Here is a 57,671-nt window from a genome sequence, read left to right as displayed (position 1 = left end):
CGCCTCGTCCCAGGTGGCCTCGCGCAGCGGGCTGCCGCGGTCCGCGGGATCCTTGCGGACCAGCGGGGTGAGCAGCCGGTCCTTGTGGTCGAGCAGCTCGGCCGCGGTCCAGCCCTTGGCGCACAGGCCGCCCCGGTTGACCGGGAACTCGGTGGGTTCGAGCCGGACCCGCGGGATCTCGGGCGTCAGCGCGATGCCGCACTGCAGCGCGCAGTACGGGCAATGCGTCTCGGTCACCGTCACACCGATGATGCTTGCCGGTAACCGTTTCCTCACCGGACCGCCACGGTTGCGTCGGCGTTCTAAAAACCCTACAAGCCGCTCGGGGCCATTGTGAGGTCGTGATAGCGGGTCAGCACCAGGTCGACCACGGCCGGGTCCGCGCACAGCGGCGGGGTCACCTCGTCCGCGCCGGCCGCGTGCAAAGACCGGTAGAACAGCCCCTCGGCCAGCAGATACGCCGCGATGGTGATCCGCCGGGCGCCCTGCTCGCGCAGCCGTGCCACCACGTCGGGCACCCGCAGCTCGGCGCCGGTGGCGTAGGCCACGTGCGCGTCGAGCCGGGCGGCGACCGCGGCGATGTCCGCCCGCCAGGCCGGGTCGGACGAGCCCGCGGCGGCCAGCACCACGGCGTCCGCCCCCTGGATCCGGCGCCGGAGGCTCTCGGTCAGCACCGGGTCGGGGCCCAGTGGGGCGGCGGCGACGGCGTTGTTCGCGGCGACCGCCTCGGCGATGTCCACCCGGACGTGATAACCGGCCGACAGCAGCAGCGGCACGACCACCGCGTCCAGCCCGCGGATCGCCTCGCCGACGCGCGGCTGCTGCACGTCCACATAGGCCAGCCGGACGTCCAGGTCGGGACGGCGGCAGGCGACCCGGTCCACCAGGTCGCGGATCTGCGCCTGGCCGGCGGCCGAGCGGGTGCCGTGCGCGACCGCCAGCAGCACCGGCGGGCGGCCCGCGGCGGGCCCGGTCACGGGGACGACTCGTCGACGCGCAGCCGGTAGCCGCGTTTGATCACGGTCTCGATGTGCCCGGCCGGCCCCAGCGCGGTCCGCAGCCGGGCGATGGCGACGTCGACGGCGTGCCCGTCGGTGCCACGCGGCAGCGCGGCGGCGAGCCGGTCCTTCGACACCACGGCGCCGGGCCGGGCCGCCAGCGTGCTGAGGATGGCCATCGCGGCCGGGGCGAGCGCCTGCACCCGGCCGTCGATGAGCACGGCGTGGCCGCGGATCTCCAGCGTGGTGCCGGCGACGCCGAACCGGGCGGCGCGCCGCGGCAGCTCGTCGGTGACGGCCTTGACCAGGGCGCCCAGCCGGGAGCGCGGCGGGGTCACCACGGGCACCTCCAGCTCGACCAGCGGGGCGGCGGTGACCGGGCCGACGCAGGCGGCCATCGTGGTGCTCCGGAACCGGTCGAGCACCTCCGCGGCGCTGTCCCCGGCGATCTCCAGCAGCGCCTGCACCGCGGGCGCGCTGGTGAACGTCACGGCGTCGACCTGGCCGGCGGCGAGCTGACCGACCAGCCGCCGCACCGGGGCGACGTCCGGCGGCAGGGTCCAGCGGTAGACCGGGATCTCCACGACCGCGGCGCCGGCCGAGCGCAGCGCGTCGGTGAACGCGGCCTGCGGGCCGCCGTGCAGCTGCACGGCGATCCGGCGCCCGGCGATGCCCTGCGCCAGCAGCCGCTCGAGGATCTCCTCCGACGACTCGGTCACCGCCGACCAGTCCTCGCGCAGGTCGGCGGCCCGGATCGCCCCGCACGGCTTGGCGCCGCGGGCGATGAGCCGGGCCCGGTTGAGCGCGGCGCGCAGGGTGTCGCCCATGCCCCAGCCCTCGGCGGCCTCCAACCAGCCCCGGAAGCCGATCCCGGTGGTGGCGATGACGATGTCCGGGGCGAGACCGACGCAGGCCTCGGTGGCGGCGTGCAGCGCCTGGTCGTCGCCGAGCGGCACGATGGTGATGGTCGGGGCGACGATCACCTTCGCGCCACGCCGCTGGAGCAGGGCGGACAGCTCGTCGCGACGGCGCTCGGCGGTCACCGCGATGGTGAAGCCGGCCAGCGGCGTGGCGGGTGCGGGGGGACCGCCGACGCCCACGGGCGTCACCGGCCCGGTCGAGTCGGCCATGGCAGCAGGCTCTCCACCTGCCATTACCTGCCGGGGTAGGACGTGTTACGACGGTGAAAACCATGACTCACTTCGGTGCGGGGAACACGGTGAGATCACCGTCGCAGCCTTGCGCCGGTCTTGAGGTCAGCCTGAAACTGAGTTGACGGTGCGGGCCGAAGGTAGCGGCATGACTGTTGCAGACATGATCGCCAGCCCGCCCGTCGTCTTCGCCGCCGGCACCGTGCGCCCCACCGTCGAGTTCTCCGTCGTCGTCCCGTTCCGGAACCCCGGCAGCGTCCTGCGGAACACCGTGGAGCGGATCACCGAGATCCTGTACGCCCAGAACATCACCTTCCAGGTCATCGCCGTCGCCACCGACAGCACGGACGGCTCGGAGCACACCCTGGCCGGACTGCACGGCACCTGGGTCAGCAGCGACCCCGACATCCGTGACCGGGGCGCGGCACTGGAGTACGGCTTCGCCACCGCGGCCGGCGCCTTCATCGGCTTCGTCGACATCGACGCCGACACCGAGGTCGACCCGTACGAGCTGGTCGAGGGCCTGCACCGAGCCCGCGAGCGCCAGCGCGAGGACGCGCACATCTGAGCCGCCGCCGGCCGGCACCGCCCACAACTTCACCTGACGAACAAACGACCCCGGCCGCGTCCGACGCGTGCCGGGGTCAGGTCTGTCGGAGGGCCGGTTCCGCTCTCTCCGGGCTTGCTCCGGTTTTGACCCGGGTCAGAGGCTGCCTTGAGGGTCCCGGCCGAATGAAGGAGCATGACGCTGACGATGCCCGCACTGCCGACGATGCGTAACCTCCGCGAGATCATCGAGTCCCAGGCGATCCAGCCGGCCTTTCAGCCGGTCGTGCACCTCGAGGACGGGACGATCAAGGCGTACGAAGCGCTGGCGCGCTTCGACAAGTTGCACTTCCCCAGTCCCACGGAGGCGTTCGCCGCCGCGATGGCCGGCGGTGTCGGCGTCGACCTGGAACTGGTGGCGCTGGAACGGGCGTTCGAATACCTGGACGAGATGCCGGCCGGTGCCTGGATGAGCGCCAATCTGTCGGTGGAGGCGTTGCTGACACCCGCGGTCGTCGCGACGTTGCTGCAGCACGCCGGCCGGAGCATCGCGGTCGAGCTGACCGAGCACACCCAGGTGCACGACTACCCGACCCTGATCAAGGTGACCGAGCAGCTGCGGAGCGCCGGCATCCTGATCGCGGTCGACGACGCGGGTGCGGGCTTCGCCAGCCTGAGCCACATCCTGCAGCTGCGGCCGGACATCATCAAGCTCGACATCACCCTGACCCGGGGCATCGACACCGACCCGGTACGGATGGCGCTGGCCCGGTCGCTGGTCGGTTTCGCCCAGGACATCGGCGCCCTGCTGATCGCCGAGGGCATCGAGACGACCGCCGAGCACGAGAAGCTGCAGTCACTGGGTGTCCGGCTCGGTCAGGGCTACTTCATGGCCCGGCCCGGCCCGCTGCCGCGGCGCGGATGACGCACCGGGCCGTCGCGAACCCTTCAGTGGCGCACGGTCCGACCGAATGGTCCGAGGTCAGCACCATCACCGCGGCCCATCGCCCCGCAGAGAAACGGAGGTGCGAGTTGTCCAGGCCACGCGCACTCGTTGTCGAGGACTCCCCCGAGTTCATGCTGCTCTGCCGGCATCTGCTGGAGAAGGAGGGCTTCGACGTGCTGGTCGCCACCGACGGCATCGCGGCGGTCGAGATCGCCCAGCGCGAGAACCCCGACATCGCCATCCTCGACCTCGGCCTGCCGGGCGTGGACGGCATCGAGGTGTGCCGGCGGATCCGGCAGTTCACCGACGCCTACATCGTCATGGTCACCGGCCGCACCGACGAGGTGGACAAGATCGTCGGCCTGTCCGTGGGTGCCGACGACTACGTGACCAAGCCCTTCTCGCCGCGCGAGCTCGCGGCCCGCATCCAGGCGATGCGGCGCCGTCCCCGGGCGGCCGCGGCGGCACCGAGCGCGGCGATCCGCGAGTACGGCCCGCTGCGCATCGACCCGGACGTGCGCGAGGTGACGGTCGACGGGCGGGTCCTCGACCTGACCAAGATCGAGTTCGGTCTGCTGGACCTGCTGTCGTCGGCCCCCCGCCGCACGTTCACCCGGAACCAGCTGCTCGAGGACGTGTGGGGCGACAACTGGTACGGCGACGACCACATCATCGACGTGCACGTCGGCAACCTGCGCAAGAAGCTGGGCGAGTCGGCCTCGACCCCTCGCTACATCCGCACGCTGCGCGGTGTGGGCTACCGCTTCGAGCCCTGAGCCGTCCAGCCCGCCGGCCCGCCCTCCGTACCGAGGTGCGGGCCTTTCCGTGCGCCGCTCAGGCAGTAACGCCGCGGGCCGGGCTCAGGCCCGGTGCCGCGCCGGATGCCCGTAGCGCTTGAGCGTGGCCGCACCGACGCCACGGCGGCGGATCCAGCCGGCGCCCCCGGTCAGCAACGCCGCGAGGACGGCCCAGCGCGCCACGTCCTGCACGCCCGCGCCGGCCTCGGGTGGCGGAATCGCACCGACCAGGTTGCGGATCACCCCGCCGGGGGTCTCGCCGCTGGCCGAGACGGTCGTCCCCGCGGCGAACCGCCCGCTCGCGACCTGCTCCACCGGCAGCACGGTGGCGTCACCGGTGGCCGACGCGGACGGGGCGGCCCTGCCGTCCACGACGAGGACCCGCAGGGCACCGGACAGGTCGGCCGCCACCGTCCTGGCCACCGCCGAGCCCACCCGCAGGGTGACCGGCGAGCCGCTGCGGAAGCCGAGCGCGTAGACGGCCACCCCTTCGGCGCCCGCGCCCTCCGGCGGCTGCCACTGCACGGTCAGGGCGTCGGCGGTGCCCCCGTACCCGGGCCCGTCCGCCAGGGCCGGGCCCGCGGAGACGACCGCGCCGAGCACGGCGGCGGTCAGCAGCAACGGCGCCGACCCGCGCAGACGGAAGACCCTCATGGCATGCAGGGTGTCACGCCCAGGTTGCAGAACCGGTGCGAAGGCGCGGCTGCGGGCTCCGCGCAGCCTTGCGGAAGCCTTTAAACAGGCCAGAGGCTGCGTTGAGGTTCGCCGCCGAACTAAGCGGCATGACCATCACGACGCTCGCCACCGCCCCCGCCGCCGCTCCGCTGCCGGCCAAGCTGTACGACGCCACGCGCCTGTGGTCGCCGGCCGACGCCGGTGTCGAGCTGAGCGTCGTGGTCCCCTTCTACAACCCGGGTGCGGCGCTGCGACCCACTGTCGAGCGCCTGGTGCGCAGCCTCACCGCCGCGGGCGTCGCGTTCGAGGTCATCGCGGTCTCGGACGGCTCCACCGACGGCTCGGAGCTCACCCTCGAGGGCATCGCCGGGGTCCGGGTCGTGGACAGCCGGATCAACCAGGGCAAGGGCGCGGCGCTGCACCTCGGCTTCGCCGCGGCCCGCGGTTCCTGGGTCGGCTTCGTCGACGCCGACGGCGACATCGACCCCGAGCACCTGGTCGAGTACCTGCTGATGGCGCGTGACGGCGGGCACGCCGGCGTGTACGCGGACAAGCGGCACGCCGGATCGGTGAGCGCCTCCTCGCCGTTCCGCAAGCTGGTGTCGACGTTCTACTCCACGCTGGTGACGCTGCTGTTCCTGCTCGGCATGCGCGACACCCAGACCGGCTGCAAGGTGCTGCGCCGCGACGTCCTCGCCGACCTGCTGCCCCGGCTGCGCGAGCGGCGCTTCGCCTTCGACCTGGAGTTCTTCGTCGCCGCCAAGGCCGCCGGCATCCAGGGCTTCGTCGGCGCCCCGGTCCGGCTCAGCGAGCGGGTCGCCGGTTCGACGGTGACCAGCAAGGCCATCGTGCGCACCATCCGCGACACGTTCGTCATCTTCGGCCGCAACCTGACCGGTCAGTACCGTCCGGCCGTCGCCCCGGTGACGGTCATCGCCCGCCCGCAGGCGCTCAGCACGCTCCGCGCGTTCGGCGAGGCCGCCTGACCCGCACGGACCGCCCGCCCGGCGACGTGCCGGAGCCGGCACCCGCTCCGGGGGCAGCCCACCACGAGCGCAGGTCCCGCCGATGCTCCACCAGGCCGGCCACGATCAGCACCACCAGCGACAGCAGCGACACGATCAGCCCCAACCGCAACCATCGCCAGGGCGTGTACCGCACCGTCACCGCTCCGGCACCGACCTGCACGGCCAGCGTCCCGGCCGCCGTGCGCCGCACCGGCAGGCCGGCGGCGGCCCAGCCCGGCGACCACTCCTCCGGGATCACCACCCAGCCCGGCGTCCCGCGCCCCACCTGCCAGCTCGTCGAGCTGGTCCGGCGGATCCCCCCGGACGCCGAGGAGGGCACCGGACCCCGGTCCGCGCCGTCCACCAGCACCGCCTCGGAGCCCAGGACCCCCCGCCCCGCCCAGGCGGAGGCCTCCTCGTAGTCGCCGCGCCTGGACCCGACCACCCGGCCCGTGCCGACCGGCTCGACCCGGTAGAGGGTGAACTCCGGGGCACGCAGCACCGGCGTCAGGTCACCCTGCCGGTCCAGCCACGCGTACGCCTCGGTCTCCCGATCGCGGGCCAGCGCCACGTACCGCACGCCGAGCGGCGCGACCAGCCGGCCGAGACCGCCGGCGTCACCGGCCGCCACCAGCCGCTGCACGTAGGCCATCCGCCGGGACACCGAGTTCGTCCGGACCGGCCCGAGCTCCACCGCGTCGCTGCTGAGCACCGGGCGGCGGAAGAACGCCGCGGCGGGCGTGGCGACGGTCCGGGAGCCGGTGAACGCGAACGGCTGGTACCCGTGCCAGGGCAGGAAGAGCACCGCCTCGTCGCCGGCGCCCATGAGGCGGTCGGCGGCGTACCAGGACGCCGGGTAACTGCTGATCCGCACGCTGCCGCCCAGGCCCCAGAACAGCGACGGGGCGACCACGGCGTAGACCGTGGCGACTGCCAGCAGCGCCCCGGCGGCGGTCAGCCGCTGCACCGGCAGCCGCGCCCGGCGGCAGGCGAGGGCCAGTCCCTCCACCGCCGTCCCGACCCCCGCCGCGTACGCGATCATCGTCAGCGCCAGCCACTTCTGCTGCTCGCGCATGGCCGCGAAGAGCGGGACGACGTCGAAAGCGGCCTGGTAGACCGAGGCCAACGGGCCGTGGATGCCGGCGCCCAGCAGCACCCCGGCCGCCGCGAGCACAGACAGGGCCACCCCGCTCGCGCGATCCTGCCGGCACAGCCGCACCAGACCGCCGGCCGCGGCCAGCACCATCAGCGTGGCCGGCACGAGACCCAGGCCGAGCTGCGGGCTGCTGTCGGCGGCGCCGCGCCAGAAGCCGCGCAGCGACACCAGCGTCGCGAGCAGGCCACCGGGGCCGGCGTGCGGCGCGTACACCTGCAGGTCCGTGGCGCCGACCCGGACGGTCAGGATCGCGCTGGCCAGGACCGCCAGGGCGTAGGCGTAGACACCGCCGGCGGCGCCGATGACAACGACCATCCGGATCAGGTCGGCGCGCCGGGGCCGGGGCAGGAGCGCGACGGCGAGCAGGCCCGCACCGCCCAGCCAGGCGGCGTGCGGCCCGACCGCCATGGCCAGCGCGAACCAGCCGGCCGGCCGGGCGGCGAACCAGTGGCCGCGCCGGCGGGCGTGCAGGGCCGACGCGAGCAGCCAGCACAGCAGGGCGACCGACACCAGGAACGGCACGTGCCCCGCCTGGATGCGCTCGACGACGAACGGGTTGCAGCAGGCGAACAGGGCCGTCGGATACCGCCGCAGCCGGCCGCCGCGGACCAGCGCGGACGCTCCGCCGGCCGCGAGCGGGAAGTAGAGCAGGATCATCAGCCAGCTCGTCGCGCCGGGCCCGACGGCCTCGCGCAGCAGCTGGGTGACCAGCCGGTACGGCAGCGCGTCCAGCGCCGCGGAGTCGAGGCCGTACAGCCCGGGGTTGATGGCCTGCTGCGGCCCGGACACCCAGTCGAGCAGCAGCAGATAGCCGTCGCGCGTCCACGGCGCGACCACAGCCACCCCGGCCACGAGGCCGAGCAGCGCGGATTCAGCGGTCAGCCGCGCCTGCCGCCCGCCGAAGCCGGGCAGCCGCCGGTGCCTCGGCCCGCGGCTCGGGACTTCCGCCGGGCTCGCGGGATGCGTCACCGGCGGCGGCGCCGGGGGCCGTGCGCCGCCTGCACCACCGCCACGACGAGCCGGGCGAGCGGGTCGGGTGCCGCGCCGGAGGTGTCGACGACCAGCTCGTCGACCCGCGCCGGGTGCTCGGCCAGCAGCCGGTGGAACCGGTGCTGCTGCGCGGCCTGGTCGGCGAGACCTCGCTCCGGCTTGCGGGCGTGGATCAGGTCGGGCGGAGCGTCGGGCAGCACCAGGAGGTCGGGTGCCGGCACCAGGAACTCGACGGCACGGGCGGCCGGCGAGCCGGGCCACGGCGACTCGCGCAGGTCGTACACCCAGCGGTCGGCGATGACCACCTGGCGCCGGGCCAGCGCCGGCGCCACGGTGTGCAGGTAGCGCCAGAGGTATTCCGCGGCGTAGAACCAGGCCGCGGCCCGCCGCAACCCGGGGTGGTCGGCGGGAGGCGCCGCAGCCGCTGGGGCCGGGGCCGGGGCTGGGGCCGCCGCCGGGGCCGGGGCCGGGGCGACGGAGCCGACTCCGAACAGGCGGCGGGCCAGGGCGACGCCGGGAAGGTTGCCCCGTGCCATGCCGAAGTACGCCTGGCTGGTGGTGATGCCGTAGCTGTGCAGGCGGTCGCGCAGACCGTCGGCGACCGTGGACTTGCCCGCGCCGTCGGTACCGACCAGCGCCACGACGACGCCCCGGGTGCGCAGGCCCAGCGGGCCCGCCGCCGCGCCGGCCGGCAGCACTGTGCGGCGCTGGGCCCAGGTCGCGGCGGCCGCACCGGGCGCGAGGCTGCGGACCGCCAGGCGCCGGCGTGCCCGCCCGGGCAGCCCGGCGTCGGGTGCCGCGCCGCCGGCGACGCCGATCAGCTCCCCCGCGACCCCCGCGCCCAGCTGCGCGGTGAGCCGCTGGGCCAGTCCGGCCCGGTGGTCCGGCTCGGCCGCGGCCCAGGCGTCGCGGGCGGCGGCGAGCCGCGGCCCGCCCGGCAGGCGCCCGCGCAGGACCGGGCGGACCAGCAGGTCGGCCATCGCGGCGGCGCCGGTGAGGCGGTGGGTGCCCGGCTCGACCGTGATCTGCCCGGCGGGCATCAGCAGCACCGGGCCGACCAGCAGGTCGCCGTAGGTCACGTCGACGACGGCGAGCCCGGTGGCCGTCCGGACGGCGAGGCTGATGTGGCGCAACCGGCGCGGGTCGGCGGCCTCGGCGACCCGGGCACAGTCGAAGGTGCTGCTCAGGGCGGCCACCGGGCCGGCGACGGTCAGCGGGTCGGCGTACCAGACGTCGAGGTCCTTGGCTCCGGTGTCCGCGGCCCAGCGGTCGGGCGCACCGGCTTCGCCCTGCCAGGCCCAGGCCGCGCCGGTGGCGTCGAGCGCCGCGGTCACCACGTCCAGCACCAGCCGCCGCCCGGGTGGCGTCACCGGCGGTGACGCGGAGGGTTTCGTGGGCGAATGCCGTTTATCAGTCATTTCCCTCGGATTATGGACTGATCGTAGGAGGCCCGCAGGCGGTTCCCGGCGGAAAAACGGACAGCTCGCCGCCGGCGCCGTCGATAGGGACGGGGTGAAACTCGATCCCGGCCGCCTGCCCGGCCTGCTGGCCCGCGGCGCGCTGCCCATCGCCGTCGCGGTGGCCGTGCAGAGCGCGGGCAACCTCGCCTTCCACGCGGCGGTCGGCCGGCTGCTCGACGCCGACGCGTACGGGGCGCTGGGCACCGTGCTCGCGGCGATGATGATGCTCGGGGTGCCGCTGGGCGCCGTCCAGACCGCGGCGTCGGCGCTGGTGGCCGAGCACGGCCTGAGCCGCGCCTCCGCGCGCCGGACGCTGCGCCTGGTCGCCCTCTGGTCCCTCGGACCGGCACTCGCCGTGCTGGCCTGCGCACCTCTGCTGCGCGACTACTTCCACCTGGCCGGGCCGGCCGAGGCGGCGCAGCTGGCCCCGTACCTGATGATCGCCGCCGTGGTCGCGGCGGCCCGCGGGCTGCTGCTCGGGGCGCGGCGGGTCGGCGCGGTGGCGGTGACCTATCTCGTCGCGACCGCGGTCCGGCTGGCCCTGGGCCTCGCCCTGGTCGTGCCGTTCGGCGTGTCCGGCGCCCTGGCCGCCACCGTGCTCGCCGAACTCGCGGCGCTGCTGGTGGCCGCCGGGCCGCTGCGCCACCCGGACGGTGCCGGTACGCCCGGCGCGTTGCGGCTGGGCGCGGTCGCCCACGCCGGGTTCGCGGTCACCGGGCTGTTCCTGTTCTCCACCGTCGACCTGCTGCTGGCCCGCCACCACCTGCGCGACGGCAGTTCGGGCGCCTACATCGCGGCCGCGACGGTGGCCAAGACCGTGCTCGCCCTGCCCGCCGGGATCATGGCGGCGGTCTTCCCGCGGCTGCTGGCGGGCTGGCTCCGGCCCGGCCGGGGCCGGGTGCTGGCCACCGGCGGGCTGGCCGTCGCCGGACCGGCCCTGCTCGGCGCCGCGGTGATCGTCGCGGTGCCGTCGCTGGTGCTGCGGTTGCTCTACGGCGACGGGTACACCGACGCCGACGGCCTGGTCCGCGCCCTGGCCGGGGTGGCCGCCCTGACGTCGCTGGTGACCGTCCTGACCTACGCCGCCCTGGCCCGGCGGGCCCGCACGCTGGTGATCCCGTGGCTCGGCGCCGCGCTCGAGGTGGCCCTGATCGAGACCTGGCACGACTCGGCCGCGCAGATCGCGCTCTGCTCGGCCGCCGCCCTGGTGCCGACGCTGCTGCTGATGCTGGTGCTGGAGGCCCGCGTCTGGGCGCGCCCGACTGCTCAACTCGGCCCGGCCGGCGCCGAAGAAGCCCGTAGCGCCGCGACCGCGGCCTGAACCCGGAGGCCGTCCATGCGCATCCTCGTCCTGAACTGGCGTGACCTGCGGCATCCGGCCGCCGGCGGCGCCGAGGTCTACACCGAGCAGGTGCTGCGGCGCTGGGCCGCGGCGGGTCACCAGGTGACGCTGTTCGCCGCCGCCGTCGCGGGCCGGCCTGCCACCGAGATCGTCGACGGGTACCGGGTCGTCCGCGCGGGCACCCGCTTCACCGTCTACCGCGAGGCCCGGCGCTGGTGGCAGCGCTGGGGACGCGGCCGCTTCGACGTGGTGGTCGACGAGACGAACACGGTGCCGTTCCTGGCCCACGAGTGGGTCGACGACGGCGCCCGCACCGTCGCGCTGGTGCACCAGACCTGCGAGGACATCTGGCCGCACCACGTACCGCCGCTCGCCGCCCAGCTGGGCCGGCACCTGCTGGAGCCGTGGTGGCTGCGCCGGCTGGGCCGCGCGCCGGTCCTGGCGGTCTCGGACTCGACCCGCGACGCGCTCGCCCGGTTCGGCGCCGGCGACGTCACGGTGGTGCCGGAGGGCTACGAGCCACCGGCGGCCCGGCCGGCGGTGGGCAAGGAAGCACAGCCCACGGTCGTGTTCTGCGGCCGGATGGTGAGCTACAAGCGACCCGGTGACGTGGTGCGGGCCGTCGAGCTGAGCCGCCGGGAGATCCCCGGGCTGCGGCTCTGGATGATCGGCGGCGGTCCGCTGCTGGACCGGCTGCGCGCGCACGCCCCGGCCGGGGTGGAGTTCCTGGGCCGGGTCGACGAGCAGGTCAAGCACGACCGGATGGCCCGCGCGCACGTGCACGTGGCCACCAGCGTGCGGGAGGGCTGGGGCCTGGTGGTCACCGAGGCCGCCGCCCTGGGCACCCCCACCATCGCCTACGACGTGCCGGGGCTGCGCGACTCCACCCGGGCGGCCGGCGGTGTCGTGGTGCCGCCGCACCCGCAGGCGCTGGCGCGCTGGCTGTGCGAGTTGCTGCCCGGCTGGCAGCGGCAGCCCGGCGGCCCGGTGCCGTACGGCGGCGCCCGGCCGTGGGACGAGGTGGCGGAGACGCTGCTGTCGGCGATCCAGCAGCACGCGCGGGTGCCCGCCGGCGTCCGCCGGCCGGCCACCGGCGCGGGACTGACCGCCGCGGTGTGACCGCGGCATCGTCCGCGCCGCCCGGCGTGGGCACCGGTACGACAGGAGAGACGCATGAAGATCAGTTTCGTGGTGCCGACCAGGAACTCGGCGCGCACCCTCGACGCCTGCCTGGCCTCGCTGCGCGCGCAGACGCACCCCGACGTGGAGGTGCTGGTGGTCGACAACGGTTCCACCGACGGCACCGTGGAGATCGCCGGCCGGCACGCCCATCAGGTGCTGCAGTGGGGCCCGGAACGCAGCGCGCAGCGCAACCACGGCACCGACCGCAGCATCGGCGACGTGGTCGTGTTCATCGACTCCGACATGGTGCTGGAGCCGCAGGTCGCCACCCGTATCGAGGAGCGGTTCGCCGCCGAGCCGGACACCGGTGCCCTGGTCATCCCGGAGCGCTCGTTCGGGGAGGGCTTCCTGGCCCGCTGCCGGGAGATGGAGAAGATGCTGTACGTCGGCGACCCGGCGGTGGAGTCGCCGCGGGCGTTCCGGCGGGAGGTGATCAACCGGGTCGGCGGCTGGAACGAGGAGCTGACCGCGGCCGAGGACTGGGATCTGGCCGACCGCACCCGCCTGGCGACCACCATCGGGCGGGTGCCGGCGTGGATCTGGCACGACGAGGGACGCATCCGGTTGCGGGTGACCTTCGCCAAGAAGCGGTACTACGGCCGCTGGATCGACCAGTATGTACGCATGAACGCGGATTCCAGCGGGGGCAAGTTCGTCCGGATCGCCTTGCTGCGCCGGCCCGCCCGGCTGCTGCGGCACCCCGTGCTGACCGCCGGGCTCGCCACCCTCAAGCTGACCGAGGCCGCCGGGCTCGCGCTCGGCATCCGCGACAGCCGAACCACCGCCGGCAGCCGAGCGGCATGACCGCCTGCACCGAGCGGCTCCCGGCCGGAGCCGACCACGGCCTCGCAGGCGACGGCCTCGCAGGCGAGGGCCAGAAGGGCATGCCCACGGAGGTTCAGCCATGACCGGCGACCGGCGCATCGTGCACCTCATCGCGGAGTACTCGGCCCGCGAGGCGATGGGCCGCACCGTGGCCGAGACGGCCGGGCGCGTCGCGGGCGAACACCATCTGGTGACCGCGCACGCCCATGACGGCACCACGCCGTTCGCGAGCGTGCACGAGCTCGGTGGCGCCGTCGCGACGTTCCCCGTCGGGCGCACCGCGGAACTGGCCGGGGTGCTGGCCCGGATCCGCCCCGACGTGGTGCACGTGCACGCCGGGGCGCTGGGGCCGGTGCAGACGGCGATGCCGGTGCTGGGCCCGTACCGGACGGTGCTGACCGCGTACGCCTGGCCGACCCTGCCGGGTCCGGGCACCTGGCGCCGCGCGACCCTGGCCGAGATGCGCGCCTCGAACGTCCTGCAGTTCCGGGTCGCGCTGACCACGATGCTGCCGGCGGCGCTGGCCGCCGCCGCCCTGCGGCACGCCGGGGTCCGGACCGTGCTGACCCCGGACCCACGGGTCGCGCGGCGGCTCGGCGGGCGGCCCGGCATCGCCGTCCACCGGCTGCCCTCCGGGGCGCCGGCCGACGAGCGCCGGGCCCGCTTCGCCGCCGACCGGCCCGTCATCGTGTTCGCCGGGCGGGCCGAGAGCGTCCGCGGGCTGGACACCCTGCTCGCCGCGTTCCCGCTGGTCCGGGCGAGGATCCCGGGGGCCCGGCTGCGGCTGCTGCTGATCCCCCGCCCGGAGCTGCCGGCCATCCTGGCCCGGGCCGGCGCACCCGAGGGCGTGGAGATCGTCACCGAGCCCGTCCCCGACCTGCTCGCCGAGCTGGCCGCCGCGCAGGTGGGCACCTGGCCGTTCAAATTCGACTACACCACCTCCCCGCCGGCCATGGCGGTCGCCGAGGCGATGAGTGTCGGGCTGCCGGTCGTCGCCACCGACGTGGCCTGCGTCCGCGCGGTCCTGGAACCCGGGGTCAACGGCCTCGCCGTGCCACCGGCCCGGCCGGCGGCGCTCGCCGACGCGCTGATCACCGTGCTCAGCGACGAGTTCACCTGGCACCGCTACGCCCAGGCCGGGCTGCGCTCGGTCGGCGAGCGGCTGGGCTGGGACCGGGCCGCGGCCGTCACCACCGAGGCGTACGCGACCACCATCGGCTGACCCGGCTCACCGGCAGGTGCCCTCCCCCTCGTCGGTCACCGCCCGCCCGGCCGCCAGCGGGTGGAAGCGCCACTGCCAGCCGCCGGGATCCAGCTGCAGTTCCAGCACCCCGTGGTGGTCGTAGTCGACGAACTCACCGGCCGGACCCGCGGCGGACGCCCCCGTGGCGGGCTCCGGGCGGTAGTGCGCCTGTCCCCCGGTGCCGACCACGAACTGGCGCACGCCGCCGGCGTCGGGGCGCCCGTCCGGGTCCAGCGGACCGAACCGTTCGTAGTGTGCCTCGTGCCCCGAGAGCACCAGCTCGACGTCGTGGTCGTAGAGGGTGCGGTACAGCGCCTCCGTCCGCGGATCGTCCCCCGCCAGCCCGGTCGACCAGCGCGGATGGTGCCAGGCCGCCAGCACGCACCGGTCGCCCTGGGCGGCGAGGTCGCGGGCCAGCCACTCCTGCTGCGGTGATCCTGTGCCGCACCCGCCGGCCACCGCCCCGCAGTTGGAGTTCAGCACCACCAGATGCCAGCGGCCCAGCTCCTGCGACCAGTACCCGCGGGTGTCGCGGATCCGGTCGCCGAAGTAGGCGGTGAACGTGCTGGCGTCCTGCACCCGGTACTCCTGGTTGCCGTAGACGGGCACGGTCCGGTCACGCAGGCGACCGAACGAGGGTCCGTAGACGGTCCGGTACGCCTCGCCGGTGGGCAGCTCGTACTGGAAGTCTCCGAGCCCGACCAGGAACGCCGGCCGCAGCGCGACCGCGAGGTCCGAGACGGCCTGGTGCCGGCAGCGCTCACCCGGCGCCGTGCCGGGCGGGGTCAGGTCCGGATCGGCGGGATCGCAGGCCATGTCACCGACCGCGACCACCCGTACCGAGTCCGGGCCGGACGAGCACCGGCTCAACGACCAGCCCAGCACCAGGACCAGCACCACCAGCGGCGCCACGGCCACCCGCCACCCGCCCCGCGGCCCCCGCCGGGTGAGGACCAGCGCGGCGAGCCGGTCCCGGGTGGGCATCACGCCGCCCACCGGCGCACCAGCCGGCGGATCCGCGGCCGCCGCGCCCAGATCCGTGCCGCCCGGCCCGGTCTGCGGTGCCGGACCGTCCAGACGCCCGGACGGCCCGGCGGCAACCGCATCAGATACATGGACCCCACCGCGGCGATCACCGTGACCGGCAGCAGGTACAGCGCGTACCGGGCGACGCGCGCCGGGCCGTACCGGACCTCGAACGACCCGCCCGACGGCAGCAGCCAACCGTTCATCCAGCCCTGCAACCGCACCTTGCGCGCCCCCTCGGCACCGGTCAGCGCCCAGCCCGGCGCGGCGGTCTCGGCCAGCGCCAGCACGGTCGGCGCAGCGGCCGTGACGGTGCCGGAGAAGTGCGCCGGGTTCTGCCGGGCCCAGTCCACCGACGACGGCGCGGCCGCCGGCTGCCGCTGGCGCACCAGCACCACGGCCGACGGCGAGGCGACCGGGCGCAGCCGCACCCCTCGGTACTCGACCTGGGACTGCTGCTGCTCCTTGAGGTCACGGAGGCCGTACAGGAAGAGCTTGGTCTCGACCGCGGCGGGATCCGGCGGGATCAGCGCCTCGTACGGGGTCCAGCCCTGCCAGGCAGCCACGGTCGGCAGGGTCCGGCACAAATCGGGGCCGCGCAGGTACAGGCAGAACTTGGGGTTGCGCAGGGCGACGCTGCGCGCCTCCAGGGACAGCTCGTACAGCGAAGCGGCGCCGACGTCGTGCGCCGAGGAACCGATGCAGGCGAGGTGGCTCACCGCCTTGAGGGTGTAGGTCGTCTCGCCGTCGACCCCGATCTGCGACTCGGCGGCCAGTCCCGACTCCTCGGCCGTACGGTCGTCGTAGCGGAAGCAGTCCTCCAGGGGCTCGAACGGCGCCAGCACCGAACCCGCCGGGCCGCCGTCGACCCGCAGCTCGTGCTCGCCGGCGTCCAGATCCACCGAGACCTCCGGCACCGCCGGCGGCCAGACGGTCGTGGTGGTCACCGCCTCCAGCGCGTCCACCCGCAGGCCGCGATACTCGGCCACGGTCCGCGGCCGCAACCGCTGCCCGACATCGGCGTGCAGGATGATCTGGAGTTCGGCCCCGGCGCCGTCCATCGTCACGACCCGCTCGTACGAGGTCCACTCGTCGTCGAGCACCGGACGGGCGGCCAGCTCGCAGCCCGACGCCCCGGCCTGCCACAGGCAGATCTGCGGGCGGCTGCCCGCGACGTGGCGGTACTGCAGCCGCACCCGGACCAGCTGGTCCTTCGCGGCGGCGCGGACCACCACCCGGGTGCAGGCGGCGTGGTCCGCGGCGCCGAGCCGGACGGTCCGGCCCCCTGGGGTGTCCGTGACGTCCCGGGTCAGGCCCAGGTCGGCCCAGGGCCGCGGCTCGTAGTTGTTGCAGTCGTAGACCGGGGAGTAGCCGGTCACGGCGACCGGTTGCCGGGCCTCGGCCAGCAGGCTGAGCCGGGTCGCGGCGCCGACCTGCACCCGCGGGGCGGCATCCGGCCCGTCCAGCGACACAGTCCGGCTGCCGGCGCGCACCGCGAGGATCCGCCGGCCCGGCGGGATCGGCACCGACAGCTCGGGCCGGCGCGACACCGGCACCCCGTCCACGGTCACCACGGTGGGATCGCGCAGCACCAGACGGCCGTTCGCCGCGTCGAGCCGGGGCACGAGCACCGCCGCCGCGCGTGCCCGCTGCGCCACCGTGTACCGGCCGGCGGTCAGGTCGACGGTCGTCCGGGGTGAGCCCTCGTCGACGGCCGGCACCGGCCAGTGCACCACGTCGGGGGTGACCGCCGCGGTGTCGTCGACCTGCGGGCTCAGGGCCATGGGCGCGGTGTCGGCGCGCGCCTCGATCGCGGTCCGGGTGCCGACGGTACCGAGCACCGCCGCCCCGGCGTCCGGACGGGCCGGCGCGTCCAGCACCCGGTCGTAGGTGCGCACGGTGGGGCTGGCGCCGTCACCGAGCTTCCACACCTGCAGCATGCCGTCCAGGTCCAGGGTGGCGCCGGGCACCCGGTCCATCGCCGCGGCCAGCACCAGATCGTCGGCGAAGTACCGGTTCGGCAGCCCGCGGACGAGGTCGTGCCGCACCACCACCCGGCTGACCCCGATCGCGTCGAGCAGCTTCGGCACCGGGGTCAGGTCACCGGCGAGCAGCGCGGTCTCGACGGCCCGGACGTCGGCGGAGAACCCGGCCACGTCGCCGAAGTAGCCGTCGGGCTTGGGCTGCACCACCGGATGCTGGATCAGCAGGTTGGCGATGCTGTCCACACCGAAGAAACCCCAGGTGGTCGGCATCTGGTAGTAGTCGTCCAGGGGCAGGACCAGCACCCGGCCGGGCCGCGGGTCGGCGTCGATGTGGGTGGCCAGGTCCCACCACTGCTGCGGCACCCGGACGTGGGTGGACGGCTGGGTGGGCCGCTCGTCCGGCATCACCCCGCCGGTGTAGAGCGGGTACGGGTATGCCAGCACCAGCAGCAGCGGGGCGGCGGCACCGGCGTAGACCAGCGGCCGGCGCCACCCCGGCAGCCGGGGCCGGGCCCGCAGCCTGGCCAGCACCCCCTCGACCCCGACGGCCAGCATGACGCCGAACATCGCCACCAGCAGCTGACCGAGTTTGCTCATCGGCTCGCGGAACAGCCAGAAGCCGGGCGCGTGCAGGTACAGGAACAGGTTGATCCGGGCCAGCGGCGGGCGCAGGCCCTTGGCCAGGAACACGAACAGGATGATCAGGAGCACGAGGCCCAGGGCGACCCGGCGCAACCGGCGCGGCGCCACGAGCGGGGCCAGGAAGACGAGCGCGGGCAGCAGGTACCGGATCCAGATCCACCAGGGCTGGTCCAGGTCAGCGGCGAACGGCAGGTACTGGGGGCGGAACCAGGCCCAGTTGGCGACCAGCGTCACGATGTTCTGCGGCAGGTTGTTCACCTGCGACCACGACCAGTTCGTCGGGTCGGTGAAGGTGGCGTTGGCGGTGGCGCCGCCCCCGCCGATGAAGCTCTGCGCCAGCGGCACCAGCCAGAACGCGTTCAGCCCGAGCGCCCACGGCACCGCCGGGACGAACCACTTCAGCAGGCGTACGGCCGGGGCCCGGCCGAGCAGCAACGCGGCCAGCAGCGGGGTGCCGCCGATCGCCCAGGCGTACGCGACGACCAGCATCGGCGGGTTGAAGGCGAGGAACGAGGTCGGCATCAGCGCGAACCCGGCGATCGGCGCGGGCACCCGCCGGCCCTGCGCCACCCGGATGGCGACCCCGGTGATGAGCGCCACCACCCCCACCGAGATGATGTTGAGCGGGTTCGGCAGCCGGGTCAGGAAGAACCCGTTGAGCAGCCCGAACGCGCCGGCCGCGACGATCGCCACCTCGCTGCGCACGAACGCCCCGGCCAGGTACGCGACGCCGAAGCCGACCAGGCCGTAGATGCAGATGTAGAACAGCCACTGCGCCGAGTACTCGGTCAGCCCCACCGCCCGGCAGCACCAGATGAGGACGAACTCCAGGCCGCGGGCCATCGTGTAGCCGGCTGAGCCGGCCCCGGTGATCTGATGGTTCCAGCTCCAGGCGGCCTCGGGCGCCCAGCCGCGGCGGATGAACGCGCCGATGTCCCCGGCGGCGATGAACGTGCCGGTCCGGAACCACTGGCTGACGATGACGGCGTTGAGCGCGAGCACAACGAGGTACGGCCGGGCGGCCGGCCACGCGGCACGGCTGGCCGTGAGTCGCACGCCCTGTCTCCTCCCGGTCACCCCTCTCCTGGCTGTTCGACCGGTCGGCCGCCGCGCTGAGGGCGACCCGGTTCCGCGCCGGCCGGGCGGTGCCACAACGCCACCAGCCCCAGCGGCACCGCGGCCCCGGCCAGCACCAGGGCGACCAGGACAGCCGCGAAGACCAGGTCGGTGTGCCCGAGCGCGTGCGCGGGCCCGCAGGCCGCGAACACGGCGACCGCCAGGGCCAGCGGCGGCCGCCACAACCGTTCGGCGAGCGCCGGCAGGTCGAGGCGGCGGCGGTGCCGGGGCGCCTGCCGTACCGGTGGCGCCGCGACCGGTTCGGCGAGCACCGGCACGTGGGTGAGATCCACTGCCATGGTCGGCCTCCGTCCCACCCCGCGGGGCCCGGGTACGTCCCGGCCCCTCCCTCCCCTCATCGGCGCGGCGCCCGTGGGCTTGAGCCGGCTCCGGGCCGCTCCCTCAACGGCAGCTCAGGTGTCGGGCAAGGTTGGCTCGGGTCCGTTCCGCCGCCGGTGCTGATGCCGCAGTCTCAACACATGCCGATCCCGACCGCGCACCTCCGCAGCCTGCTGACCGCCCTCGTGACGCTCCTGGGGCTGGGCACGGTGCTGCTGCTCGGCACGGCGGCGCCGGCGGGCGCGGCGGCCACCACCCCGGACAAGCTGGTGATCACCTGGATCGAGGGCGGCACGCAGCTGCGGGTGGACGGGTTCTCCTACCGGCCCCGGGACGTCGTGGATGTCCGGCTCGGCGCCGGCCCGCTGCGGCAGGCGCGCAGCGACGACAACGGGCGGGTCCGGGTGGTCGTGCCGCAGGACCTGATCACCGCCGGCCAGAGCGGGGCGAGCATCGTCGTCGCCGGTCGCTCCGCCGCCGGCACCTCCCGGGTGATGATCTCCGCGGTCCCCCCGCGCGCCGCGGCCCGCGGCCCGGTGGACGTCCTGCCCTGGTCGGTCGGCGCGGTGGCGGTCACCGGGCTGGTGCTGGGGGCGGCGTACCGCCGCCGGTCCGGGGCGGGCGGCGCGGCGGCCCCGCGCGGGTACCACCGCCGGCACGGCGCCTGAGCCCGGTCTCGGCCCGGCAACCGAACTGCATCCGAACGCTGACCGCGCCGCATCCGGGTCCCCGGAACCTTGGGCACGGACCTGCCCCCGGGTCCGCTGACCGGAAAGGTTCGCGCATGGGATCTGCGGCGCACACGCTCATCGAGGCGATCTCCGGCCCGGCGGCGATCGTCGACCAGGACGGCCAGGTGCTGCTCGCCAACCGGCGGTGGTCCGGCCCGGACGGCACCGGCGGCAGCTATCCGGCCGAGGGTGCCCGGCTCGCCGGCACCGCCGGCTCCTGCCCGGCCCATGACCAGCTGGTCGCCGCCGTCCGGCGGATGAGCCCTACCGCCGCGCCCACGGAGCTGCGCTGCGGATGCACGCCGGACGCCGCCACAGTACGCATCGCGCACCTGGACAGTGACTACGGTCCGCCCCGGCGGCTCATCACCGTGCGCACCCTCGGCGAGCCGTGCCGGGGTGCCGGGCCGGACACCGCGACCGAGGCCAAGTCGCAGTTCCTCGCCCTGCTCGGCCACGAGATCCGGACCCCGGTCACCACCGTGGTCGCCACCGTGGACCTGCTCCGGGCCCAGCCGATGCAGCAGGACATCCGCGAGATCGTCGACAGCGTGTACCGCTCCGTGCACGGCCTCAAGACCCTGACCGACGACCTGCTCGACCTGGCCCGGCTCGAGACCGGCGAGCTGCGGATCCGGGAGCAGCCGGTGGACCTGCGCACCGTGCTGGAGGCCGTCGCGGAGCCGTTGCAGCAGCAGGCCCGGCGCAAGTCCATCCTGCTGCTGACCGCCCCGTCGCCGGAGCTGCCCACCGCGGTGCTGGGTGACCCCGACCGGCTGCGCCAGGTGCTGACCGCGGTGGTCGGGAACGCGGTCAAGTTCACCGCGGCCGGCGAGGTCGTGGTCACCGCCGCGAGCGACGGCGCCGACGCGTACCTGATCACCGTCTCCGACACCGGGCCCGGCATCGCCGACCCGGACCGGGCCCGGATCTTCGCGCCGTTCGTGCAGGCGGACTCCTCGGCGTCGCGCCGGCACGAGGGCGCCGGCCTCGGCCTGGCCCTGGCCGCGCGGCTGGTCACCTGCATGGGCGGGACGATCGACGTGCACTCCCAGCCCGGCGCGGGGGCGGAGTTTCTCATCCGGCTGCCGTTGCGGGCCGCACCGCAGCAGCCGGCGACACCCGCGCCACCGCTGCACCGGCGCAGGATCGCCGTCCTGGCCCCCACACCCCGGTCGACGCTGGCGCTGTCCTGGCTGCTGCGCGGCGCCGGCGCCGATCCGGTGCCGATGCTGCTCACCGAGGTGGACCGGGGGGCCGCGGCGGTCGACACCGTGCTGTGGTGCGACGACGCGCACGATCCCGACGCGATCGGGCGCGCCGACGCGATCAGCGCGGCCCTCGGCCCGAACGGGCGGTCGCTGATGATCAGCACCACCGACCCGCGCACCGGCGTCGTGCGCCGGCCGGGCGTGCTGACCGCACCGTTGCTGCTCGGCCGGCTGGTGGCGGCGTTGAACCACGAACGGACCGGGGTGCGCGGCGCACCGGTCACGGTGCCGCCGCTGGGCGGCGGCCGGGTCCTGCTCGCCGAGGACAACGACGTCAACCGCACCGTGTTCCGGCGCATGATCCAGCTGCTCGGCGTCGAGTGTGACACCGTGGCCGACGGCAGCGCCGCGATCGAGGCCGCGCTCGGCGACACCGCCTACGACGTGGTGCTGATGGATCTGCAGATGCCCCGGACCGACGGGCTGGAGGCCACCCGGCAGATCCGGACCGCGGGCTGGCACAAGCCGATCCTGGCACTGACCGCGACGGCGCTGCACGGCGACCGCGAACGGTGCCTGGAAGCCGGGATGGACGGCCACCTGAGCAAACCGATCACCCTGCCGGAGCTGCGCGCGGCGCTGGAGCCGTACCTGTCGCCGGGTTCGGCGCCCGCACCGGCCGCGACGGCCGGGCCGCCGGACGAGCCGCCGGAGGAGCCGGTGGACGAGCCGGTGGACCTGAGCAAGCTGCGGGAGCTGGAGGCTCAGCTCGACGACCGGGCCCTGGTGGTGACGACGGTCAACACCTACCTCGCGCAGCTCGACGGTCGCCGGGCGGCCATCGCCGAGGCGTTGCGGACCCACGACCGCGACGCGCTGCGCGCCGCCGCGCACACGCTCAAGTCGTCCAGCGCCCTGCTGGGCGCCGACCCGCTCGCCGAGGCCTGTGCCCGGGTGGAGCGGGGCGCCACCGCCGCGAGCGGTGAACCGGAACTGTCCGCGCTGGTCGCCGGCGTGGAGGCCGCAGTCGCCCAGGCCCTGCGGGTGATGGCGGGCTACCTCGCCGCTGATGAAAGGACCGAATGTGCCGGGATTCGTTGATCCGCAGAACCTCGCCGGCACCGACGGCGTGGCCCACGACGTGCACGCCGAGCTGGAGCTCCAGCGCCGGCGCAACGCCGAGCTGGAAGACACCGTCGCCGGGCTGCACCGCTGCGTGCGCGATCTCGAGTCGTTCTCCTGGGAGATCAGCCACGACCTCAAGGCACCGCTGGCGGGCATCGGCGGGTACGCCCAGATGCTGACCCACCTCGACGTCGGCTGGCCCCGCCCCACCGGGTTCGACGAGTTCGTCGGCGAGATCAACGAAGGGGTCGCCCGGATGGGGCGGCTGATCGACGACGTGCTGGCGTACTCGACCGTGCGGGGCACGCCGCTGCGCCTGACGACCATCGACCTGGACGCCCTCGTGGACGACGTGCTGGCCGACCGCGCCGCCGGGATGCTGCTGCACAGCGAGTGGCCGGCGCCGCACATCACCCGGGACCCGCTCCCGGAGGTCCACGGTGATCACGGGATGCTGCGGCGGCTGTTCGAGAACCTGCTGGGCAACGCGCTCAAGTACGTCCGGCCCGGCGAGCCGGCCCGGGTGCACGTGTCCGCGCGCACCCTCAGCGACGGCGTCGTCCGGGTCGAGGTGACCGACGCGGGTGTGGGCATTCCGGACGGCCAGCACGAGGCGATCTTCGGCGAGCTGCACCGGGCCCATCCGGACGCGTACACCGGCACCGGACTGGGCCTGACCATCTGCCGCCGGATCGTGCAGCGCCTCGGCGGCGCCATCGGTGCCGATCCGCGGTTCCGCGGTGGCGCGCGGGTCTGGTTCACCGTGCCGGTCGCGGCCACCGAGCGCGGCAGCACCCCACCGTCGACCACCGGGACCGGGCACGTCCCGATCGCGGCCGAGATCGCCTCGTGAGACGGCGGCGGGCATGACCGTAACCAGAGCCGGCCTTGAGGTGGGCTTGAGAGTCCGCGCCGATGAGAACGACGCACCCCCGAAGCGAGACGAGGCGAGATGGACCTGAGGCGAATACTGATCCTGGCGAGCACGGGACTGCTGGGAGCTACAGCGACCATCATCGGTACCCCCGGTGCGGCCGCCGCGGCGCCGGCTGCCCCCAAGGGTCTGTCGGCGATCCGCACCGCGGACGACGTCCGCCGGATCCAGATGACCTGGCGGCCCGGCGACACCACCACCGACCACTACCTCGTTGATGTCGTCGCTGACGACGTCGAGACGGTGATCAAGGTGCCGGCGTCGACCACCGAGTACCGGATCGACGCGCCCGGCCCGTGCACGACGTACAAGATGCGGGTCGGCGCCGCCGACGCCTCCGGCGCGGTCACCAACACCGGGTTCACCACCCTGCGCTCGCTGACGCCGAGCTACGTCCTGGGCATGTCCACCGGACGGGAGGAGGACGGCACGGTCGCCACCGCGACGTGGCGGGCGCCGGCCTGGACGGGCTACACCCCGCTGACCTCGTACCGGGTGGTCTTCACCCGGCTCTCCGACGGCGTGGTGCTCGCCGACCGGAGCAGCACCGACACGTCCTTCCGGTTCCCCGGCGTGGACCCGGCCCGGGCCTACACGATCGCGGTGTCCACGGTCAACGAGTTCGGCGCCTGCTCGACGGCGAAGTCGCTGCTGGACCGGTACCGCCCGGCCGACCCCACCGGTCTGGTGTCGCGGCGCCTCGCCGACGCACCCGGCACCGTCGAGGTCGTCTGGCAGGCGCCGGCCTCCGGCCCCGCACCGACCTACTACATGGTCGGCTACGGCCAGGACAAGATCACCGGCAGGCTGCGGGTCGACGCGCCGACGCTGCGGTCCACCCTCCTGCTGGACCCGGCCAAGAGCTGGATGCTCGAGGTCAAGGCCTACAACGACAACGGCGGCAGCGGTGCGCTCACCGGTTACGAGCCCGTCTGGACGCCGGCCACCACCACCGCGCCGGTGACCACGCCGTCGGCGGCACCCACCGCCGAGCCGTCCCCGAGCAGTGCCCCGGTCGTCGTCACCGCCCCCACGGACGACACCGCCACCCCGGCCACCGCGTCGCCGGCCACCGAGCCGACCACCACCACGGCGGTCGTCAGCACCGGCACCGACCGGACCCCGCCGACGATCACCGCGACGCTGTCGCAGCCCCCCGTCAACGGCTGGTTCCGCGCGCCGGTCACCGTCCACTTCACCTGCGCCGACGACAGCGGCGTCATCGCCGGCTGCCCGGCCGACATCCTGACCGGCGCCGACAACGCGGCGCAGCGCATCTCCGGAACCGCCGTGGACGGCGCGGGCAACACCGCCACCTCGACGATGACGCTCAAGCTCGACCGCACCCCGCCGACGATCACCGCCACCGTGCTGGGCACGCCGAACGCCGCCGGCTGGTACACCAGCCCGCCGGTCATCCGGTACACCTGCACCGACGAGGTCGCCATGATCTCGACCTGCCCGGCGGACACCCCGATCAGCGTCGACGGCGCGGGCCAGAAGGTCATCGGCAGCGCCTACGACAAGGCCGGCAACAGCGCGACCGCCACGGTGGAGCTGAGCCTGGACCGGGGCGCGCCGACCATCACCGCGACCGTGCTCGGTGACGCGAACGCCGACGGGTGGTACACCGTGCCCCCGACCGTGCGCTTCACCTGCTCGGACCGGCTCTCCGGCATCGCCACCTGCCCGGCGGACCGGCGGCTCGACACCGACGGCGCCGCCCAGACGGTCGTCGGCACGGCCGTCGACAAGGCCGGCAACACCGCCACCGCCACCGCCACCCTGAACATCGACCGGACCGCCCCCACGATCACCGCCACCGTCGTCGGCGAGGCCACCGCCGACGGCTGGTACCGCACCGCCCCCACCGTCCGCTTCTCCTGCGCCGACGCCGGGGCCGGCCTGGCCGAGTGCCCCGCCGACGTCACGCTCGACGGCAACGGCGCCGGGCAGCAGGTCACCGGCACCGCGGTGGACAAGGCCGGCAACACCGCCACCACCTCGGTCGCGGTGGACGTCGACCGGACCGCACCGGCCATCACCGCCACCGTCGTCGGCGAGGCCACCGCCGACGGCTGGTACAACACCGCCCCCACCGTCCACTTCACCTGCACCGACGAAGGCTCCGGCACGACGAGCTGCCCCGCGGACATGCCGGTGACAACCGACGGCTCCGGACTCGTGATCACCGGCACCACCACCGACCTGGCCGGCAACACCGCCTCCGCCCAGGTCACGGTCGACGTCGACCGGACCGCCCCGGTGATCACGCCGACCGTCACGGGCACGCCGAACAGCGCGGGCTGGTTCCGCTCCGAGCCGACCGTCACCTTCGAGTGCACGGACGCGGTCTCGACAGTCGCCACCTGCCCCGCCGCCCAGGTCGTCACCGCCGAGGGCGCAGGCGCCGGCGTCACCGGCACCGCCGCGGACCGGGCCGCCAACACCGCCGCGGCCGGCGTCACGGTCAACGTCGACAAGACCGCACCGGTCACCACGGTCGCCGGGGTCACCGACGGCGGCGTGTACGAAGCCGACGCGGTGCCGGTCGTCTCCTGCCGGACGACCGACGAGGGCTCCGGCGTGGCAGACCAGCCGGTCCCGGCCACCACCGTGATGAGCGGCATGTACACCGTGCGCTGCCCGGCAGCCGTGGACAAGGCGGGCAACGAGGGTACGGCGGCCATCGCCTCGTACACGGTGAACCCGAGCCTCGAATGGCTCCGGGGGCTGACCCACCAGTACCTCGACGGCGAGCCCGAGGCGACGATCCGGACCTTCGACAAGGCGCTCGACAAGCGCAACCTCGCCCCCTTCATCGCCCAGGTGATCATCCACTCGTCCGGGCGCAAGCCCGCGCTGACCCAGAAGGAGGCGGCGACCCTGCTCTACTGGGCCCTGGTGGTGCAGTATCGCCGCTGATCGGCGAACCGGGCAGTGACCGGCGGGGCCGGGGCTCATGGGAGCCCCGGCCCCGCTCGGGTCAGCCCGCGTCGAGGGTGACGACGACCGGCAGGTGGTCGGAGCCGACCGCGGGGGCCACCGCGGCACCGGTCGCGGTGACCCCCGGGCCGAGCAGCACGTGATCGATCTGGGCCACCGGCCGGTGCGCCGGCCAGGTCCGGCCCCGCACCGCCGGGCGGTACGGCCGGGCCAGCAGCAGCGTCGGCCGGCACATGTTGAGGTCGCCGGCGATGACGGTCGGCTCGCTCGACCCCCGCAGCCCGGCCAGCAGCCTGCGCAGCTGCCCGGGGCCCCGGGTGAGCCGGTGGGTCAGGTGGACGTTCACCACCCGCAGACCGGCGACGGTGACGACCTGCGCCAGCCGCGGGCCGACCGGATCGCGGGCGGCCGCGCCGAGCCCGACCGTCGTGCGGTCCTGCCACGGCACCCGGCTCAGCACGGCCAGGCCCCAGGTGCCGGGTGGGCCGGGCACGGCCCTGCGGACGATTCTCAGCTCGGCCAGCGACCGCCCGGTGACGAGGTCGAGTTCGGCCACGTGGGGATACCCGCAGGCGGACGCCGCGGCCGCTGCGATGCTCGCGGCATCCCCGGTCCGCCAGTTCTCCTGCACGACGACCACATCGGTGTCGAGCGCGACGAGAGCCTTCGCCACCGAATAGGCGGCCCCGCGACGGTCGAGACCGCAGTGCAGGTTGAGGCTGGCGACGCTCAGGGTCACGCGACCTTCCCTACGATCCGCGGGAGACACCGCGTCCGAGCCTAGCGAGATCATCGCGGCCGGGCGCCGGAAGCCCACAAACACGCTGGTCAGCTCCCCGCCGGGGTAGGACGTGTTACGTGACTCGCTTCGCCGGCCGGAACGCGGAGAGATCAGCCGTTCGGGGTCGCCCGTTCCAGCGGTATTACCGTCCACCCGGGCGGCGGGCGCGTCGCGGCCCACCCATCGACGTTCCCCAGGGGTAGCTGTCCGATCCTCGTGGATGTGAGTGCTGTGCGACGTACCTTCACCCTGCTGGCGCTGGCCGGGCTCGGCGGGGCCGCCCTGGTGGTGCTGCCCCGCGCGTCGGCTTCGGCCGTACCGGACACCACGCCGGCCCTGGCCGCCACCGGCGCCGGCACGCTGAGCCTGGTCTGGCGCGGCTCCGCGCCCCGCCGGCTGCAGGAGCAGACCGCCACCGGCGACCGCTGGGATGACGCGACCGCCTTCGCCGGGGCCCGGCCGGCCGCGGACACCGGCGGCGTCGGCCGCGGCGCGGACCCGGCCTCCGGGCAGATCCTGACCGCCACGGTCGCCGACGAGCAGGTCTGGGTGCGGACCGAGCCGGGCGGCCGGTGGTCCGGCCTCGGCGGCTCCGCCACCGGAGCACCGGCGGTGGCCGCGCTGGGCGGCGGCGCCTTCGCCGTCGTGGTCCGCGACGACGAGGGTACGGTCCACGTCCGCCACCTGCGCGACGGCGCCTGGGGCGGCTGGTCGTCCCTCGGCGGCGGCTTCACCACCTCGCCGGCCGCCGTGGGCCGCTCCGGCAGCCTGGTGATCGCCGTCGCGGGCCGCAAGCGCGAGGTACGCACCACCGTGGTGACCGCCGGCCGCCCCACCGGCTGGCGCCGCACCGGCGTGATCTCCACCGCGACGCCCGGCCTCGCCGCCGAGCCCGGCACCGGGACGCTGCACCTGATCACCCGCAACCCGGACCTGTCCCCGTCGGCCCGCGCCTCGCTCGACGGCGCCCGCACCTGGGGCCGGCCCACCCGGCTGCCCGGCCGCCTGGGCTCGGGCATCGCCGCCACCTCCCGCACGCCCGGCACAGTGGACATCGCGGCCCTGGGCCTCGACGGGCGCGCGGTGCAGAGCACGCTGCGGTCCGGCAGGTGGGGCAGGTTCCGCCTGATCGCGGCGAGCGGCACGACCGTCCTGCCGGAGGACGCGGTGACCGCGGTGACCGGCGACCCGGCGGCCACCCGCAGCATCCACTTCGCCGCGCACGCCCGGCTGCCGGAACCGGGCGAGATCCTCGCGGCCACCAGCACCCCGGCCACCCCGGACGGCCTGCTGGTCAAGGTCGTCTCGGTCACCGGCCGCACGGCGCGGGCGGCACCGGCGACCCTCACCGAGGCGGTCCCCGAGGGCACGCTCGACGAGACCTTCGCGCTGGGCACGGACACCGGCCCGGTGAGCCACCCGATCAGGCACGCCGTACCCTGCTCGAACGGCGAGAAAGCCGAGGTCAGCGGCATGGTGACGCTCACCCCGAGCTTCCACCTGGAGGCCGCCTGGCACCGGCCCGGCGGCGTCACGCGGACGGCGTTCACCGCGACAGTGACGTCGGACGCGCAGCTCAAGCTGTCGATCAGCGACGGCGCGACGTGCACGCTGAAGAGGACGGCGCTGCTGGCGGAACCGATCCGCTTCTCGCCGGTGGTCTTCCCGGTCGGGCCGGTGCCGGTCGTGATCACCCCGCAGGTGCAGCTGCACCTGGACGCGAGCGGCACGGTGCAGGCGGCGCTGGAGACCTCGGCCGGCCAGACGGCCACGATCAGGGCAGGCCTGACCCACCGCGACGGCCGGGCCCGCCCGGTCTCGGGCCTGCGCAGCACGTTCACGTTCGGCCCACCGACGATCAGCCGGAGCGCGACGGCGCGGGCCGGGGTGGCACCGACGTTCAGCTTCCTGGTCTACGGGGTGCCGGGGCCGCGGGTGACCACCCGGGCGGCTTTCGGCATGGCGGCGACGGCGGGGCGATGGGAGCTGCGGACGGGACTGACGGCGGGGGTGGAGCTGGTGGTGCCGCAGCTCGGCATCCGGGCGAGCAGGCCCGGCATCGTCCGATCCACCAGAACCCTGGCGACGGGCGGCGGCACCCCACCGGCCGGGAGCGGCGGGTCGGGGGGCGGGGTCACGCCGACCGGCGGCTGAACCCGCGGCGCTCCGGGTCAGCCGGCGGCACTCCCGGTCAGCCGGAGCGCTCCCGGTGCGCCCGCGGCACTTGCGGTCAGCCGCGGCGCTCCCAGCCGGCGGCGCTTTCGGTCAGTCGCGGCGCTCCCAGTCAGCCTGCGGTGCTTGCGGTCAGTCGCGGCGCTCCCGGTGAGCCGGCGGTGCTTGCGGTCAGTCGGCGGCGCTTGCGGTCAGTCGGCGGTCAGGAGGCGGCCGACGGCGTCTGCGGCTTTCAGGGCCGAGCCGGTCAGCACGGCCACCGTCGTCTCTCCCGAGCGCAGCGAGCCGCGGCGCCGGAACTCACGGATCGCCGGGAGCACGATCGCGCTGGTCGGCTCCGCGTACAGGCCGCGGCGGGCCAGTTCGCGGGTCGCCGGGGCGATGTCCGGCTCCGGCACGGCCGCCAGGTCCCCCGCCGATTCGCGGATCGCCGCCAGCACCTCGCGGTCGCGCACGGGCGCCGCGATGGCCGTACCCTCGGCGACCGTCGCGGTCCACGGCCCGGGCCCGACCGCCGGCTGTCCCGCCGCGAACGCCGCGACCAGCGGGCTGCAGTGCGCCGGCTGGGCGACCAGCAGGCGGGGCCGGTGGCCGATCGCGCCGGACCGCAGCAGCTCGCCGAAGCCCAGGTGGAAACCCAGGACCAGGCTGCCGGCCCCGGCCGGCAGCACCACCGCGTCCGGCGCGCGGAAGCCCAGGTCCTCCCAGATCTCGTACGCCAGCAGCTTGGTGCCCTGCAGGAAGAAGGGATGCCAGTTGTGACTCGCGTAGAAAGTGGACGCCGAACGGCGGACGGCCTCGTCGGCGGTGGCCTGCCGGCTGCCGGGCACCAGCTCGACGGTGGCGCCGTGCATCCGGCTCTGCTGGATCTTCGCCGGCGAGGTCGACTCCGGGGCCAGGATGGTGGCCCGGATGCCGGCCGCCGCGGCGTAAGCGGCGACCGACGAGCCGCCGTTGCCGCTGCTGTCCTCGAGCATCGCGGTGACACCCTGGGCGGCCAGCACCGACATCATGACGGTGGTGCCGCGGTCCTTGAAGCTGGCGGTCGGGTTGAACCACTCCGGCTTGACCGACAGCGGCACCCCGTCGACGTCGAAGGGCAACAGCGGGGTGCAGCCCTCGCCGAGCGTGACCGGCCGGTCGATCGGGGCGGGCAGGGCGGCGGCGTAGCGCCACTGCGAGCGTACGGTGCGGTCCACGTCGTCCCGGGTGATGCCGGGCAGCGGCTCGACCAGCAGCGGTGATCCGTCGTCGCCGCGCCAGCGCGGCTCGTCGAGCGGATAGCGCCGGCCGGTTCGGTCCACAAGCATGATCCGATCTTGCCAGAGCCGGATTTTTTCTCCGGACCACTTGGCACTCGGCCGGGAACAGTGCTAAAAAATGTCTTGTCGCTGCTGCTCACCGCGGTGATGGACCACCACGATGTGCGGTGCGACCTCGGCAGATCCGATCTGAGCCGAGCGCCACGTGCCCGCCGGACAGGCCGGCGGGCCCCGTCGAGGAGGTGGATCCGTGGTGCTGACTTTTGATCCTTTCCGCGAGTTCGACCGGCTGGCCGGCCAGGTGTTCGGCCCACCCGCGGGCGGCACGGCAACCCTGCCGATGCCGATGGACCTGTACCGCTCCGGCGACCACTTCGTGCTGCACTGCGACCTGGCCGGCGTCGACCCCGGCTCCGTGCAGATCGACGTGGACGGCCGGGTGCTGACGATCCGCGCGGAGCGCAGCGCCCGCACCGACGCCGACGTCCAGTGGGTCCGCCGCGAACGCGCCACCGGCACCTTCGAGCGACGCCTCACCCTGGGCGACGGCCTCGACCTGGACAAGATCGCCGCAACCTGGCAGGACGGCGTGCTGACGCTGACCCTCCCGGTCGCCGAGGCCGCGAAACCGCGCCGCATCGCGATCAGCACCGGCGCCACCGTGGAGGGCGAAACCACGGCTCCGGCGCTGGCCAGTTCCTGACAGCTCTCCGACCTGCTCCTCCCGAACGCCCGGCGGGCAACCCGCCCGCCGGGCACCAAGCCCCCGGACGCCGGCCCGACGCGAGCAGCCTGGCGCGAGTAGCCCGGCGCGAGCCAGCCCGATGCAGGCGAGCCGGCGCCCGGCCGGCGGTCCGGCCGGCCCGGCACGAGTCCGCCGGCGCGGACGGCCCGATGCGGGCACCCGCAGCCGGTGCGGGCTGCCCGGTGCGTTGACGTGATGCGCGGCCTGCGGCGGCAAGCGGCCTGGCACGAGGCGGCCGAGGTGGCCCCGGCACGCGAGCAGAGGATGAGGGCGGCCCAATGTGGATGACCGGCGCAGGCAGCCCGATGTGGGCAACGCGGTGCGCGGCCTGTGCCGGGAAGCAGCCACGTGCGGGCCGCCCGACACGAGCAGAGCGAGGTGAGCAACCCCAGCACGAGCAGACCGATCCCGGCCGCCCGGTGCGGGCGGCCGGAGGGCGGCGCATGGCGTGAGGCGCATCATGGGCGCCGGCTGACGTCCAGGTGCCTGTCGCCGCAGTCCTCGGGTCGCAGCTCGCACGCTTCGACCTCGATGCGGCCCCAGCCGGGGGCCACCTCGTTGAGCGCCTCGGCGTGCTTGGCCGCGAACGTGGTCAGCTGTGGCAACGCGGCGTCAGCACCACGTCAACCGCGTGGGCCCGGCAGCGCACGTCAACGGCGGCTGCTCGTTGCTCGAAAGCCACGGCGTGCTTCCACCCGGGCAGTCGCGCGGGGACGGCGCTGGCGCCCGCCGTCGAATTTCGCCCTTCAGTGCCGTCGCAGCCTCAGCGGCAGCCTTCCCGCAGATCTTGATGAGCTAAAACGTTCCAGCCAAACCCCACCGCCACAAGATCCACGACTCGCGCCCCTTTCCTCCTGAGATGAACCCCTCACCCGCCAAGTGCCAATCCCGCATACCGGATGAAACCGAAAAGTCGAGCGAGGCTGTCCGGCATGCGTAGCCGGCCCACCGGATGCTCGGGCCCGGGATCCGCTGGTGCTGGGGAGCTCGGTGGCTTCCAGGCCGCGTACCGGGAGATGGTCGACTTCCACGAGGCGCGCGGGCCCAGCTGGTGCACGCGGCGATCGAGGTGGGCATCGCCGAGGCCGGGACGGTGCGCCGCATCCGCAGATCACGCAAACCCGGGTAAATTGGACCAAGGTCCACTTCACTTCAGGACAAGGGCGAGCAGAGCACGGGCCCGGCCGGGTCGCGCACGCTCGCCGTCGACGAGGCGCACCGAGCGGTTCCCGGAGATGGCCGAGCGGGACGCGCTCCCCGGGCTGTGGAGCCGCCGGCGTTCCGACGCGGAGCCACCGTGCTCGGCGCGGGCCGCCCGGCCGGGTGGCCCGCGGGTCACCGCCGGCGTCGGGCGGACCTCGGTGCGGCCGGACGACGACCCCCACTCGGTCGTGCAGCACGCCGACGAGCGCCGCCAAGTGCGCCGGCCGGGACCGGGTGGTCACCGGTCCGTGACGTCCTCCGGGCCGTTCTCCCGGCGCAGGACCCCGCGGACTCCGCGCAGCACCCGGCCGCCCCGGTTGACCAGGTCGTCGCCGAGCAGCAGCAGCTCGCCCACGTACGCCGAGGCCCGGTCCATCACCAGCAGCGCCCGGTCCAGGTCGTCCTCGTCGTGCCGCACCGCCCACAGCCGTTCCGCCTGCTCCCACGCGTGCGCCCGGGTGACCGACACCAGCACCCGCTGGCTCCAGTCGTCCAGGTTGCCGACCAGCGCGTCGATCCGCAGCTGCAGCGGCGTCGAGTACCGCCGGCGCAGCCCGGGGATCTCCTCGAAGAAGATCTTGTTGATCAGCAGGTAGTCGGGGTGGATCTCGTCCGGGTCCGGCGGGCCGAGCTGCTGCCAGGTGGCCACCAGGGCCAGCGCCAGGTCGTGGTTGATGTGCGCGTTGACGCCGAGCATGGCCGCGGCCAGCTTGCTCACGTCCGGGTCCTGGGCACGGCGGAACAGCACCTCCCACGCGTCCGGGGTGGCCGGGTCGTCGTCGCCCCACAGCCGCAGCGCGTCGAAGTAGCGCTTGGCGAACTCGACGTCGAGCAGCTCCAGGAAGTCCGGGTCGCGGACGCCGCCGCCCTGCAGCGACTGGGACACCCGGTCGGTGATGGTGTAGTACAGCGAGTTGAAGGCGGCGACCCGGTGCGCGGCCGGCGGCGGCAGGCCGTCGAAGATCTGCTGCGCGGTGGTCAGGTGCTTGAGCACGGTGCCGATGTCGGCACACTGGGCGGCACAGAGGTCGGCGACCTCGAGGTGGGCGGGCGCCCAGCCGCGGCCGGGCGGCACCGCCGGGGTGAGCTGCAGGCGCTCGTCCCGCAGCACGGCCGCGCTCTGCTGGACAGCGCCGCGGTCGAAAGCGGCTGTCATCGGTTCCTCCACTCGGACAACGATGGAGAAGAGCGACCCGGCTGACCAGGCTCCGGGCGGCTACCCGACAGTAAGTGCCGGGGAGAGCAGCTCCGCGAAGCGTACGGCGTCGATGTTGCCGCCGGACAGGATCACCCCGACCCGGCGCGGCAGCGGTCGCACCCGCCCCGCGAGCAGCGCGGCGAGGCCGGTCGCACCGCTGGGCTCCAGCACGATCCGCAGCCGCTCGAAGGCGAACCGCATGGCGTCGCGGATCTCGTCGTCGCTGACCAGCACCACCTCGTCGAGCAACCGGCGGTTGATCGAGAAGGTCAGCTCGCCGGGGATGTCCGCGGCCTGGCCGTCGGCGATGGTGCGGGGCACCGGGACCGACACCCGCTCCCCCGCGGCCAGCGAGCGCTTCGTGTCGTCGCCGGCGGCCGGTTCGACGCCGATCGTGCGCGTCGCCGGGTGCAGCCCCTTGACGACCGTGGCGCTGCCGGCCATCAGCCCGCCGCCGCCCACCGGCGCCAGCAGGGCGTCCAGCTCGCCGGCCCGCGCCAGCAGCTCGAGCGCGGCGGTGCCCTGACCGGCGATCACGTGCGGGTGCTCGTACGGCGGGATCAGCGTGAGCCCCCGCTCGGCCGCCAGCGCGGCACCCAGGGCGACCCGGTTCCCGGAGTAGCGGTCGTACGTGACGATCTCGGCGCCGTAGCCCGCCGTCGCCGCCCGCTTGGCGGCCGGGGTGTCCGCGGGCATCAGGATGACCGCGGTGGTCCCGAACTCGCGGGCGGCCAGCGCGACCGCCTGGGCGTGGTTGCCCGAGGAGTACGCGGCGATCCCGCGGGCCCGCTGCTCGGGATCCAGCCGGGAGACGGCGTTGAAGGCGCCGCGGAACTTGAACGCGCCGACCCGCTGGAAGTTCTCGGCCTTGAGGTGCACCTCGGCGCCGGCCAGCCGGTCCAGGGTGCGCGAGCGCAGCACCGGGGTGCGGTGCGCGACGCCGTCGAGCCGGGCGGCGGCCTCGCGGACGTCGCCGAGGGTGACGGTCATGCCGCCGCGCCCCGCAGCACGGCGTCGACCAGGGCCTCGGCGAAGCCGTCGTCGCCGACCAGCGGGTTCCAGTTGAGCACGTTCTGCGCGACGGTCGGGCCGGAGAGCATCAGCAGGGTCAGCTCGACGTCCAGGTCGGCGCGCAGCTCGCCGGTCTCGACGCCGCGGCGCAGCACGCCGCGCATGATCTCCCGCCGGGGCTCGATGACGCCCTGGTAGATGCGGCGCATCTCGGGGCTCCTGGCGAGCTCCGGCAGCAGGCAGGCGGTCACCTTGCCGTAGTCGGCCATGCGCTTCTTGCGCATCGCGGCGACCAGCATCACCAGGTCGTCGCGGACCGACTCGCCGGCCGGCTCCGGCAGCGGTCCCTTCATGGTGGCGACCGCATCGACCAGCAGCGCCTCCTTGTTGGCCCAGCGCCGGTAGATCGTCGCCTTGCCCACGCCGGCCTTCGCCGCCACCGCCTCGATGGAGAGCGCGCCGGCGCTCAGCCCGGAGCTGAGCAGGTCGAAGACCGCCTGGATGATGGCCCGGTCGGCCTGGGCATTGCGCGGCCGACCAGGAGCCTTGCGGTCCTGGTCGGCCGGTTCGTCCACGCTGACCGTCGTCATGCGCTCCATTGTTACCGAGCCTTCACGCCGCAGCCACCCGCCCCGGTCACGACGCCTCGACCAGCTCTACGCCCTGCTCCTCTGCGAGCCCCTCGGCGGCCGACGGCGCGGGCGCGGCGGCCGGGCGCTTGCCGGGCAGCCAGATCGCGGCCACCAGCGCGCCGAGCAGCGCGAAGATCGTGCTGCCGATCGACGCGTAGTGCATCGCGGTGATGAAGGCGGTGTTGGCCGACTCGATCAGCGCGGCGCCGGCCGGGCCGGCCTGGGCCGCCACGCCGTACGCACCGGAGATGGATTCCTGGGCGACCTCGCGGGCGGCGTCCGGCAGCCCGGCGGTGGCCGTGGTGACGTCGTCGCGGTAGACCGACGAGACGATCGCACCCAGCGCGGCCACACCCAGCGCGCCACCGATCTGCCGGATGGTGTTGCTGACCGCCGAGCCGACGCCGGCCTTCTCCCGGGGCAGCACCGCCATGATCGCCTCGGTGGCCGGCGGCATCACGTTGGCCATGCCCACGCCCATCAGGAAGAACAGCGCGCCGACCACCCAGATCGGGGTGGTCGCACCGACGAACACCCAGCCGCCCAGGCCGATCGCGACCAGGATCAGGCCGACCGTGCTGACCAGCTTGGGGCCGAACCGCTTGACCATCGCGGCGCTGCGCGGCGCGAACGCCATCTGGGCCACCGCGAACGGCACGAACAGCGCGCCGGAGGCCAGCGGGCCGTAGCCGCGGACCAGCTGCAGGTAGAAGGCGCTGAAGAACATCGCGCCCATGGCCGCGAAGAAGACCAGGCCGATCGCGCCCACCGAGGCGGAGAACTGCGGGATGGCGAAGAGCTTCACGTCCAGCGACGGGAACGCGATGCGGCGCTCGTACGCGATGAAGCCGGCCAGCACCGCGACCGACGCGACCAGCGTGCCCCAGGACTGCAGCCGGCCGAAGCCGTTCTCGCCGCCCTCGATGACGCCGTAGGTGAGCAGGGTGAGCCCGACGATCGACAGCAGCACGCCGACGATGTCGATCCGGCCCGGCCGCGGGTCGCGCGACTCCGGCACGAGCACGTTGACCAGCACCACCCCGGCGATGACCACGGGCACGTTGATCAGGAAGACCGAGCCCCACCAGAAGCGCTCGAGCAGCAGCCCGCCGACGATCGGGCCGATCGCGACGCCGAGGCCGACGGCGCCGGCCCAGACGCCGATCGCCCGGCCGCGCTCGCGCGGGTCGAAGACGTTGGCGATGATCGACAGGGTCGACGGCATGACCGCGGCGGCGCCCAGGCCCATCAGCGCGCGGGCCCAGATGAGCTGGTCGGCGGTCTGCGCGTACGCCGAGACCAGCGAGGCGATGCCGAACAGCACCAGGCCGACGGTCAGGGTGATCCGGCGGCCGAGCCGGTCGGCGAGGATGCCGGCGGTGAACAGCAGGCCGGCGAAGACCAGGGTGTACGAGTTGATGGCCCACTCGAGCTGGCTCTGGCTGGCGCCGAGGCCGCGCTGCGGGTCGGCGATGGTCCGCAGCGCGACGTTCAGGACGGTGTTGTCCAGCACGACGACGAGCAGGCTGATGACGAGTACGGCCAGGATGGCCCAGCGCCGGGGATGCCCGGTGTTCGCTGTGTCAGGTGCGTCCATTGGTGTTGCTCCCCGATCCGATACGGAACTGTTCCGTATCATGGACCGACCGTAGACCGCCGCCCGGCGATACGGAACAGGCTCGTATCGTATTGTGGCGGTGGTCACGCCGGCAGGGCACGTGGTGAGATGGCGGCGTGAGCCGCGCCGTCGAGGAGAGCAACCGCCGGATGCTCCGCGCCCGGGACGCGATGGACCGCGGGTACGCCCGGCCGCTGGACGTCGCGGCCCTGGCCCGGATCGCGCACGTGTCGCCGACCCACTTCACCCGGACCTTCCGGGCCACCTTCGGCGAGACCCCGCACCGCTACCTGCAGCGCCGCCGGGTCGAGCGGGCGATGTTCCTGCTGCGCGAGACCGGCCGCAGCGTCACGGACGTCTGCTTCGAGGTCGGCTTCGGCAGCCTGGGCACGTTCAGCCGGACGTTCCGCGCGATCGTCGGCCGGTCGCCGCGGGAGTACCGGGCGCGGGCGGTGCGGTCGGGGGCGCCGACCTGCTTCACGATGGCGTGGACCCGCCCGGTCGGCTGAGTCGTTTCGGAGAAGTTCCCGGCCGCCCCGGTCACTAGCGTGGGGCGCATGTTCACAGCCATCACCCACTCCCAGATCTTCGTCCTCGACCAGGACCAGGCGCTCGACTTCTACGTCGGCAAGCTCGGCCTCGAGGTGCACTCCGACGCCGACCTCGGCTTCATGCGCTGGCTGACGGTCAACGTCCCCGGCGCGCCGGACCGGCAGATCCTGCTGAGCCTGCCCGGCGGGCCGGCCATGTCCGAGCAGACCGCCCGGCAGGTCCGCGAGCTGATCACCAAGGGCGCCGCCGGCGGCTGGCTGATCTTCGGCACCGACGACTGCCGCAAGACCTACGAGACGCTCCGGGACCGCGGCGTGGAGTTCACCGAGGAGCCCACCGAGCGGCCGTACGGCATCGACTGCGGGCTGCGCGACCCGTTCGGCAACCCGATCCGGTTCACCCAGCTGACCGGCTGACGGCGCGCCGGCGAGCCCCGGATCGCGGTTTGTTGCGTCGCGGTAAAAGTCTCGATCGCCCATTGACCGGCACCGCCGGCGCTGTTGATCCTGTGTCCACCAGAGGCGGCCGGCGTGCCGGTTCGGCGGAGGGACACGGCATGACGATCGTTATCATCGGCGCCGGCATCGTCGGGTGCGCCCTCGCCGACGAGCTCACCCTGCGCGGCCGCACCGACGTGACCGTGCTCGAGCAGGGCCCGCTGTTCCGCACCGGCGGGTCCAGCTCGCACGCCCCCGGCCTGGTCTTCCAGACCAACCCCTCGCGGACCATGGCGCGGCTCGCCGCGTACACCGTCGAGAAGCTCAGCGAGCTCGGCTGCTTCGACCCGGTGGGCAGCCTGGAGGTGGCGACCACCCCGGAGCGGCTGCGCGAGCTGCACCGCCGGCACGGCTACGCCACGGCCTGGGGCATCCCGGCGGAGCTGCTCGGCCCGGAGGAGTGCCGCAAGCGGTGGCCGCTGCTGGCGGACGTGCTCGGCGGCCTGCACGTCCCCGGCGACGGGCTGGCCCGCGCGGTGGACGCCGGCGAGGCCCAGGCCCGGCGGGCCATGGCCCGCGGCGCCCGGTTCCTGCCGCACCAGCGGGTGGTGGCGGTCGAGCAGAGCGACGGGCGGGTGACCGGGGTACGCACGGACGACGCCAGCTATCCGGCCGACATCGTGGTCAGCTGCGCCGGCTTCTGGGGCCCCGCCGTCGGCGCCCTCGCCGGGGTGCCGGTGCCGTTGCTGCCGATGGCCCACCAGTACGCACGCACCGCCGGGCTGCCCGGCCCGCTGCCCACCCCGATCCTCCGGCACCAGGACCGTGACCTGTACTTCCGCTCGCACGGCGACCGGCTCGGCATCGGCTCCTACCTGCACCGGCCGATGCCGGTCGCGCTCACCGAGCTGGGCACCGGGGCGCAGCCGTCCATGCTGGACTTCACCGCGGCCGACTTCGCCGAGTCGTGGGACGCCGCGCAGGAGCTGCTGCCGGTGCTGGCCGACAGCACGGTCGAGGAGGGCTTCAACGGCGTCTTCTCGTTCACCGCGGACGGCTTCCCGCTGCTCGGCGAGTCGCTGCGGGTGCGCGGCTTCTGGACGGCCGAGGCGGTCTGGGTGACCCACTCCGCGGGCGTGGCCCGGGCGATGGCCGAGTGGCTGGTCGACGGCCGGCCGGGCCTGGACCTGCACGAGTGCGACCTGAACCGGTTCGACGCATCGCAGCTCTCCCCGGCGTACGTGCGGGAGCGCTCGGTGCGCAGCTTCGTCGAGGTGTACGACATCATCCACCCGCTCGACCCGCCCTCGGTGCGGGACCTGCGGGTCAGCCCGTTCCATGCCCGGCAGCGCGAGCTGGGCGCGGTCTTCGGCGAGGCCGCCGGGTGGGAACGGCCGCTCTGGTACGAGGCCAACGCCGGGCTGCCCCGCCGCGCCGCGCCGCGCGACGAGTGGTCGGCCCGGCACTGGTCGCCGATCGCCGCGGCCGAGGCGCAGGCCACCCGCGAGCGCGTCGCCCTGTTCGACATGACCCCGCTGACCCGCCTGGAGGTGACCGGCCCGCTCTCCTTCCTGCAGGGGCTCAGCAGCAACGACCTGGACAAGCCGGTCGGCTCGGTGGTCTACACGCTGCTGCTGGACGCCGCCGGCGGGGTGCGCAGCGACGTGACCGTGGCCCGGCTCGCCGAGGACCGGTTCCAGGTCGGCGTCAACGGCCCGCTGGACCTGGACTGGCTGCTCCGCCGCAAGCCGCCCGGCGTGGTGATCCGGGACATCACCGGGGCCACCTGCTGCGTCGGCGTGTGGGGCCCGCTGGCCCGCGACCTGATCGCGCCGCTGGCCGACCTCGACGTCTCGCACGGGGCCTTCGGCTACTTCAAGGCCCGGCAGGGCTACCTGGGCCCGGTGCCGGTGACCATGCTGCGGCTGTCCTACGTGGGTGAGCTGGGCTGGGAGGTCTACACCACCGCCGAGCTGGGCCTGCGGTTGTGGGACACGCTGTGGGAGGCGGGCGCGGGTCTCGGCGTGGTCGCCGGGGGCAGGGCCGCGTTCAACAGCCTGCGGCTGGAGAAGGGCTACCGGGCCTGGGGCACCGACATGACCGCCGAGGACGACCCGTACGCCGCGGGGCTCGGCTTCGCCGTCCGGCTGGACCGGGGTGACTTCCTCGGCCGGGCGGCATTGCTGGACCGGTCCCCGCCGGCGCGCCTGCTCACCTGCCTGGTCCTCGAGGACGAGGGATGCGTGCCGCTGGGCCGGGAGCCGGTGTACGCCGGCGGCGAGCCGGCGGGCTTCGTGACCAGCGCGGCGTACGGGCACACCGTGGGCGCGCCGATCGCGTACGCCTGGCTGCCGGCCGCGGTCGCCGTGCCCGGCACGGCCGTGCAGATCGGCTACTTCGACCGGCTGCTGCACGCCCGCGTGGCGGCCGAGCCGCTGTTCGACCCGAAACACGAACGCATCCGGCGATAGGAGCCAGCGTGGCCGCATTTGACGTCATCGTGGTGGGGCTGGGCGGGATGGGCAGCGCCGCCGTCCACCAGCTCGCCGCGCGCGGGGTCCGGGTGCTGGGCCTGGAGAAGTTCGGCCCGGCGCACGACCGGGGGGCGAGCCACGGCGGCTCGCGGATCACCCGGCAGTCCTACTTCGAGAGCCCGGACTACGTGCCGCTGCTGCTGCGCGCCTACGAGCTGTACGACGCGCTGGCCCGCGACTCCGGCACCGACGTGATCACCCTGACCGGCGGGGTGATGGTCGGGCGCCCGGAGAGCCTGACCGTCTCCGGCAGCCTGCTCAGCGCCGAACGGTGGGGTCTCGAACACGAGATGCTCGGCGCGGACGACCTGCGCAAGCGGTTCCCGACGCTGAACCCGCGCCCCGACGAGGTGGCGCTCTTCGAGGCCAAGGCCGGCTTCGTCCGGCCCGAGGCGACCGTGTCCGCCCAGCTGACGCTGGCCGAGCGGGCGGGGGCCGAGCTGCACTTCGAGGAGCCGATGACCGGCTGGGCGCCGGCGGCGGGCGGCGGGGTGCGGGTGGAGACCGGCGCCGGCTCGTACACGGCGGGGCAGCTGGTCATCACCCCCGGGCCGTGGGCGCCGCAGCTGCTGGCGGACCTCGGGGTGCCCTTCACCATCGAACGCCAGGTGCAGTACTGGTTCCAGCCCACCGGCGGGGTCGGGCCGTTCCTGCCGGAGCACCATCCGATCTACGTCTGGGAGGAGGCCGACGGCCGCCAGATCTACGGCTTCCCCGCCGTCGACGGGCCGGACGGCGGCGCCAAGGTGGCGTTCTTCCGCGGCGGGCAGCCCACCACGCCGGAGACCATCGACCGCGAGGTGCACGCCGACGAGATCCGCGCGATGGCGGACCGGGCCCGGCGCAACCTGCCGGACCTGCCCGGCACCTTCCTGCGCGCCAAGACCTGCCTGTACAGCAACACCCCGGACGAGCACTTCGTGATCGCCCGGCACCCGGCGCACGAGGCGGTCACCGTCGCGTGCGGCTTCTCCGGGCACGGCTTCAAGTTCGTGCCGGTGGTCGGCGAGATCATCGCGGACCTGGCCACCACCGGCACCACGGACCACCCGATCGACCTGTTCCACCCGCGCCGCCTGACCGGGGTGACCGAATGACGATGACCGACCTGCCGGCCAGCCTGCTGCGGACCCTGCCGGGCGCCTACTACACCGATCCCGCGATCTTCGCCGCCGAACAGGCCCGGATCTTCGAGCAGCTGTGGTTCTGCGCGCTGCGCGGCGCCGACGTCGGCACCCCGGGCGCGTACCGCACCGTGCAGGTGGGCCGGGAGAACGTGCTGATCACCCGGAACGCGGCCGGCGAGGCGCGCGCGTTCCTCAACATCTGCCGGCACCGCGGGGCCACGCTCTGCGCCGACGACAGCGGGTCGGTCAAGCGCACGTTCCGGTGCATGTACCACGCGTGGGCGTACGACCTGGACGGCAAGCTGGTCGCGGCGCCCAACCTGGTGAAGATGCCGGACCTCGACCGGGTCGAGTACGGCCTGGCCCGGGTGCACGTGCGCGAGTGGCTCGGCTACGTCTGGGTCTGCCTGGCCGACACCCCGCCGTCGTTCGCCGACACCGTGCAGGGCGCCTGCGAGGAACGCCTCGGCGACCTGGCCGCGGTCGAGCGGTACGGCATCGAGGACCTGACGGTCGGCCGGCGGATCCGGTACGACGTGCGGGCCAACTGGAAGCTCATCATCGAGAACTTCATGGAGTGCTACCACTGCGCGACGATCCACCCGGAGCTCGTGCACGTGCTGCCGGAGTTCGCCGGCGGCTACGCGGCGCAGTACTACGTGGGCCACGGCGCCGAGTTCGGGCCGGACATCGCCGGTTTCACGGTGGACGGCAGCGCCGGGGTCACCCCGATCGCCGGCCTCGACGAGGCACAGGACCGGCGCTACTTCGCGGTCACCATCAAGCCGCAGGTGTTCCTCAACCTGGTGCCGGACCACGTGATCCTGCACCGGATGTACCCGCTGGCCGCGGACCGCACGGTGGTCGAGTGCGACTGGCTGTACCTGCCCGAGGTGGTGGCCTCCGGCCGCGACCTGTCCCGCTCGGTGGAGCTGTTCGACCGGGTCAACCGGCAGGACTTCGACGCCTGCGAACGCTGCCAGCCCGGGATGGCGTCGCGCGCGTACGCCGGTGGCGGGGTGCTGGTCCCGAGCGAGCACCACATCGCCGGCTTCCACGACTGGCTGCGGAACCGCCTGGCCGGCTGAGCCGGTGGCTAGGGTGAGGAGATGCCGCTCATCGCCCTGACCGCCTCCGGCGTCACCGTGCTGGTCGACGCCACCGCCGGTCGGCTGCCGGCCCTGGTGCACTGGGGGCGGGAGCTGCCCGGGCTGGACGCCGAGCTGGCCGCGACGCTGGTCACGACCGCGGAGCCGGTGGCCGGCTCCAACGACCCGGACGTCCGGCCGCGGGTGGCGCTGCTGCCCGGCCACGACACCGGCTGGACCGGCCGGCCCGGCCTGCGCGGCTCGTACGCGGGCGCCGGCTGGTCCCCCGCGTTCCTGGTCACCGAGGTCACGGTCGACGGCACGCCGGCGGCGGAGTTCCACGCCGGCGGCGCCGGCCGGATCGAGGTGCGGGCCGGTGACGACGCCGGGCGGCTGGAGCTGCGCCTGGTCGTCGAGCTGCTGCCGACCGGCCTGCTGCGCGCCCGCGCGGCGCTGCGCAACCTCGCCGAACCGGAGTACGCCCTGGAGGACCTGGTCCTGGCCTTCCCGGTGCCGGACGAGGCGGACGAGCTGCTCGACTTCACCGGCCGGCACAACCAGGAACGGGTGCCGGTGCGCTCGCCGTTCCCGGCCGGCCTGCACCTGCGGGAGAACCGCAAGGGCCGGACCGGCGCCGACAGCGCGTACCTGCTGCACGCCGGCACACCCGGCTTCGGCTTCGGCACCGGCCGGATCTGGGCGGTGCACACGGCGTGGAGCGGCAACCACACGCACTACGCCGAGCAGGTCCACACCGGCGAGCGCCTGCTCGGCGGCGGCGAGCTGCTGCTGCCCGGCGAGGTCCGGCTGGCCCGCGGCGACAGCTACGAGAGCCCCTGGCTGTACGGCGGCTACGGCGCCGGCCTCGACGAGCTGGCCCGCCGCTTCCACCGGCACCTGCGCGCCCGCCGCCCGCCGGTGCCGGCCCGGCGGCCGGTGACCCTCAACGTCTGGGAGGCCGTCTACTTCGACCACGACACCGACCGGCTGATCGACCTCGCCGAACGGGCCGCGGCCGTAGGCGTCGAACGCTACGTGCTGGACGACGGCTGGTTCGGCTCGCGCCGCGACGACACGTCCGGCCTCGGCGACTGGGTCGTCTCCCCCGAGGTCTGGCCACGCGGCCTGCACCCGCTGGTGGACCGGGTCCGCGCGCTGGGCATGCAGTTCGGCCTCTGGTTCGAGCCGGAGATGGTCAACCCGGACTCCGACGTGGCCCGCGCCCACCCCGAGTGGATCATGGCGGCCCGGGCGGCGTGGCCGATCGAGTCCCGCACCCAGCAGGTGCTCAACCTGGGCATCCCGTCGGCCTACGAGCACGTCCGCTCCCAGATCATGGCCGTCCTGGACGAGTACGACATCGGCTACCTCAAGTGGGACCACAACCGCGACCTGACCGAGGCCGGCACCCAGCCCGACCAGGGGCGCCCCGGCGTGCACGCGCAGACGCTGGCGTTCTATCGCCTGCTCGACGAGCTCCGCGCCGCGCACCCGGGGCTGGAGATCGAGTCGTGCTCCTCCGGCGGCGCCCGGGTCGACCTGGCGGTGCTGGAGCGTACCGATCGGGTCTGGGTCTCGGACAACATCGACCCGCACGACCGGCAGCGGATGATGCGCTGGACCACCCAGCTGGTCCCGCCGGAATACCTCGGCTCGCACATCGCCTCCGGCCGCTCGCACGTCACCGGCCGCCGCCACGACCTGTCCTTCCGGGCCGGCACGGCGATCTTCGGCCACCTCGGCATCGAATGGGACCTCACCGAGGCCACCGCGGCCGAGACCGCGGAGCTGCGCGAGTGGGTGACCTACTTCCAGCAGGAACGCGACCTGCTGCTCGGCGGCGACCTGGTCCGGATGGACGGCTACCCGGACCGCATCCTCGTGCACGGGGTGGTGGCGCCGGACCGGTCCCGGGCCTGGTACGCGATGGCGATCACGGACAGCATCACCCCGGACCCGGCGGTCCGGCTGCGGCTGCGCGGCCTGGACCGGGACGGCCGCTACCGCCTCCGGCCGGTCATCGTCGGCGCGCCACCGTCGGGCCTGATCCCGCCGCGGTGGTGGGGGGCCGACCGGGCGGGGCGGGTGCTGACCGGGGCGGCGCTGGAGGACGTCGGGGTGGCCTGCCCCCGGGTGCACCCGGACCAGGTGATCCTCTACCGCGCCGACCGCGTCTGAGGCCGGGGACTAATCTCGCGGCAGGGCACTTTTGTGAGATCAACCAGGAGAGACGATGACCCAGTCCGAAGACCAGTGGGACGCGATCGAGGACGAAGGCGTGCTCGACAACTCGGACACCCTGGACGGGAACCCGGCCGGTGACCCACTCGACGTCGGCTACCAGGCGCCCGACCGCTGGTCCGGCGCCGACCGGTTCGGCACCACCGCGGCCGAGCAGCGCCAGGGCGAGTCGCTCGACCAGCTGCTGGCCGAGGAGGAGCCCGACATCGACCCGTACGCCGATCCCGACCCGTACGCCGACGAGGACGACATCGCGCGCCGGGGCGAGGAGCAGGACCCGCGCTCGGGCCGGCTGGTCGCCCCGGACGAGGGCCTCGGGCCGGACGACGAACGCGACGCGGTCGCCTACGACGCCGGGATCGACTACGGCGCGGCCAGCGCCGAGGAGGCCGCCATCCACATCACCGACGACCCGAACGGCCCCGGCGAGGGCTTCGGGCGGTAGCCGGCCGCGACACCGCTAGGCCTCCGGGCCGGCCAGTGCCGCCCTCGCCTCGGCCAGCACGGAGGCCGGGGCCGGCGTGGTGAGCACGTGCTCCAGCGCCCTGCGGTAGGCGAGGCCGAACGCCTCCGCGGCCGGCACCTCGATGTCCGGCACCACGCCCGTGCCCTCCCAGTTGCCGCCGGTCACCGGGTTGACCGACCGGGCCATCGGCACGGTGATCTCCACGGTCGGGGTGATCGGGAAGAACTGGGTGGGGTGGGCGCCGCCCCGGGTGGTCTGCCCGATCAGGGTCGCGCGCCCCAGCGCCTGCAGGTTGTAGCAGAACTCCTCGCCGGCCGAGAACGTGACGTCGCTGGTCAGCACGAAGACCGGCGCGTCCGGATACCGCGCGCCGGGCAGGTAGGCCAGACTCCAGAACTGCCGGGTACGCCCGGACGGCCCGTCGTAGATGTCGTTGAGGTGGGTCTCGTCGTCGCGGAACAGGTAGCTGGTCCAGAAGGTGACGCCGTTCGGCGCCCCACCGCGGTTCTTCCGCAGGTCGATGATCAGCGCCGCGGTGTGCGCGATCAGCTCCATGGCCGCGGCGATGGCCCGGCCGCCCATCGAGGCCTCGGCCACCTGGCGCAGGTCGAGGTAGCCGACGTTGCCGTCGAGCCGTTCGACGCGGGCGATGCCGTAGTTGGCGTGCCGCAGTCCCTCCCGGTAGGCGGCGGCCATCTCGTCATGGGTCAGCACGTCGTGCAGGTCCGCGTCCCGGATCCGGACCCGCAGGTGCTTGTCGGCGCACACCTCGGCCAGGTCGGCGGTGAGCCGCGCGGCGAGAATCTCCTCGTCCAGCCCGTCGTACTCGCCGGCGGCCCGGCGGGCCCGGATCGCGGCGGCCGCCTCGGTGGCCTTGGCGGGGAAGATGTAGTTGGCGCAGAGCAGATCCAGCGCTTCATCGATGATGGTCGTCGACATGCCGGCCAACCTATCGGTCCCGCACCTGGCTGTGGGGTCGGCGGCGAGACGCGCTTTGTCCGCGCCCTCGATCTCGCCGGCGGGCAGTACCGGCACGGATGGACAGCACAGCGGTGGCGCGTCTAGATTCTCGTCACTCGATGAACTCCCCATCACGGACGGGAACCTCCTTGCGCATGCCGACCAAGGTGGCTTTGCTTGCCCTGGCCGTTGCGGCTATGACACTCGCCGGTTGCCAGAGCGACGCCGGCACAGACACGCCGCCGCCGTCCGTCGCGGCGACCACGTCACCGGCCTCCAACGGGATCGACGCGCTGAGCGCCGACAAGATCCTGCAGCGGGCCGAGGCCGCGCTCACCGGGGCGAAGTCCTTCCGCGCCAGGGGCACGCTGCACCGGGACGGCGAGAAGGTCGCGATCGACCTCAGGGTCAGCGGACCGGACTTCGCCGGTTCCATGTCCTTCGGCAAGGCCGGCGTCGACCTTCTCGCCGTCGACGGCAAGCAGTACCTGCGGCCGGACAAAGAGTTCTGGATCATGTCGACCGACGCGCGGCAGGGCACGCTGCTGGCCCGGGCGATGGGCGACCGGTGGGTCACCGGGGCCGACCGGGACGCATCGTTCGCGGACCTGTTCACTGTCGGCTCCCTCGACGGGTTGTTCCGGCCCACGGAGGAGCTCAGGATCGGCGCCGTCAAGGACGTTGCCGGAGTGCGGGCCGTCGGGCTCTATGGCGACTTCGACACGAGACTCTTCGTCGCCTCGACCGGCAAGCCGTATCCGCTTCAGCTGACCGGCAAGGGCGGCACCGAGCTGGCGTTCAGCGACTTCGGTGCGACCTTCGCCGGCCTCGCGGCACCGCCTGCGAACAAGGTCGTGGACCTCGGCAAGCTGGCCGGCTGAGCTCGGTGGCGCAGCTGGTCTACCAGGCGACGACGGCTTGGGTACTCGGTTGCAGGGTGCCGATCTTCAGCGACCCCATGGTGATGAGGCTGCGGCTGGGGTCGGGGAAGCCCTCCTGCTCCACCACCACCCCCCGGCCCGATGCATCGAGGCTGCCGCGCAGCGTGTTGCCGGTCGGGCAGTCCGAGTCGGCCCGGTCGCAGGCCTCCCATTTGATGCCCTGGAACGCCCCCGTGCCCGGCCGCAGCAGGATGTCGACGGCCTTGCCCGGCTCGTTGACGGAGGCCGTCGGCACTTGCACCCGTTCGTCAGCGGCGTTGTAGAGGCTGACGAAGACGCGGCCGTCGACCCGGCACGGGGAGCCGGCGCGGTTGGCGACCGTCACGAGCCCTCGCTGGGTGCCCACGGCGGTCGGGTCGTCGTTCTGTGCGGTAATGGTGATCTCGAGGTCGGCGTCGCGGCACTGCGCGGCCCGCGGCGTCCTGCTGAGCGTCGGGGCGGCAACCGGTCCGTCGTCGGGGGCGCCCTCGCCGGCGCCGCGAGAGGCCGGACCGGCGCTCGGCGACCGACCGGACCCGGGATCCACGGTCGGTTGCGGGCTGCCGCCCGGCGCGGTGAGGGCCGCGCCCGGGACAGCGGCCGCCGACGGGCCGCCCGCTCGCTGCGGGGCCTCGTCGGTCAGCAACTGCCGGACCGGGGTGAGGGTCAGCACGCCGGCGGCGACGGCGATGACCGCCGCGCCCGCGAGCACCGGCGCACCGAGCGCCCACCGCCGGGACGGCGCGCCGGTGTCACGGTTCGTGGCCGCGCGCCGTCCGGTCTGCTGCGCCGCCTGGACCGCTTCTTGCAGCGCCGGCCGGCCGGCGAGCCCGACTGTCGTCGGCGCGCCGGTGCTGACGAGCTCATCGAGCAGTTCGAAGGCCGTCGGCCGCAGGTTGGGGTCCTTGTCCAGGGTCCTCGCGACCAGGTCCCGGAGCGGCGCGGGCAGGCCGTCGAGCCGCGGCGGCCGGGTCAGGATGGCGCCGGCGGTCGCCGCCGCGCTGTCGCCACCGAACGGCGTACGACCCGTGCCCGCGTACGTGACCACCACGCCCCAGGCGAAGACGTCCGCGGCCGGCCCGATCCGGCTCGAGTCGCTGTCGAAGCGCTCCGGGGCCATGTAGGCGACCGTGCCGACCATCTGATCGGTGCCGGTGTGCTGGCTGGTGGCCTCGAAGGCGCGGGCGATACCGAAATCGATCACCTTCGGGGTGCCCAGCGCGAAGAGCACATTGGCCGGCTTGAGGTCACGGTGGATCACGCCGGCGCCGTGGATGGCGGCCAGCGCGGTGGCCACTCCGACCGCCACGCTGTGCAGGTTGCCGCCGGTCAGCGGACCCTGCTCGGCGACCACCTCGGCGAGGCTCGGGCCGTCCACGTACTCGACCACGAGGTAGGGCGTCTCGTGGTCGGCGTCGGCGTCGAGCAGCTCGGCGGTGCAGAACGGCGGCACCTCGCGAGCCCGGTTGACCTCACTGCGGAAGCGGGCCCGGAACTCCTCCTCGTACGCCAGCTCGGGCTTGACGACCTTGATGGCCACCGGCCGGCCCCGGGGATCGCGGGCGAGGTAGACGGTGCCCATACCACCCTGGCCGAGCCGTGCCACCAGACGGTAGTCACCAAGTAACTCAGGGTCACTCGGCCGCAGCGGAGCCCTCACCGGGTCGTCCGTTCACCGATTCGATCACAGGTCATCGCGGCCGACGATACTACGCACGTCCAGCGGCACGCCGGGTGGAAACCCGGCGCCCGCGCGGGAAGGATGTCGGCAACCACGATGCGTATCGATCTGATCGCGGCAGATCAATCCGTCGGGATTCGCCTCAGCTGACAAGCTCCTGGTCGTCCATCGACTCATCATGGCGCACGTGCCGAGTGCGGCCGGGTCGGACCGAGCATGTCGACCCTCACAGTGCAGGGGTGCACTATTGCGCACCTCCACGCGCTGATTGGCTGCCCACCAAGAGGTACCTGCGGCTGATCATTCCTCCGCAGGCGGTAGCAACAGCCATTGATCACGCAGGGAGCGAGTCATGCGCTGGAAGTCAATTCTTGCTGTGTCGGCTTTAACGGCAACCGCCCTGATGGGCTCCATAACCCCTGGTGAAGCAGCCGCCGGAAACGGCTGTTCCAATCCGGTGCTCGCTACCAGCCTGAGCGGCTGGGGCGCACTCGACTCCGGGACGGTGAGCCCGCACCGTGCCGCCGTACGCGGCGACCACGTTCGGCCGGTTGGTGCCGGTGCCGATGTCGATCCCGGCGTGGAACTTCCTCGTACCGTTGAGGGTGCGCCAGCCGATCAGGCTGGTAACGGTGCCGCTGGTAGGCCACTGCATGACCCCGACGGCGGCGGATGCGGGCCCGCCCGGCACGCCGACACCGCCTATCGCGGCACCGGCGGCGGTCGCACCGGACAGCGCAAGCAGTCGCCTGCGACTGAGGGATGTTGATGACATAGCGGAAGTCCCTTCGAAGGAGTGTTCTGCTCCTCCGAAGAAGACATTGCGACTGGTACGACGGAACAGTGCAGCCCTGCACTATCGTCCGTCCGGCTCATGGTGCTCTATCAGCAGGTCGGCGAGCGCCAGAGGGTCGTGCGCGGTAGGTACGTCCACTCATGACATGGGTTACGGTGTCTGCAAGGCTCGCCTGATGATCAGCCAAGGGCGCGCCCTCGCCGTTGCCGCCGTGTGGATCGTCCTGCCGCTTGGTTGCGCCGCGTTGGCGTTGAGCCTTTGGGCCGCCAGGTCGGACAACGAGCTGGATGCTCTGGTCATCGCACTCGCTGCGGGCGGGGTTTTCCTGCTGACCCCCTTGTCCTTGTTGGCCGGCGCGGTCTGGATCGCTCGGCGCGGCAGCAAGGCCCGGTCTGTGGCCGCTCTTGGAGCCCAGGCCGGCCTGATCGGATTGACCGTGGCAGGCCTGGCTGTCGCCTTCTCCATCGCGGCCCACTGGTAACAGCCTGAGTCGTGGTCTACTCGTGCGCGCTCATCGGCGCCGCCGATGCGCGTACCAGCACTCGCGGCGCGGCAGATGCGTGCACCACAGACATGGTCCCACTTCTGTCCGGAATTTGGTCTCTTCTCGTCATGATGTCGAAGCCGGGACGGCAGCTTCGACGTCTCGAGCACAGAAGGGAGTCAGCCATGACCACGAACGAACTCTCCGGGCGGCCACCGATCGTCGACCTGGACACCTGGCAGACAGCCCGGGACGAGCTGCTGATCCGCGAGAAGGCGCACACCCACGAGGGCGACGCGATCGCCGCAGCGCGTCGCCGGCTGCCCATGGTCGAGATCGACGGTAGCGTCCAGGTCGTCGGCTCGGACGGCCCGGTACCGTTCCGGGACCTGTTCCAGGGCCGCGACGAACTCCTCGTCTACCAGCACATGTGGCACGACGGCGCGCCACACCAAGGGCAGTGCGAGGGCTGCACAGTGCCGGCCTGGCATGTGCGCGACGCCACCTACCTCAACGCCCGCGGGGTTTCCTTCGCCGTACTCACCTCCGGCCGCTGGGATGAGGTGGCCCCGTTCGTCGAGTTCATGGGCTACACCCAGCCGTGGTACTCGGTGCGCGACGCGCCGGAACCGATCGGCGGCGACATGGGCTACTTCAGTTGCTTCCTGCGCGACGGCGAGCGCGTGTTCCTCACCTACCGCACGTCCGGCCGGGGCACCGAGCCGGCCAGCGGGTCATTCGCCCTGCTCGACATGACACCGTACGGGCGAGGCGAAGCATGGCAGATCAGCCCGCAAGGATGGCCCGAGGGCGAGGCGCCATGCTGGTATTGGCGTGCGGACCCGGACGGCAAGTCCACGTGGGGCCCGACAAGCCGCCCGGCACCTCAATGGACTCGTCCAGGAGCAACACCTGAGACCACCCTCGGCCGAACCGGTGCACACCACTGACCGGAAGATCCACGGGCGAGCCCCCGTACTCTCCATGCCCCGACCGGAGAGGCGGGGGCTCATCTCCGGCGCCGTGACGGCGGCGACCACGCCGTTCAGGCCAGGAATTCCGCCCACCGGCCGCCGCGGGAACGGTCCTCGCAAGAGGAGTATCCCCGGTGACAAGGTCCGGGCGACCAAATCAGCTGAGGGTGCTCTCACCCGCGCCGCGGCCGGCCCGTCATCGGGGTGACGAAGGGACTCACCATCTCGATCTCCGTCCGAGGCCACGAGTGAGCCTTGTCCGCGGCGGAAGAGTAAAGGAGACAAAGTCCTCCATAGCATACCGGACCGCCCTGCTGGCGAGGCCACGTATGAGAGCATGATTAATCGGTGGCTATATCCAAGAATCGCACAGCGGGTAATCCCGCACTGGGCAGTTCGCGATATTCAGCTCATTGTGCCGCCATGGTTCACGCCTGAGAGAATCAATGATGTGCGAGTAGTCACATCTCGACCACACGTCCGATTCGTCGCTGTTTCTTGTAGATCGCCAGGAGGTCAAGTCATGACAGAACAGGGATGGGATTCCACGGGACTCGCCGTTGCTGAATACACAAACCTCCGCGCCGAAGTGATCAAGCTTCTGGAACTTCAGTTCCAGAACACGGCGGTTACCGTGGTGGCTTTCGGCACAGTGCTTTCAGTGGGAATCCAGACCCGCCAAGCCGCCATAGTTCTGGTCTATCCAATGCTGGCATTGACTCTTGGCATTATTTGGCTCCATCAGGCGCACTTAGTCGGGCGAATCGCTCGGTACATCAGGAACTCACTGGAGGATCGTGTCGGTAGCAATAACCTGAACTGGGAACACTTCGTGCAGGTAAGTCCGCTTCCTCGGGGACGAATCATCGTCACTCTTCCGCACAGTTGGCTTGCTTTCTGGGGCGTCCGCAGTATCTTTGCGGCGAGTTCCCTGCTAGCTCTCATGGTGAGCCTTCCGCTGGCCACTTGGGGTCCCGCCACGATTACATTGTATGTCCTATCAGTCGGAGCCACCGTGACCAACGTTCTTATCTTCAGTGGTTGGCGGGAGCCATCCCCTGAAGACGCGGGCAACAATTCAAAGCAGACGTGACCGCCTTGCGGCAGATGAGCATGCCGCAAGGTATGGACGTCCGGGACGCAGATTGGGCTACGCGGCCCGCGCTGATCAGGTGCGGCGCGTGAGTGGGACCATAGAGGAACCGCTAGGGCGAAACTCGACCGTGCACCCTCAGCCAGACGCGCCGCGGCTGCATCCAATGCTCCCATCGGCGCCAGCATCCCAGACGGCCCAGCCCGCCGGCCACCTGAATTCGGGCTGATGCATCCACGCAGCAACCAGGCGGATCGAGCAAGCGAGCCGCAGCCTCGCACGACTCGCGGCTACCGATGAGGACGGCTGGCTGCGACATCCTGGATAATCGACGGATGGCATCCAGGTCGAGTTGTGGGTGACCGGCGACCGGATACGACGGTTGCCATACCCCAGCTGGCGGATTCTTTGATGCTGCCGGCGACTTCGACAGGTTGGTCTCTCGCGGAAATCCGGCCATCGGGCTTTTCGGTCGGGTTGACCTACACGGTGAGACCCGTTTCGGCGCGAACCAGATGGAGCAGCTCGTTGCCGGGCTGGAGCTGCCACTGGCACGAGCAACGGCGGGCATCGAGCATCGTGGCTTATGCGGCTTCGCGCGATGGCCGAGCGCTGTGCCGAGGAGCACGGCGAACTGGTGTTTGGCTTCGTTCGCGAGTTTGGGCGCCAGATGTTCGCGACTTTCGACGCCACTCTGCCAGCACCACGCGCCGCAATGTTCGTGAGAACCGGCACCACTCGCGGATCTTGACCACCGGTAGTGCTGACGTCACCCGCCGAGCCCGCTTACGCTGCGTACAAAGGATCATGAAGCCACTCGGAGCGCAGACGCGCGGATCTGCCGAGATGAGGGCGTTTGATCGAGTCCCGCCGATCGCGTGCAACGGTCGCTCGGATTTCGGCTCACTTCCCAGGGCCGGTTCGTGGGCTGGGGCGCGCAGCAACGCCCCCGGTCAGACGTGGCGGCGAGACCTGGAGGTCAGGAGGTGGCTGCCGCGACCGGGATTCTCGATCCTGGGACGCTGAAGCGTCCGCGTCGGCATTGAGCTGCCAGAGGCTTCTGTTCGGTAGGCGGGAGAGGACGTAGGGTCGCGGGGTGTGGGAAGAGTTGATCGTTGGGGCCGCGCGGGCGACGCTGCTCGCCGAGGGCTATCGCGGGTTCAGCGTGCAGGCAGTGGCGGCCAGGGCAGGCGTCGAACCGGGATCGATCGGGCGGGGTGACGTCGACTTGCTCGTCGATGTCCTCGCTGACGGTCTGGCCCCGCCGCCGGTGTCCGATCTCGGTAACAGCGCAAATGAGCTCCGATTGATGATTGAGGCCCTGGCCAACCGGTACGCGCACCGGCGAAGGTTCCAGGCCGCGTTGCTCGGTCTCACCGCCGACCGGGTGGACGATCCAGAAGCGGCGCGGTTGCTGGCCGAACGGTGCACGGCGCGCAGCCGGGCGAACCTTGCTGTGGTGCTGCGTCGCGCCGTCGAGCGTGGCGACCTGCCGCCGGACGCCGACCTCAACCTGCTTCACGACATCGTCGTGGGATCGATCGCCTACCGGCAGGTGGTGGCCGGCCGGGACGAGACCTCGGCGTTCGCCCAGCAGATCGTGGACATGGTGCTGCGGGGCATGGCGCCACTGCGTGAGGCGCCGCCCTCCGCTGATTGGCCCGTGCAGCGGGACCGGCCGTGGTGGCTGGACGAGGTCAGCTCGTGGTTCGAGGACTTCGGGTTCGGCAGCCTGCGGCCGCTGGGCGACGCGCCGGCCTCCGAGCTGGCCGCCGTGCCGTCGGAAACGGTTGTCGATGGGCACCGGATCACCATCGAGGCCGACGTGTGGCGCAACTTCGAGCTCTCGACCGATCCGGACGGCTCCCGGCTGATCGTGGCCGTCAAGGTTGTCCCGGTGGGTACCGGCGCGCTGCCGCCGTTGCTGCGTGCCGACCGGGTCGCCGTCGTGCACACCGATGAGGTCTGGGTAGCACCGCTCGTCGAGGAAGCGCTGCAGTTTCGCACCAGCCGCCGCCTCGAAGTGGTCGCCCGCCGCGGGCCGAAATGGGAGCCAGAGACCCCAGCCGACGTGGTGGTCCATCTTGAAGGCGACCACGCCGAGCGGTACCCGATCCGGGTCGCCGGATGTGTCATCGGCTCGCCCTCGTAGGCGGGTCGGCGAGGCTGGGCCGGTCCTCGCCCTCTGGGCACTCGCCGTGACGGGCGCCATCTAATGCATGGAAATCGTGCACGTCCGGTTCTGAGGGAGCGGCGGCGCAGCAATGCGTCGTCGCTACCCGGCCAGACAGGCGTGCCGTGTCTCTGGCTGCCGTCACCGTGCGTGAGCGGTGTGCCTGGCCGCGACACATGAGCGGGCCCTCGCTCAGGGGTGGCGCCCAAACTCGCGAACATCGAAATGGGTGAGATCTCGGTGGTGCCGAAACTCAGCGGCATCTGGTGCCGAGACTCGCGAACAAAACCAGGTGTTCGTCGGCGACTGAGCTGGCCGTGCAACGAGCGCACCTTGCGGCAGTTGCAACTCCCGTCACGAATCCGGGCGACCTGATTCCGGCCCGTTGGGCCTCTCGTGGATCTGCTCAAGAGCGTCGAGCAAATCGCTCCATAAGTTCTCCGCGGCCTTACGGGTCTCGGGGGCCAGGTTGCGGTGCACAACCCCCTTGGCATCAGCCAAGCCCAGGCCGGTGCTGTCAGAAATGGCCTTGATCGCCGAGATCGGCGAGTCAGTGCGCCGGAGCAGTTCCCTGGCTATGTCGTCAGCGTCAGCGCCAGCGGCGAGCATCGTTCGCGCCGACTCCGTCAACAACCGGATCCGTGCGGCTCGCTCTGCAGCGTCTTTCACCCCAGGAGCGTAGCGAGGTCGTCGAGTGTCGCTACCAGGAGCAGGATCGAACGTCCTGCACGCAGCGTGCCCATCCGGGACGGGGACGAACGCGCATGCTCAGCGGCAGATCAGAGCGTCTTGGCAGCATCCGTTCGGTGGCGCAGAGCCACGTTTGACTCGGCCGAGTCGAGATTCTCGCAGCTCAGCGCTCTGTCGCTGGCGCCACCATCCCCAGGTAGGCAAGCTTTTCGCCCAGATCGTCGGCGGTGCAGGGCTTCAGCAGGTACTCGTGCGCTCCGGCGGCTAGGGCTCGGACGACGCTGCCTGGTTCGCTCTCGCTGGTCACCATCATGCGCACCATCGCGGACAGATCCTCTCGACGCCGGATGGACCGGAGGAACTCGAGGCCGTTCATCCGCGGCATGTGCCAGTCGATCAGGGCGAGGTCCGGAACGGTCGGAATCTGAGCGAGCAGGTCAAGGGCGTCCACGCCGTCCACGGCTTCGTAGATGTTGAAGCCAAACGGAAGCAGGTACCCCCTCAGGATGGAACGGATGACTGCCGAATCGTCAATGATCAGCGCCAGCATGCAGAGCTCCCGGGATACGGATCCGCCGGCATTTCGGTTGCGCCGGTTGTAGACCATCACTACTACGGTGCCGCCGGAGCGCCGTCTTGCGCACCTCCGCCCCTCCTCGGCGTGTCTCCCGCTACGATCCCGGTGTGATGATCAGGGGCCCTCGGCGCGTGTTTGCCCAGGTGGAAGCGCATCCAGGCCCTGGTGCCGTCACACCGAAATCATAGTGTGGGTACGCCTGGGATGCCGGAACATCCACCGCAATCGTACCGATGATGATCTTCGGTCAATCCGTTCGTATCGTTGAAGGCCTCGGTCGTCACCAGAACTGAGCGCGACAGGGCCGGGCACTTTCGCGGCATGACAGGATTCGGGACATGGGCGGCGCCGATGAGATTGTTCGGTTCGTGCCGGCGATCAACGATCGCGGGCTACGCCTCGTCCGTGATCGAGACCCCGGCGAACCAGCAAGCTGCGGTAGCCGGTCCGTGGCGGCCTCGGGGCTGCTATGGAGCGCTTAGCCTCTTCGATGGGGTTATGAGGACTCTGGATGCCGCGCAGGCGGCGCAGCGGACGGCGAAGCCGCCTGCCGTTGAAGACGGAGAGCGCCGCGCACAGTACAGCCACGAGGCTCGTGCTGTCGGGATTGTTGGCGCCGGTGGCGAGGATGACCGCCATGACGATGGTTCATACGCCAAAAGGATCATCCACATCCCGTAGAACAGCACGCCGAGCAGGCCCATGGTCAGGTCTCGGAGGTCGCGGCGGGCGGCACCCGCCCCGCCGGGCTTGCCTCGCACGTCGGAGGGGTTTGCGGATTCAGAATCGTGCATGGCCGACGAGCCTGGACGGCGGTCAGTCGGTGCGCTCGGATCGGGGCGGCGTCCAGCTCGGCGCAACGCGGGCTAGCGAGGTGACCTGCTGCTTGCTGGACCCAGGCCCTCGCACCGAGACGGACTGCGTGGGCCGGCCTTCGGTTACCGAACCTGCTCACCGTCCATGAGACCGCATGCAGGTAGCCCGGTCGTCCATGACGATCCGTCGGGCGTCTCATGAACGGGGTCGCCCTGGCAAATCGTCGCCACTCACTGTGACGAGCGCGGTCGGCATCGGTGCCCTTGATGCGGCAGATGAGGGTGCAGAAATAGTGTTGTCGGATTGACTAGACGGACGCACGTCATGATTGCTTGCTGGATCGACATAAGATCCCGATCGTCGTTATGGCACCAGCATTCCTGATCTATAGCAGATCCTCGATTGACATATGCGCGACGAAAAATTCATGCAATCTTCGATGAGCGGCGGTGATGGCCTCTCCACACTCCTTGACCACAGAAAGCAGGTGATCCCTATCTTCGGGATCTGCGAGGCAATATTCACGAAGGCCCTCCTCGTAGCCACTCATAATGAGACGACTGTCGGACGAAACTATCCTCGCCCTCTGGGCCCAACGTCCGGGAGATTCACTGAATGTTAACGCGGCCCAGTCTACGATCAAGTAATCCCTAGCCCACGCGTGAGTCATCAACGTCATCAGCTCTGGATCGAAGGCTCTAACGGCTACCAGATCTTTCTTGTCCCTTAATTTGTACTCTATATCGATGTCTGACAGCGGCCTCCCGAGCGCTTGCGTGAATCGCTGAACCGCCTCGCTGAACCTACCTGCGCTCCAGGCTATATTTTGCAAGGCATTCTCGTCTCCAGCTTGAAATGCCTTAAGCAGGGAGCTCAATTCGTCTAGCGAACGCGATGCCTCTTCGAGGGAAACGTAGGCGACAAGAAGTCGCCTCCCCAATCTCTCCCGCTTGGACTTTGCAGACGTCACTGAGCCTGGATCCACCGATGAATAGCGTTCGCGTCGGCGTGCCGGAGATAGAAGATGCCCTCTGAGCTGGAAGTATAGGAGTTCTGACGCTTCTATC

General features: G+C 72.8%; 47 protein-coding genes (1 of these 47 running past the window's edge). 26 read left to right on the top strand and 21 right to left on the bottom strand.

Features of this window, described 5'->3' with window-relative positions; all coding sequences use genetic code 11:
* From ACIBQZ_RS21840 to ACIBQZ_RS21830, 3 genes are all read right to left on the bottom strand, one after another.
* On the bottom strand, positions 1-243 hold the 5' end (the start) of the coding sequence (locus tag ACIBQZ_RS21840) for a molybdopterin oxidoreductase family protein (RefSeq protein WP_396090572.1). 1,854 nt of this gene lie to the left of the window's left edge; 243 of the gene's 2,097 nt are visible here — the first part of the coding sequence; it begins with the start codon at positions 241-243; the stop codon falls past the left edge of the window.
* Between the two features lie 68 nt (positions 244-311).
* Positions 312-977: a sirohydrochlorin chelatase gene (locus ACIBQZ_RS21835; protein WP_396090571.1), complete on the bottom strand. Its 666-nt coding sequence runs from the start codon at positions 975-977 to the stop codon at positions 312-314.
* Entirely contained in the window at positions 974-2,128 is a 1,155-nt protein-coding gene (locus ACIBQZ_RS21830) for a uroporphyrinogen-III synthase (RefSeq protein ID WP_396090570.1), read from the bottom strand. The genes ACIBQZ_RS21835 and ACIBQZ_RS21830 overlap by 4 nt, the downstream gene beginning before the upstream one ends.
* Before the next feature lie 169 nt (positions 2,129-2,297).
* On the opposite strand from ACIBQZ_RS21830, the gene ACIBQZ_RS21825 reads away from it, so the two are divergent.
* The 3 genes from ACIBQZ_RS21825 (at position 2,298) to ACIBQZ_RS21815 (ending at position 4,417) form a co-directional block, all read left to right on the top strand.
* Complete coding sequence (locus tag ACIBQZ_RS21825) at positions 2,298-2,717, top strand: glycosyltransferase (protein ID WP_396090569.1); 420 nt, start codon at positions 2,298-2,300, stop codon at positions 2,715-2,717.
* Positions 2,718-2,891: 174 nt separating this feature from the next.
* Complete coding sequence (locus ACIBQZ_RS21820; protein WP_396090568.1) at positions 2,892-3,620, top strand: EAL domain-containing protein; 729 nt, start codon at positions 2,892-2,894, stop codon at positions 3,618-3,620.
* Positions 3,621-3,727: 107 nt separating this feature from the next.
* Positions 3,728-4,417: a response regulator transcription factor gene (locus tag ACIBQZ_RS21815; RefSeq protein ID WP_396090567.1), complete on the top strand. Its 690-nt coding sequence runs from the start codon at positions 3,728-3,730 to the stop codon at positions 4,415-4,417.
* A gap of 84 nt (positions 4,418-4,501) precedes the next feature.
* Here ACIBQZ_RS21815 and ACIBQZ_RS21810 read toward each other — a convergent pair whose 3' ends face one another.
* Entirely contained in the window at positions 4,502-5,092 is a 591-nt protein-coding gene (locus ACIBQZ_RS21810; RefSeq protein WP_396090566.1) for a hypothetical protein, read from the bottom strand.
* A gap of 128 nt (positions 5,093-5,220) precedes the next feature.
* Here ACIBQZ_RS21810 and ACIBQZ_RS21805 point away from each other — a divergent pair, with 128 nt between their 5' ends.
* Entirely contained in the window at positions 5,221-6,099 is an 879-nt protein-coding gene (locus ACIBQZ_RS21805; protein WP_396090565.1) for a glycosyltransferase family 2 protein, read from the top strand.
* Here ACIBQZ_RS21805 and ACIBQZ_RS21800 read toward each other — a convergent pair.
* On the bottom strand, positions 6,065-8,245 hold the full coding sequence (locus ACIBQZ_RS21800; RefSeq protein ID WP_396090564.1) for a hypothetical protein: 2,181 nt from the start codon (positions 8,243-8,245) through the stop codon (positions 6,065-6,067). The two genes, ACIBQZ_RS21805 and ACIBQZ_RS21800, sit on opposite strands and share 35 nt — an antisense overlap.
* Complete coding sequence (locus ACIBQZ_RS21795; protein ID WP_396090563.1) at positions 8,242-9,684, bottom strand: thymidylate kinase; 1,443 nt, start codon at positions 9,682-9,684, stop codon at positions 8,242-8,244. Before ACIBQZ_RS21795 ends, ACIBQZ_RS21800 begins: the two co-directional genes overlap by 4 nt.
* 94 nt (positions 9,685-9,778) lie before the next feature.
* On the opposite strand from ACIBQZ_RS21795, the gene ACIBQZ_RS21790 reads away from it, so the two are divergent.
* The 4 genes from ACIBQZ_RS21790 to ACIBQZ_RS21775 all read left to right on the top strand — a co-directional run bounded on the left by ACIBQZ_RS21790 (position 9,779) and on the right by ACIBQZ_RS21775 (position 14,297).
* Entirely contained in the window at positions 9,779-11,047 is a 1,269-nt protein-coding gene (locus tag ACIBQZ_RS21790; protein ID WP_396090562.1) for a lipopolysaccharide biosynthesis protein, read from the top strand.
* Between the two features lie 15 nt (positions 11,048-11,062).
* Entirely contained in the window at positions 11,063-12,187 is a 1,125-nt protein-coding gene (locus tag ACIBQZ_RS21785; protein ID WP_396090561.1) for a glycosyltransferase family 4 protein, read from the top strand.
* 54 nt (positions 12,188-12,241) lie between these two features.
* Entirely contained in the window at positions 12,242-13,054 is an 813-nt protein-coding gene (locus tag ACIBQZ_RS21780; RefSeq protein ID WP_396090560.1) for a glycosyltransferase family 2 protein, read from the top strand.
* A gap of 100 nt (positions 13,055-13,154) precedes the next feature.
* Positions 13,155-14,297 (top strand): glycosyltransferase family 4 protein, encoded by a 1,143-nt coding sequence (locus tag ACIBQZ_RS21775; RefSeq protein ID WP_396090559.1) that lies wholly within the window; start codon positions 13,155-13,157, stop codon positions 14,295-14,297.
* 6 nt (positions 14,298-14,303) lie between these two features.
* On the opposite strand, the gene ACIBQZ_RS21770 is transcribed toward ACIBQZ_RS21775, so the two are convergent.
* The 3 genes from ACIBQZ_RS21770 to ACIBQZ_RS21760 are packed head-to-tail and all read right to left on the bottom strand — an operon-like array spanning position 14,304 to position 19,386.
* Positions 14,304-15,302, bottom strand: a complete 999-nt coding sequence (locus ACIBQZ_RS21770) for a metallophosphoesterase family protein (protein WP_396090727.1) — start codon at positions 15,300-15,302, stop codon at positions 14,304-14,306.
* Complete coding sequence (locus ACIBQZ_RS21765; protein ID WP_396090558.1) at positions 15,302-19,027, bottom strand: hypothetical protein; 3,726 nt, start codon at positions 19,025-19,027, stop codon at positions 15,302-15,304. Before ACIBQZ_RS21765 ends, ACIBQZ_RS21770 begins: the two co-directional genes overlap by 1 nt.
* A 17-nt stretch (positions 19,028-19,044) precedes the next feature.
* Positions 19,045-19,386, bottom strand: a complete 342-nt coding sequence (locus ACIBQZ_RS21760) for a hypothetical protein (RefSeq protein ID WP_396090557.1) — start codon at positions 19,384-19,386, stop codon at positions 19,045-19,047.
* A 180-nt stretch (positions 19,387-19,566) separates the two neighbouring features.
* Between ACIBQZ_RS21760 and ACIBQZ_RS21755 the strand changes: the two genes are divergently transcribed.
* The 4 genes from ACIBQZ_RS21755 (at position 19,567) to ACIBQZ_RS21740 (ending at position 26,352) form a co-directional block, all read left to right on the top strand.
* Entirely contained in the window at positions 19,567-20,094 is a 528-nt protein-coding gene (locus ACIBQZ_RS21755) for a hypothetical protein (RefSeq protein WP_396090556.1), read from the top strand.
* A 116-nt stretch (positions 20,095-20,210) separates the two neighbouring features.
* Positions 20,211-22,469 carry an ATP-binding protein gene (locus ACIBQZ_RS21750; protein WP_396090555.1) on the top strand — a complete coding sequence of 753 codons (2,259 nt, stop codon included), beginning with the start codon at positions 20,211-20,213 and terminating at the stop codon, positions 22,467-22,469.
* Positions 22,453-23,346 carry an ATP-binding protein gene (locus ACIBQZ_RS21745; protein ID WP_396090554.1) on the top strand — a complete coding sequence of 298 codons (894 nt, stop codon included), beginning with the start codon at positions 22,453-22,455 and terminating at the stop codon, positions 23,344-23,346. The genes ACIBQZ_RS21750 and ACIBQZ_RS21745 overlap by 17 nt, the downstream gene beginning before the upstream one ends.
* 99 nt (positions 23,347-23,445) lie before the next feature.
* Entirely contained in the window at positions 23,446-26,352 is a 2,907-nt protein-coding gene (locus ACIBQZ_RS21740; protein ID WP_396090553.1) for a fibronectin type III domain-containing protein, read from the top strand.
* A gap of 61 nt (positions 26,353-26,413) precedes the next feature.
* Here ACIBQZ_RS21740 and ACIBQZ_RS21735 read toward each other — a convergent pair whose 3' ends face one another.
* Positions 26,414-27,112, bottom strand: a complete 699-nt coding sequence (locus ACIBQZ_RS21735; protein WP_396090552.1) for an endonuclease/exonuclease/phosphatase family protein — start codon at positions 27,110-27,112, stop codon at positions 26,414-26,416.
* 273 nt (positions 27,113-27,385) lie between these two features.
* Here ACIBQZ_RS21735 and ACIBQZ_RS21730 point away from each other — a divergent pair, with 273 nt between their 5' ends.
* Positions 27,386-29,308 (top strand): hypothetical protein, encoded by a 1,923-nt coding sequence (locus tag ACIBQZ_RS21730; protein ID WP_396090551.1) that lies wholly within the window; start codon positions 27,386-27,388, stop codon positions 29,306-29,308.
* Between the two features lie 209 nt (positions 29,309-29,517).
* Here the strand turns inward: ACIBQZ_RS21730 and ACIBQZ_RS21725 are convergent, their stop codons facing one another.
* Entirely contained in the window at positions 29,518-30,636 is a 1,119-nt protein-coding gene (locus ACIBQZ_RS21725) for a pyridoxal-phosphate dependent enzyme (RefSeq protein WP_396090550.1), read from the bottom strand.
* Between the two features lie 202 nt (positions 30,637-30,838).
* On the opposite strand from ACIBQZ_RS21725, the gene ACIBQZ_RS21720 reads away from it, so the two are divergent.
* The gene (locus ACIBQZ_RS21720) at positions 30,839-31,291 is read left to right on the top strand and encodes an Hsp20/alpha crystallin family protein (RefSeq protein ID WP_396090549.1); all 453 of its coding nucleotides are present in this window, start codon (positions 30,839-30,841) and stop codon (positions 31,289-31,291) included.
* Positions 31,292-31,791: 500 nt separating this feature from the next.
* Here the strand turns inward: ACIBQZ_RS21720 and ACIBQZ_RS21715 are convergent, their stop codons facing one another.
* The 5 genes from ACIBQZ_RS21715 to ACIBQZ_RS21695 all read right to left on the bottom strand — a co-directional run bounded on the left by ACIBQZ_RS21715 (position 31,792) and on the right by ACIBQZ_RS21695 (position 36,974).
* A complete protein-coding gene (locus ACIBQZ_RS21715) occupies positions 31,792-31,938 on the bottom strand; it encodes a hypothetical protein (RefSeq protein ID WP_396090548.1) in 147 nt (48 codons plus the stop codon).
* 836 nt (positions 31,939-32,774) lie between these two features.
* The gene (locus ACIBQZ_RS21710; protein ID WP_396090547.1) at positions 32,775-33,692 is read right to left on the bottom strand and encodes a DUF5995 family protein; all 918 of its coding nucleotides are present in this window, start codon (positions 33,690-33,692) and stop codon (positions 32,775-32,777) included.
* A 60-nt stretch (positions 33,693-33,752) separates the two neighbouring features.
* Positions 33,753-34,724, bottom strand: coding sequence for a pyridoxal-phosphate dependent enzyme (locus tag ACIBQZ_RS21705; RefSeq protein ID WP_396090546.1), 972 nt, complete (start codon positions 34,722-34,724; stop codon positions 33,753-33,755).
* The gene (locus ACIBQZ_RS21700) at positions 34,721-35,335 is read right to left on the bottom strand and encodes a TetR/AcrR family transcriptional regulator (protein ID WP_396090545.1); all 615 of its coding nucleotides are present in this window, start codon (positions 35,333-35,335) and stop codon (positions 34,721-34,723) included. The genes ACIBQZ_RS21705 and ACIBQZ_RS21700 overlap by 4 nt, the downstream gene beginning before the upstream one ends.
* Before the next feature lie 46 nt (positions 35,336-35,381).
* A complete protein-coding gene (locus ACIBQZ_RS21695) occupies positions 35,382-36,974 on the bottom strand; it encodes an MFS transporter (RefSeq protein WP_396090544.1) in 1,593 nt (530 codons plus the stop codon).
* A gap of 137 nt (positions 36,975-37,111) precedes the next feature.
* Here ACIBQZ_RS21695 and ACIBQZ_RS21690 point away from each other — a divergent pair, with 137 nt between their 5' ends.
* The 7 genes from ACIBQZ_RS21690 to ACIBQZ_RS21660 all read left to right on the top strand — a co-directional run bounded on the left by ACIBQZ_RS21690 (position 37,112) and on the right by ACIBQZ_RS21660 (position 45,419).
* Positions 37,112-37,504, top strand: a complete 393-nt coding sequence (locus ACIBQZ_RS21690) for a helix-turn-helix domain-containing protein (RefSeq protein WP_396090543.1) — start codon at positions 37,112-37,114, stop codon at positions 37,502-37,504.
* 48 nt (positions 37,505-37,552) lie between these two features.
* Positions 37,553-37,963, top strand: coding sequence for a VOC family protein (locus ACIBQZ_RS21685; RefSeq protein WP_396090542.1), 411 nt, complete (start codon positions 37,553-37,555; stop codon positions 37,961-37,963).
* Between the two features lie 140 nt (positions 37,964-38,103).
* Positions 38,104-40,455 carry an FAD-dependent oxidoreductase gene (locus tag ACIBQZ_RS21680; RefSeq protein WP_396090541.1) on the top strand — a complete coding sequence of 784 codons (2,352 nt, stop codon included), beginning with the start codon at positions 38,104-38,106 and terminating at the stop codon, positions 40,453-40,455.
* An 8-nt stretch (positions 40,456-40,463) separates the two neighbouring features.
* On the top strand, positions 40,464-41,615 hold the full coding sequence (gene solA / locus ACIBQZ_RS21675) for an N-methyl-L-tryptophan oxidase (RefSeq protein ID WP_396090540.1): 1,152 nt from the start codon (positions 40,464-40,466) through the stop codon (positions 41,613-41,615).
* Complete coding sequence (locus tag ACIBQZ_RS21670; protein WP_396090539.1) at positions 41,612-42,733, top strand: aromatic ring-hydroxylating dioxygenase subunit alpha; 1,122 nt, start codon at positions 41,612-41,614, stop codon at positions 42,731-42,733. Before solA ends, ACIBQZ_RS21670 begins: the two co-directional genes overlap by 4 nt.
* A gap of 21 nt (positions 42,734-42,754) precedes the next feature.
* The gene (locus ACIBQZ_RS21665; protein ID WP_396090538.1) at positions 42,755-44,911 is read left to right on the top strand and encodes an alpha-galactosidase; all 2,157 of its coding nucleotides are present in this window, start codon (positions 42,755-42,757) and stop codon (positions 44,909-44,911) included.
* A gap of 55 nt (positions 44,912-44,966) precedes the next feature.
* Entirely contained in the window at positions 44,967-45,419 is a 453-nt protein-coding gene (locus tag ACIBQZ_RS21660) for a DUF5709 domain-containing protein (protein WP_396090537.1), read from the top strand.
* A gap of 15 nt (positions 45,420-45,434) precedes the next feature.
* On the opposite strand, the gene ACIBQZ_RS21655 is transcribed toward ACIBQZ_RS21660, so the two are convergent.
* Positions 45,435-46,379: a S41 family peptidase gene (locus tag ACIBQZ_RS21655; protein WP_396090536.1), complete on the bottom strand. Its 945-nt coding sequence runs from the start codon at positions 46,377-46,379 to the stop codon at positions 45,435-45,437.
* A gap of 98 nt (positions 46,380-46,477) precedes the next feature.
* Between ACIBQZ_RS21655 and ACIBQZ_RS21650 the strand changes: the two genes are divergently transcribed.
* Positions 46,478-47,281 carry a hypothetical protein gene (locus ACIBQZ_RS21650; RefSeq protein ID WP_396090535.1) on the top strand — a complete coding sequence of 268 codons (804 nt, stop codon included), beginning with the start codon at positions 46,478-46,480 and terminating at the stop codon, positions 47,279-47,281.
* A gap of 19 nt (positions 47,282-47,300) precedes the next feature.
* Here ACIBQZ_RS21650 and ACIBQZ_RS21645 read toward each other — a convergent pair whose 3' ends face one another.
* The gene (locus tag ACIBQZ_RS21645) at positions 47,301-48,902 is read right to left on the bottom strand and encodes a serine/threonine protein kinase (protein WP_396090534.1); all 1,602 of its coding nucleotides are present in this window, start codon (positions 48,900-48,902) and stop codon (positions 47,301-47,303) included.
* Positions 48,903-49,942: 1,040 nt separating this feature from the next.
* Between ACIBQZ_RS21645 and ACIBQZ_RS21640 the strand changes: the two genes are divergently transcribed.
* The 4 genes from ACIBQZ_RS21640 (at position 49,943) to ACIBQZ_RS21625 (ending at position 54,500) form a co-directional block, all read left to right on the top strand.
* Entirely contained in the window at positions 49,943-50,278 is a 336-nt protein-coding gene (locus ACIBQZ_RS21640; RefSeq protein WP_396090533.1) for a hypothetical protein, read from the top strand.
* A 188-nt stretch (positions 50,279-50,466) separates the two neighbouring features.
* Positions 50,467-51,231: a DUF899 family protein gene (locus ACIBQZ_RS21635; protein WP_396090532.1), complete on the top strand. Its 765-nt coding sequence runs from the start codon at positions 50,467-50,469 to the stop codon at positions 51,229-51,231.
* Between the two features lie 547 nt (positions 51,232-51,778).
* Positions 51,779-52,348, top strand: a complete 570-nt coding sequence (locus ACIBQZ_RS21630; protein WP_396090531.1) for a hypothetical protein — start codon at positions 51,779-51,781, stop codon at positions 52,346-52,348.
* 1,096 nt (positions 52,349-53,444) lie between these two features.
* Positions 53,445-54,500, top strand: a complete 1,056-nt coding sequence (locus tag ACIBQZ_RS21625; RefSeq protein WP_396090530.1) for a TetR/AcrR family transcriptional regulator C-terminal ligand-binding domain-containing protein — start codon at positions 53,445-53,447, stop codon at positions 54,498-54,500.
* A 375-nt stretch (positions 54,501-54,875) separates the two neighbouring features.
* Here ACIBQZ_RS21625 and ACIBQZ_RS21620 read toward each other — a convergent pair whose 3' ends face one another.
* The 3 genes from ACIBQZ_RS21620 to ACIBQZ_RS21610 form a co-directional block, all read right to left on the bottom strand.
* The gene (locus ACIBQZ_RS21620) at positions 54,876-55,190 is read right to left on the bottom strand and encodes a hypothetical protein (RefSeq protein WP_396090529.1); all 315 of its coding nucleotides are present in this window, start codon (positions 55,188-55,190) and stop codon (positions 54,876-54,878) included.
* Between the two features lie 184 nt (positions 55,191-55,374).
* Positions 55,375-55,818, bottom strand: a complete 444-nt coding sequence (locus tag ACIBQZ_RS21615; protein ID WP_396090528.1) for a response regulator — start codon at positions 55,816-55,818, stop codon at positions 55,375-55,377.
* A 1,171-nt stretch (positions 55,819-56,989) separates the two neighbouring features.
* Positions 56,990-57,671: hypothetical protein (locus ACIBQZ_RS21610; protein ID WP_396090527.1), on the bottom strand; the 682-nt coding region annotated here is incomplete at its 5' end.

The organism is Actinoplanes sp. NPDC049599 (assembly GCF_044465625.1).
GTDB lineage: Bacteria > Actinomycetota > Actinomycetes > Mycobacteriales > Micromonosporaceae > Actinoplanes.
The sequence above is the reverse complement of the archived record's forward strand: the minus strand, read 5'-3'. Positions and strand labels throughout refer to the sequence as shown.

What these genes read in the sequence shown, in the direction of transcription:
- ACIBQZ_RS21830 (WP_396090570.1), bottom strand. Translation starts at nt 2,128, where the DNA reads ATGGCCGACTCGACCGGGCCGGTGACGCCCGTGGGCGTCGGCGGTCCC.
- ACIBQZ_RS21825 (WP_396090569.1), top strand. Translation starts at nt 2,298, where the DNA reads ATGACTGTTGCAGACATGATCGCCAGCCCGCCCGTCGTCTTCGCCGCC.
- ACIBQZ_RS21820 (WP_396090568.1), top strand. Translation starts at nt 2,892, where the DNA reads ATGACGCTGACGATGCCCGCACTGCCGACGATGCGTAACCTCCGCGAG.
- ACIBQZ_RS21810 (WP_396090566.1), bottom strand. Translation starts at nt 5,092, where the DNA reads ATGAGGGTCTTCCGTCTGCGCGGGTCGGCGCCGTTGCTGCTGACCGCC.
- ACIBQZ_RS21805 (WP_396090565.1), top strand. Translation starts at nt 5,221, where the DNA reads ATGACCATCACGACGCTCGCCACCGCCCCCGCCGCCGCTCCGCTGCCG.
- ACIBQZ_RS21795 (WP_396090563.1), bottom strand. Translation starts at nt 9,684, where the DNA reads ATGACTGATAAACGGCATTCGCCCACGAAACCCTCCGCGTCACCGCCG.
- ACIBQZ_RS21785 (WP_396090561.1), top strand. Translation starts at nt 11,063, where the DNA reads ATGCGCATCCTCGTCCTGAACTGGCGTGACCTGCGGCATCCGGCCGCC.
- ACIBQZ_RS21780 (WP_396090560.1), top strand. Translation starts at nt 12,242, where the DNA reads ATGAAGATCAGTTTCGTGGTGCCGACCAGGAACTCGGCGCGCACCCTC.
- ACIBQZ_RS21775 (WP_396090559.1), top strand. Translation starts at nt 13,155, where the DNA reads ATGACCGGCGACCGGCGCATCGTGCACCTCATCGCGGAGTACTCGGCC.
- ACIBQZ_RS21770 (WP_396090727.1), bottom strand. Translation starts at nt 15,302, where the DNA reads ATGCCCACCCGGGACCGGCTCGCCGCGCTGGTCCTCACCCGGCGGGGG.
- ACIBQZ_RS21760 (WP_396090557.1), bottom strand. Translation starts at nt 19,386, where the DNA reads ATGGCAGTGGATCTCACCCACGTGCCGGTGCTCGCCGAACCGGTCGCG.
- ACIBQZ_RS21755 (WP_396090556.1), top strand. Translation starts at nt 19,567, where the DNA reads ATGCCGATCCCGACCGCGCACCTCCGCAGCCTGCTGACCGCCCTCGTG.
- ACIBQZ_RS21750 (WP_396090555.1), top strand. Translation starts at nt 20,211, where the DNA reads ATGGGATCTGCGGCGCACACGCTCATCGAGGCGATCTCCGGCCCGGCG.
- ACIBQZ_RS21740 (WP_396090553.1), top strand. Translation starts at nt 23,446, where the DNA reads ATGGACCTGAGGCGAATACTGATCCTGGCGAGCACGGGACTGCTGGGA.
- ACIBQZ_RS21725 (WP_396090550.1), bottom strand. Translation starts at nt 30,636, where the DNA reads ATGCTTGTGGACCGAACCGGCCGGCGCTATCCGCTCGACGAGCCGCGC.
- ACIBQZ_RS21710 (WP_396090547.1), bottom strand. Translation starts at nt 33,692, where the DNA reads ATGACAGCCGCTTTCGACCGCGGCGCTGTCCAGCAGAGCGCGGCCGTG.
- ACIBQZ_RS21705 (WP_396090546.1), bottom strand. Translation starts at nt 34,724, where the DNA reads ATGACCGTCACCCTCGGCGACGTCCGCGAGGCCGCCGCCCGGCTCGAC.
- ACIBQZ_RS21700 (WP_396090545.1), bottom strand. Translation starts at nt 35,335, where the DNA reads ATGACGACGGTCAGCGTGGACGAACCGGCCGACCAGGACCGCAAGGCT.
- ACIBQZ_RS21695 (WP_396090544.1), bottom strand. Translation starts at nt 36,974, where the DNA reads ATGGACGCACCTGACACAGCGAACACCGGGCATCCCCGGCGCTGGGCC.
- ACIBQZ_RS21685 (WP_396090542.1), top strand. Translation starts at nt 37,553, where the DNA reads ATGTTCACAGCCATCACCCACTCCCAGATCTTCGTCCTCGACCAGGAC.
- ACIBQZ_RS21680 (WP_396090541.1), top strand. Translation starts at nt 38,104, where the DNA reads ATGACGATCGTTATCATCGGCGCCGGCATCGTCGGGTGCGCCCTCGCC.
- ACIBQZ_RS21670 (WP_396090539.1), top strand. Translation starts at nt 41,612, where the DNA reads ATGACGATGACCGACCTGCCGGCCAGCCTGCTGCGGACCCTGCCGGGC.
- ACIBQZ_RS21665 (WP_396090538.1), top strand. Translation starts at nt 42,755, where the DNA reads ATGCCGCTCATCGCCCTGACCGCCTCCGGCGTCACCGTGCTGGTCGAC.
- ACIBQZ_RS21660 (WP_396090537.1), top strand. Translation starts at nt 44,967, where the DNA reads ATGACCCAGTCCGAAGACCAGTGGGACGCGATCGAGGACGAAGGCGTG.
- ACIBQZ_RS21655 (WP_396090536.1), bottom strand. Translation starts at nt 46,379, where the DNA reads ATGTCGACGACCATCATCGATGAAGCGCTGGATCTGCTCTGCGCCAAC.
- ACIBQZ_RS21650 (WP_396090535.1), top strand. Translation starts at nt 46,478, where the DNA reads ATGGACAGCACAGCGGTGGCGCGTCTAGATTCTCGTCACTCGATGAAC.
- ACIBQZ_RS21645 (WP_396090534.1), bottom strand. Translation starts at nt 48,902, where the DNA reads ATGGGCACCGTCTACCTCGCCCGCGATCCCCGGGGCCGGCCGGTGGCC.
- ACIBQZ_RS21640 (WP_396090533.1), top strand. Translation starts at nt 49,943, where the DNA reads ATGGGTTACGGTGTCTGCAAGGCTCGCCTGATGATCAGCCAAGGGCGC.
- ACIBQZ_RS21635 (WP_396090532.1), top strand. Translation starts at nt 50,467, where the DNA reads ATGACCACGAACGAACTCTCCGGGCGGCCACCGATCGTCGACCTGGAC.
- ACIBQZ_RS21630 (WP_396090531.1), top strand. Translation starts at nt 51,779, where the DNA reads ATGACAGAACAGGGATGGGATTCCACGGGACTCGCCGTTGCTGAATAC.
- ACIBQZ_RS21615 (WP_396090528.1), bottom strand. Translation starts at nt 55,818, where the DNA reads ATGGTCTACAACCGGCGCAACCGAAATGCCGGCGGATCCGTATCCCGG.